58 protein-coding genes (1 of these 58 cut by a window edge) are annotated in these 50,536 nt (G+C 57.9%); 41 read left to right on the top strand and 17 right to left on the bottom strand.

What is annotated here, in order from left to right:
• Positions 1 to 65: 65 nt before the first annotated feature.
• On the bottom strand, positions 66 to 686 hold the full coding sequence (locus KX928_RS19340; protein ID WP_219505973.1) for a TIGR02466 family protein: 621 nt from the start codon (positions 684 to 686) through the stop codon (positions 66 to 68).
• Between the two features lie 532 nt (positions 687 to 1,218).
• Here KX928_RS19340 and KX928_RS19335 point away from each other — a divergent pair.
• Positions 1,219 to 2,508, top strand: a complete 1,290-nt coding sequence (locus KX928_RS19335) for an MFS transporter (RefSeq protein ID WP_219505971.1) — start codon at positions 1,219 to 1,221, stop codon at positions 2,506 to 2,508.
• A 118-nt stretch (positions 2,509 to 2,626) separates the two neighbouring features.
• Here KX928_RS19335 and KX928_RS19330 read toward each other — a convergent pair whose 3' ends face one another.
• The 5 genes from KX928_RS19330 to KX928_RS19310 all read right to left on the bottom strand — a co-directional run bounded on the left by KX928_RS19330 (position 2,627) and on the right by KX928_RS19310 (position 8,278).
• Positions 2,627 to 3,199 (bottom strand): tyrosine-type recombinase/integrase, encoded by a 573-nt coding sequence (locus KX928_RS19330; protein ID WP_308342393.1) that lies wholly within the window; start codon positions 3,197 to 3,199, stop codon positions 2,627 to 2,629.
• Between the two features lie 488 nt (positions 3,200 to 3,687).
• Complete coding sequence (locus KX928_RS19325; RefSeq protein ID WP_219505966.1) at positions 3,688 to 4,641, bottom strand: BMP family protein; 954 nt, start codon at positions 4,639 to 4,641, stop codon at positions 3,688 to 3,690.
• Positions 4,642 to 4,730: 89 nt separating this feature from the next.
• Positions 4,731 to 5,663, bottom strand: a complete 933-nt coding sequence (locus KX928_RS19320) for an ABC transporter permease (protein WP_219505964.1) — start codon at positions 5,661 to 5,663, stop codon at positions 4,731 to 4,733.
• 3 nt (positions 5,664 to 5,666) lie between these two features.
• Positions 5,667 to 6,752, bottom strand: coding sequence for an ABC transporter permease (locus KX928_RS19315; protein ID WP_219505962.1), 1,086 nt, complete (start codon positions 6,750 to 6,752; stop codon positions 5,667 to 5,669).
• Positions 6,749 to 8,278, bottom strand: coding sequence for an ABC transporter ATP-binding protein (locus tag KX928_RS19310; protein ID WP_219505960.1), 1,530 nt, complete (start codon positions 8,276 to 8,278; stop codon positions 6,749 to 6,751). Before KX928_RS19310 ends, KX928_RS19315 begins: the two co-directional genes overlap by 4 nt.
• A 163-nt stretch (positions 8,279 to 8,441) precedes the next feature.
• On the opposite strand from KX928_RS19310, the gene gcvA reads away from it, so the two are divergent.
• The 17 genes from gcvA (at position 8,442) to rpmD (ending at position 19,577) form a co-directional block, all read left to right on the top strand.
• Positions 8,442 to 9,368 carry a transcriptional regulator GcvA gene (gene gcvA, locus KX928_RS19305; RefSeq protein WP_219505958.1) on the top strand — a complete coding sequence of 309 codons (927 nt, stop codon included), beginning with the start codon at positions 8,442 to 8,444 and terminating at the stop codon, positions 9,366 to 9,368.
• Between the two features lie 97 nt (positions 9,369 to 9,465).
• Complete coding sequence (locus KX928_RS19300; protein ID WP_219505956.1) at positions 9,466 to 10,149, top strand: DUF1989 domain-containing protein; 684 nt, start codon at positions 9,466 to 9,468, stop codon at positions 10,147 to 10,149.
• Positions 10,139 to 11,647, top strand: a complete 1,509-nt coding sequence (locus KX928_RS19295; RefSeq protein WP_219505953.1) for an amidohydrolase family protein — start codon at positions 10,139 to 10,141, stop codon at positions 11,645 to 11,647. The genes KX928_RS19300 and KX928_RS19295 overlap by 11 nt, the downstream gene beginning before the upstream one ends.
• Positions 11,648 to 11,665: 18 nt before the next feature.
• On the top strand, positions 11,666 to 12,553 hold the full coding sequence (locus tag KX928_RS19290) for a polysaccharide deacetylase family protein (RefSeq protein WP_219505950.1): 888 nt from the start codon (positions 11,666 to 11,668) through the stop codon (positions 12,551 to 12,553).
• The gene (locus KX928_RS19285) at positions 12,550 to 13,821 is read left to right on the top strand and encodes an amidase family protein (protein ID WP_219505949.1); all 1,272 of its coding nucleotides are present in this window, start codon (positions 12,550 to 12,552) and stop codon (positions 13,819 to 13,821) included. The genes KX928_RS19290 and KX928_RS19285 overlap by 4 nt, the downstream gene beginning before the upstream one ends.
• Positions 13,822 to 13,916: 95 nt before the next feature.
• A complete protein-coding gene (locus KX928_RS19280; protein ID WP_219505948.1) occupies positions 13,917 to 14,576 on the top strand; it encodes an FMN-dependent NADH-azoreductase in 660 nt (219 codons plus the stop codon).
• A 713-nt stretch (positions 14,577 to 15,289) separates the two neighbouring features.
• Entirely contained in the window at positions 15,290 to 15,496 is a 207-nt protein-coding gene (gene rpmC, locus KX928_RS19275; RefSeq protein ID WP_219505947.1) for a 50S ribosomal protein L29, read from the top strand.
• An 11-nt stretch (positions 15,497 to 15,507) separates the two neighbouring features.
• On the top strand, positions 15,508 to 15,747 hold the full coding sequence (gene rpsQ, locus KX928_RS19270) for a 30S ribosomal protein S17 (RefSeq protein ID WP_219505945.1): 240 nt from the start codon (positions 15,508 to 15,510) through the stop codon (positions 15,745 to 15,747).
• A 71-nt stretch (positions 15,748 to 15,818) separates the two neighbouring features.
• The gene (gene rplN / locus KX928_RS19265) at positions 15,819 to 16,187 is read left to right on the top strand and encodes a 50S ribosomal protein L14 (protein WP_011567679.1); all 369 of its coding nucleotides are present in this window, start codon (positions 15,819 to 15,821) and stop codon (positions 16,185 to 16,187) included.
• A gap of 2 nt (positions 16,188 to 16,189) precedes the next feature.
• The gene (gene rplX / locus KX928_RS19260) at positions 16,190 to 16,501 is read left to right on the top strand and encodes a 50S ribosomal protein L24 (protein ID WP_219505944.1); all 312 of its coding nucleotides are present in this window, start codon (positions 16,190 to 16,192) and stop codon (positions 16,499 to 16,501) included.
• Entirely contained in the window at positions 16,494 to 17,057 is a 564-nt protein-coding gene (gene rplE / locus KX928_RS19255; protein WP_219505942.1) for a 50S ribosomal protein L5, read from the top strand. Before rplX ends, rplE begins: the two co-directional genes overlap by 8 nt.
• Positions 17,058 to 17,075: 18 nt before the next feature.
• Positions 17,076 to 17,381, top strand: coding sequence for a 30S ribosomal protein S14 (gene rpsN, locus KX928_RS19250; protein WP_219505940.1), 306 nt, complete (start codon positions 17,076 to 17,078; stop codon positions 17,379 to 17,381).
• 12 nt (positions 17,382 to 17,393) lie between these two features.
• Positions 17,394 to 17,786 (top strand): 30S ribosomal protein S8, encoded by a 393-nt coding sequence (gene rpsH / locus KX928_RS19245; protein ID WP_195819744.1) that lies wholly within the window; start codon positions 17,394 to 17,396, stop codon positions 17,784 to 17,786.
• 10 nt (positions 17,787 to 17,796) lie between these two features.
• A complete protein-coding gene (rplF, locus tag KX928_RS19240) occupies positions 17,797 to 18,330 on the top strand; it encodes a 50S ribosomal protein L6 (protein WP_219505937.1) in 534 nt (177 codons plus the stop codon).
• Positions 18,331 to 18,342: 12 nt separating this feature from the next.
• Complete coding sequence (gene rplR, locus KX928_RS19235; RefSeq protein ID WP_219505935.1) at positions 18,343 to 18,702, top strand: 50S ribosomal protein L18; 360 nt, start codon at positions 18,343 to 18,345, stop codon at positions 18,700 to 18,702.
• 105 nt (positions 18,703 to 18,807) lie between these two features.
• Positions 18,808 to 19,386: a 30S ribosomal protein S5 gene (rpsE, locus tag KX928_RS19230; protein WP_219505932.1), complete on the top strand. Its 579-nt coding sequence runs from the start codon at positions 18,808 to 18,810 to the stop codon at positions 19,384 to 19,386.
• 2 nt (positions 19,387 to 19,388) lie between these two features.
• Entirely contained in the window at positions 19,389 to 19,577 is a 189-nt protein-coding gene (gene rpmD, locus KX928_RS19225) for a 50S ribosomal protein L30 (protein WP_219505931.1), read from the top strand.
• Between the two features lie 632 nt (positions 19,578 to 20,209).
• Here rpmD and KX928_RS19220 read toward each other — a convergent pair.
• From KX928_RS19220 to KX928_RS19195, 6 genes are all read right to left on the bottom strand, one after another.
• Entirely contained in the window at positions 20,210 to 21,019 is an 810-nt protein-coding gene (locus KX928_RS19220) for an NAD-dependent epimerase/dehydratase family protein (RefSeq protein ID WP_219505928.1), read from the bottom strand.
• On the bottom strand, positions 21,007 to 21,909 hold the full coding sequence (locus tag KX928_RS19215; RefSeq protein ID WP_219505925.1) for a DUF4380 domain-containing protein: 903 nt from the start codon (positions 21,907 to 21,909) through the stop codon (positions 21,007 to 21,009). The genes KX928_RS19220 and KX928_RS19215 overlap by 13 nt, the downstream gene beginning before the upstream one ends.
• A 57-nt stretch (positions 21,910 to 21,966) precedes the next feature.
• A complete protein-coding gene (locus KX928_RS19210; RefSeq protein WP_219505922.1) occupies positions 21,967 to 22,962 on the bottom strand; it encodes a substrate-binding domain-containing protein in 996 nt (331 codons plus the stop codon).
• A gap of 53 nt (positions 22,963 to 23,015) precedes the next feature.
• Positions 23,016 to 24,002, bottom strand: a complete 987-nt coding sequence (locus tag KX928_RS19205; RefSeq protein ID WP_257883944.1) for an ABC transporter permease — start codon at positions 24,000 to 24,002, stop codon at positions 23,016 to 23,018.
• 2 nt (positions 24,003 to 24,004) lie between these two features.
• Positions 24,005 to 25,567, bottom strand: a complete 1,563-nt coding sequence (locus KX928_RS19200) for a sugar ABC transporter ATP-binding protein (RefSeq protein ID WP_219505916.1) — start codon at positions 25,565 to 25,567, stop codon at positions 24,005 to 24,007.
• A 144-nt stretch (positions 25,568 to 25,711) separates the two neighbouring features.
• Positions 25,712 to 26,383 (bottom strand): GntR family transcriptional regulator, encoded by a 672-nt coding sequence (locus KX928_RS19195; protein ID WP_219505914.1) that lies wholly within the window; start codon positions 26,381 to 26,383, stop codon positions 25,712 to 25,714.
• A gap of 108 nt (positions 26,384 to 26,491) precedes the next feature.
• Between KX928_RS19195 and KX928_RS19190 the strand changes: the two genes are divergently transcribed.
• From KX928_RS19190 to KX928_RS19130, 13 genes are all read left to right on the top strand, one after another.
• Positions 26,492 to 27,361, top strand: a complete 870-nt coding sequence (locus KX928_RS19190; RefSeq protein WP_219505912.1) for an SMP-30/gluconolactonase/LRE family protein — start codon at positions 26,492 to 26,494, stop codon at positions 27,359 to 27,361.
• Positions 27,362 to 27,387: 26 nt separating this feature from the next.
• On the top strand, positions 27,388 to 28,422 hold the full coding sequence (locus KX928_RS19185; protein WP_219505910.1) for a sugar ABC transporter substrate-binding protein: 1,035 nt from the start codon (positions 27,388 to 27,390) through the stop codon (positions 28,420 to 28,422).
• Between the two features lie 87 nt (positions 28,423 to 28,509).
• Entirely contained in the window at positions 28,510 to 30,033 is a 1,524-nt protein-coding gene (locus tag KX928_RS19180; protein ID WP_219505907.1) for a sugar ABC transporter ATP-binding protein, read from the top strand.
• Positions 30,030 to 31,031, top strand: coding sequence for an ABC transporter permease (locus KX928_RS19175; protein ID WP_219505905.1), 1,002 nt, complete (start codon positions 30,030 to 30,032; stop codon positions 31,029 to 31,031). Before KX928_RS19180 ends, KX928_RS19175 begins: the two co-directional genes overlap by 4 nt.
• Position 31,032: 1 nt before the next feature.
• Entirely contained in the window at positions 31,033 to 31,821 is a 789-nt protein-coding gene (locus tag KX928_RS19170; protein WP_219505902.1) for an SDR family NAD(P)-dependent oxidoreductase, read from the top strand.
• Between the two features lie 22 nt (positions 31,822 to 31,843).
• On the top strand, positions 31,844 to 32,338 hold the full coding sequence (locus KX928_RS19165; protein WP_219505900.1) for a lactoylglutathione lyase family protein: 495 nt from the start codon (positions 31,844 to 31,846) through the stop codon (positions 32,336 to 32,338).
• Positions 32,331 to 33,362, top strand: coding sequence for a C-terminal binding protein (locus KX928_RS19160; RefSeq protein ID WP_219505897.1), 1,032 nt, complete (start codon positions 32,331 to 32,333; stop codon positions 33,360 to 33,362). The genes KX928_RS19165 and KX928_RS19160 overlap by 8 nt, the downstream gene beginning before the upstream one ends.
• A gap of 12 nt (positions 33,363 to 33,374) precedes the next feature.
• Positions 33,375 to 34,064: an RraA family protein gene (locus KX928_RS19155; RefSeq protein ID WP_219505894.1), complete on the top strand. Its 690-nt coding sequence runs from the start codon at positions 33,375 to 33,377 to the stop codon at positions 34,062 to 34,064.
• Positions 34,045 to 34,965, top strand: coding sequence for a 2-dehydro-3-deoxygalactonokinase (locus tag KX928_RS19150; protein ID WP_219505891.1), 921 nt, complete (start codon positions 34,045 to 34,047; stop codon positions 34,963 to 34,965). Before KX928_RS19155 ends, KX928_RS19150 begins: the two co-directional genes overlap by 20 nt.
• Positions 34,962 to 35,588 carry a 2-dehydro-3-deoxy-6-phosphogalactonate aldolase gene (locus tag KX928_RS19145; RefSeq protein WP_219505865.1) on the top strand — a complete coding sequence of 209 codons (627 nt, stop codon included), beginning with the start codon at positions 34,962 to 34,964 and terminating at the stop codon, positions 35,586 to 35,588. The genes KX928_RS19150 and KX928_RS19145 overlap by 4 nt, the downstream gene beginning before the upstream one ends.
• Positions 35,585 to 36,286 carry an SDR family NAD(P)-dependent oxidoreductase gene (locus KX928_RS19140; protein WP_219505864.1) on the top strand — a complete coding sequence of 234 codons (702 nt, stop codon included), beginning with the start codon at positions 35,585 to 35,587 and terminating at the stop codon, positions 36,284 to 36,286. The genes KX928_RS19145 and KX928_RS19140 overlap by 4 nt, the downstream gene beginning before the upstream one ends.
• A 10-nt stretch (positions 36,287 to 36,296) precedes the next feature.
• A complete protein-coding gene (locus KX928_RS19135; protein WP_219505863.1) occupies positions 36,297 to 36,815 on the top strand; it encodes a 2,4'-dihydroxyacetophenone dioxygenase family protein in 519 nt (172 codons plus the stop codon).
• Positions 36,796 to 37,215: a methylglyoxal synthase gene (locus tag KX928_RS19130; protein ID WP_219505862.1), complete on the top strand. Its 420-nt coding sequence runs from the start codon at positions 36,796 to 36,798 to the stop codon at positions 37,213 to 37,215. Before KX928_RS19135 ends, KX928_RS19130 begins: the two co-directional genes overlap by 20 nt.
• Here the strand turns inward: KX928_RS19130 and KX928_RS19125 are convergent, their stop codons facing one another.
• The 4 genes from KX928_RS19125 to KX928_RS19110 all read right to left on the bottom strand — a co-directional run bounded on the left by KX928_RS19125 (position 37,216) and on the right by KX928_RS19110 (position 41,257).
• Positions 37,216 to 38,361 (bottom strand): alpha-hydroxy acid oxidase, encoded by a 1,146-nt coding sequence (locus KX928_RS19125; protein WP_219505861.1) that lies wholly within the window; start codon positions 38,359 to 38,361, stop codon positions 37,216 to 37,218.
• A 47-nt stretch (positions 38,362 to 38,408) separates the two neighbouring features.
• Positions 38,409 to 39,692: a TRAP transporter large permease gene (locus tag KX928_RS19120; protein WP_219505860.1), complete on the bottom strand. Its 1,284-nt coding sequence runs from the start codon at positions 39,690 to 39,692 to the stop codon at positions 38,409 to 38,411.
• Positions 39,693 to 39,702: 10 nt separating this feature from the next.
• On the bottom strand, positions 39,703 to 40,188 hold the full coding sequence (locus KX928_RS19115; RefSeq protein WP_219505856.1) for a TRAP transporter small permease: 486 nt from the start codon (positions 40,186 to 40,188) through the stop codon (positions 39,703 to 39,705).
• Between the two features lie 70 nt (positions 40,189 to 40,258).
• A complete protein-coding gene (locus KX928_RS19110; RefSeq protein ID WP_219505855.1) occupies positions 40,259 to 41,257 on the bottom strand; it encodes a TRAP transporter substrate-binding protein in 999 nt (332 codons plus the stop codon).
• A gap of 127 nt (positions 41,258 to 41,384) precedes the next feature.
• Between KX928_RS19110 and KX928_RS19105 the strand changes: the two genes are divergently transcribed.
• The 4 genes from KX928_RS19105 (at position 41,385) to KX928_RS19090 (ending at position 45,160) form a co-directional block, all read left to right on the top strand.
• Positions 41,385 to 42,050, top strand: coding sequence for a GntR family transcriptional regulator (locus KX928_RS19105; protein ID WP_219505854.1), 666 nt, complete (start codon positions 41,385 to 41,387; stop codon positions 42,048 to 42,050).
• Between the two features lie 498 nt (positions 42,051 to 42,548).
• Positions 42,549 to 43,031 carry a 50S ribosomal protein L15 gene (rplO, locus tag KX928_RS19100; RefSeq protein WP_219505852.1) on the top strand — a complete coding sequence of 161 codons (483 nt, stop codon included), beginning with the start codon at positions 42,549 to 42,551 and terminating at the stop codon, positions 43,029 to 43,031.
• A gap of 120 nt (positions 43,032 to 43,151) precedes the next feature.
• Positions 43,152 to 44,519: a preprotein translocase subunit SecY gene (gene secY / locus KX928_RS19095; RefSeq protein WP_219505850.1), complete on the top strand. Its 1,368-nt coding sequence runs from the start codon at positions 43,152 to 43,154 to the stop codon at positions 44,517 to 44,519.
• Positions 44,516 to 45,160 (top strand): adenylate kinase, encoded by a 645-nt coding sequence (locus tag KX928_RS19090; RefSeq protein ID WP_219505848.1) that lies wholly within the window; start codon positions 44,516 to 44,518, stop codon positions 45,158 to 45,160. The genes secY and KX928_RS19090 overlap by 4 nt, the downstream gene beginning before the upstream one ends.
• Here KX928_RS19090 and KX928_RS19085 read toward each other — a convergent pair.
• Positions 45,157 to 46,050 (bottom strand): hypothetical protein, encoded by an 894-nt coding sequence (locus KX928_RS19085; RefSeq protein ID WP_219505846.1) that lies wholly within the window; start codon positions 46,048 to 46,050, stop codon positions 45,157 to 45,159. The genes KX928_RS19090 and KX928_RS19085 overlap by 4 nt on opposite strands.
• Before the next feature lie 305 nt (positions 46,051 to 46,355).
• Here KX928_RS19085 and rpsM point away from each other — a divergent pair, with 305 nt between their 5' ends.
• From rpsM to KX928_RS19055, 6 genes are all read left to right on the top strand, one after another.
• Positions 46,356 to 46,724: a 30S ribosomal protein S13 gene (gene rpsM / locus KX928_RS19080; protein ID WP_219505845.1), complete on the top strand. Its 369-nt coding sequence runs from the start codon at positions 46,356 to 46,358 to the stop codon at positions 46,722 to 46,724.
• Positions 46,725 to 46,739: 15 nt separating this feature from the next.
• Positions 46,740 to 47,129: a 30S ribosomal protein S11 gene (gene rpsK / locus KX928_RS19075; protein WP_011567694.1), complete on the top strand. Its 390-nt coding sequence runs from the start codon at positions 46,740 to 46,742 to the stop codon at positions 47,127 to 47,129.
• 114 nt (positions 47,130 to 47,243) lie between these two features.
• The gene (locus tag KX928_RS19070) at positions 47,244 to 48,260 is read left to right on the top strand and encodes a DNA-directed RNA polymerase subunit alpha (protein WP_219505844.1); all 1,017 of its coding nucleotides are present in this window, start codon (positions 47,244 to 47,246) and stop codon (positions 48,258 to 48,260) included.
• A 156-nt stretch (positions 48,261 to 48,416) separates the two neighbouring features.
• Positions 48,417 to 48,836 (top strand): 50S ribosomal protein L17, encoded by a 420-nt coding sequence (gene rplQ, locus KX928_RS19065; RefSeq protein WP_219505843.1) that lies wholly within the window; start codon positions 48,417 to 48,419, stop codon positions 48,834 to 48,836.
• A 136-nt stretch (positions 48,837 to 48,972) separates the two neighbouring features.
• Positions 48,973 to 50,349, top strand: a complete 1,377-nt coding sequence (locus tag KX928_RS19060) for a trypsin-like peptidase domain-containing protein (RefSeq protein ID WP_219506011.1) — start codon at positions 48,973 to 48,975, stop codon at positions 50,347 to 50,349.
• Positions 50,350 to 50,352: 3 nt separating this feature from the next.
• Positions 50,353 to 50,536, top strand: partial view of a replication-associated recombination protein A gene (locus KX928_RS19055; protein WP_219505842.1) — the start only. The gene runs 1,124 nt beyond the window's last position; 184 of the gene's 1,308 nt are visible here — the first part of the coding sequence; it begins with the start codon at positions 50,353 to 50,355; its stop codon lies off the right edge, out of view.

Raw genomic sequence — 50,536 nt, 5'->3', positions numbered from 1 at the left:
TTGGGGTTGCCTGCAGCCGTTATCGTCCAACAGTCAAACGGCAGGTTTGTCCGCACAGCCGACCTCTAACCCCAGCTGTAATTGAAGCTCACCGAAATTCTCTCTTCCTCGGCCATGTTCAGCGGCACCTCGTGGCGGAGCCAGCTTTCCCAGAGCAACACCTCGCCCGGCTCGGGGGCAACGTAGCTGAAGGTCTGCAACTCCGCAGGTGCGTCCTTGCGGCGCGGCGGCGCGGCCATCATCAGTCCGAGGCGCGGATCTTCGAGTTTCAGCGCGCTTGCCCCCGCGGGGACGGCCACATAGGTGGTCCCGGACACCACCGAATGCGGGTGGATGTGGGAGGTGTGGATGCCGCCGGGAGGCAGGATGTTGATCCAGATATCCTCCAGCTTCAGAGGCTTGTCGCCGAGGTCAAGGGCGAGCTCTTTGGCGAAGGCCTTCACGTGCTTATTCAGCACCTTGACCAGATCCTTGAAGATCGGGAAACGGTAAGGCAGGTCGGTCAGCGAGGCATAGCTGGTGTAGCCAGGGTAGCCGTTTTCCTCGCACCAGTTCTGGCCTGCCTCGTCATCTTCGGCGATGGACCAGCAGGAGGCTTCCAACTCGGCCGTATTGATGGGTTTGCCGTGCTCCGAGAGAGCGGCGCGGTAGAGGCGGGTCACGAAGAGGGATTCGATGGTGGACATGGGCCTGTCTTAGCTGAGCGACACGGCGCTGGCGAGAGGGGTTAACGGGGCGACCGCGCAACACCCCGTCGAGCGCCAAATCGCTGCTGTGGGACTCGGGTTCGGAAACCCGGGTTACCGCCTGAAAAGCGGGGGTTTTGCGCGGTGTTCCATCCGTGCACAGGTCGTGCACAGGCTGTGCACCGACTGTGCGCGGCGGGCGGGGTTAAGCGGGCGTGCGGTGTACAAAAGTTAACTGTCCGTTGCCACGCGCAGGCGCTGCCGACGTGGGGCCCCAGGCAGATACCTTGGTCAATCTGCGAAGGGAGTGGCACAGTCGATGTTGGTGTCATCGGCGCGCGCGGACCTGTGTCGGGGAATGCTCTGGATCAGCCAGTGAGCCGTGCGACAGGTTGATGAGGGTCAAAGCCAGTGAAGCGGACAAACGGGGATTTCGCCGGGCTTGTTCGAACGACCGCTTTAGTGCACGCGGGATAGACATCGGCTCTGCGGAGGTATTGCGCAAGTTGCCCGCAAAGCCGAAGGTGCGACCATGGCAACGGAATTTGAATTCTCCTTCGCTGCGCTGACCGTTCCAGCTAGACGGCACATCCGGGTGTTTCAGGCCCACCAGTTTCTTGATCGTTTTGCGATGGGTTTGACAGTTGCCGTTGTTGCCCTGGCGTTGACCGATCGAGGCATGAACCTCTTCCAGATTTCGCTACTTTTTGGGGTCTACTCACTTACGACCATGGCGATGGAACTCCCGTTCGGCGGATTGGCCGACAACATAGGACGCAAGCCGGTCTTTCTGGCAGCGGTCGTCGCCAGCTTGATCTCCCTCGCACTCTTTCTCTCGACAAGCGATTTCTATGTTCTCGCACTTTCATTTGCCTTCATCGGGTTTGGACGTGCACTACGGTCGGGCACGCTCGACGCTTGGTTCGTTGAAACCTTTAACGCCGCTGCGCCAAATGTGGATGCGCAACCCGCTCTCGCAAAAGCGCAATGGGCTAATGCCATGGGCTTGGCGGTGGGGGCCGTTTTGGGAGGCCTTTTGCCCGATCTCTTTGGCTCGGTGGCAGAGAGACTGGGTGTCAGTGTCTATGATGTGTCTTACGCGGCGAGCTTAGCAGTGATGCTTGGGGTGTTCGTCTATACCCTTTTTTTCATTGTGGAAAAACCGCGCCCGCTGAACCCCCATGCTCTGAAACAGGGGTTCGCAGCTGTACCGTTGGTGGTCAAAGACGCAGGTCTTCTCGCACTGAGACATCCGGCGTTATCGGTACTGTTGGCCGCTCTGGCGTTTTTCCTAATGGCAACCAACCCGGTAGAGGTGATCTGGCCGGTCCATGCAAAGCCCATGTTGGAGGAAGGCCATGCAAATACAATTATCGGTGTCCTGACCGCGACCTACTTCTTCTCAATCGCATTCGGTGCCTGGCTGTCACCGCGCATCAGTCGCATTTTCAAGAGACGGCACGCGATTACACTTGCGGCGGCTTTCGCCTGCATGGCGGGGGTTCAGATCGCATTGGCTTTGCAGGGCAGCATCGTCGGCTTTGTGACGGTTTTCATTTTCTATTCCGTTGTTCTTGGTGTTTCTGAGACGCCGGCCAGCAGTATTCTTCATAGGTGCGTAGAAGACCGCCAGCGATCCACAATGCTATCTCTGAGGTCGCTGATACAGCAACTTGGAGCAGCTTTGGGTCTGGTTTTGGCGGGAGCCATCGCTGAGGTCTACTCCACACCGACGGCGTGGATGGTCGGCGCTGTGTTTCTCGTCATTGCCGTGATCCTGATCTGCATCCTGGCCAAACGGCTTACCGCCGAGATTGAATAGCGGCCATTTGCGCGGCTTGCAGCATCAGTGAGTTTGGGTTCGGTCCGACCCACCGCTGCGACTCGCACGCAGGTCTGCTCAGGATTGGCGAACGGCGCGAGCCGTCCGCCAGCGTGGTTCAAATGTCGATTTGCTCGGCCATGCTCAGCGCATCTTCAAGTTCGACGCCAAGGTATCTGACAGTGCTGTCTACCTTTGTGTTTCCGAGCAGGAGTTGAACTGCCCGGAGATACCCGGTTTTGCGGTAGATTTCCGCTGCTTTGGTCCGGCGCAGCGAATGGGTGCGGTATCTGCTGGGCTTCAGCCCAATTGCGGCCACCCAATCCCTTACAAGCCGGCCATATTGGCGTATTGAGATATGCGGACTGTCATGAAATCTGCTGGGAAACATGAAACGGCAGCCGGGCATCTCCGGTGACTTGATCCATGCGACAATGGTATACCGCGTGTTTTCAGAGAGTTCGAACTGAACAGGCCGCTTGGTTTTGCTCTGGATCACAGACACGCGTTCGCGACCGCGATCATCCCTCACCAGGTCGGCGACGGCCAGTTTCACCAGATTGCATCCGCGAAGCTTGCTATCAATTGCCACGTTGAACAGCGCAAGGTCGCGCAGGTTGCCCGCCAGTTCGAGCCGCGCGCGGATTGCCCAGACCTGTTTCGGCAACAGCGGTCGTTTCTGGCCGATGATCCGGCCCTTGTTCCAAGCTCTTCGTTACGGGATGACAGCGGGAAGTTGGACTCTTGGCATTGTGCGCCCTCCAATCCTCCCGCCAAACCCAGACATCAGCACAGCGCTGACGCCTCAGTTTACTGGTGGTTGGAATGGCCGTTGTCAGCTTGCTGTCTCTTCGGGGAACGCCGCAGACGCATTGTGCAGCAGAGAGCCCAGTTTGACCGATGCTGCGATGTGCATGGATGTCTGGTCACAAATTTTGCAAGGATGGTGTTGATTGAGGGTTTGCATGGTTGGACCTTAGGCAGTCCTGGATTTGTTCATTGGCGGGTATTGCCGAACTGAAAACCAGCAATAGAAAGCCTAGCGACTCCGGCGAAACCGGGGGTAACGCAGTCCCACGCGGTACCAGCGAAAGGCTTCAATCATTGATTTCTCTAACTAAGAAAAAGCCCCCAGACTTGGGGGCGAGAGTTAGAAGAGGAGCGATTATTAGTGAGGTCTTATTGTGGATTTACAACCAAAGTGCCGGACTTCATGGCGTCGATCAGTTTGTTGACTTCATCCACAACGTCCACCGGGATATCTGGGTGGAACGACCCGATCCGCATGGCCAGTTCATTGCCCATATCCGCCCGGTAGAGCGCACCTTCCAGTTTTCCAGCAGTTGCCAGTTCCAGGTAGGACCGCATGTTGCCTCGGACATCCAGAATAGCGGATTGCAGGATTTCCGGCCATTCGTTGATCGCATCACGATAGATGCCGATGCCATAGACGCCTTTTTCCTGAACGGCCTGCATGGCGCCCAGCGTCGCACTGTCCATTGTCGGCCAGATGACATCGGCGTCTTGGGAAATTTGGTTCAAGGCAGCTTCTTTGCCCTTGGCGATGTCATCCCAGTCGCCGGTCCAGGTAACCAGAACTCTGACGTCCGGATTGGCCGCTTTGGCCCCCGCTTCGTAGCCGGCGACCGTGTCGGTCGTGAATTTGAACTGCTGCGCGGCGATGATGCCGATGGTGCCTGTGTCTGACATGGAGCCCGCCACGTAGCCCATCAGATAAGCGATTTGGCTGAAATAGAAATCCGCGTTGGCGATGTTGTCTTTTGTGCCCAGTCCGTTGTTCACCATGAACATGGTTTCCGGGAAGCGTGCTGCGACACGTTCCACTGCGTCCTGGAATTCTCCGCCGTGACCGATCACAAGGTCATATCCCCGGCGTGCGTAGTCGCTCAGGACTTCGATTTGTTCCGGCTGATGCACGCTTTCGGAAAAGGCGGCTTCAAAGCCGAGCGCTTCACCTGCCTTGGTGAGACCTTCGAATCCGGCCTGGTTCCAGCCATTATCAGAAATCGATCCGGGCATAACGATCGCGGCGCGCTCGATCCCGTCAGCGGCCGCAGGCCCGGCCAACATCAGTGCCGCAAGCCCCGCCAATAGTTTGGACTTCAATTGCATTGTTGTTCTCCCATATTGGATATGTGTTGTCAGGGTGACGGGAGGATCGCGACGTGAAAAACGATGGTTTCTCACGTCACGGCTGAGATTTACCGATGTTCCCGGTCGTAGGGCAGTCCGACGCTTGCAGGTGCGCTGGCCTTGGCGCCGAGGACCACAAGTGCGATGAGCGATGCGAGGTATGGCAAGATCAGGAAGAGCTGATAGGGAATATCTGGCGAGGTGAATTGCAGTTTGAACTGCACCGCATCACAGAAGCCGAAGAAAAGCGCCGCGCAGATCGCGCCGATGGGCGACCAACGTCCCAAGATGATTGCCGCAAGCGCAATGAAGCCTTTGCCCGCGCTCATGCCTTCCGCAAACACATAGACTTGCGATAAGACCAGATGCACCCCGGCCAGCGCCGCGAAAGCACCGCTGACTGCAATTGCGAGATATTGCATGCGAAAGACAGGAACCCCGGCCAGGTCCGCGGCCTTCGGGTTTTCGCCAACGGCGCGCAGGTCCAGACCCTTGTGGGATTTCATCAGCCAGAACCAGGCTGCTATTGCCACTCCGATCAATAGGTAGAACAGCGGATCCTGGGAAAACAGGGACGGGCCAACGACGGGAAGATCTGACAAGAAGGGAATATTGATCTGTGAGAACCCGTTTACCCGCGCCCCTCCGGCCTGAGCCCCGAATATCTGACGGGACAGAAAAGCTGTGAGTCCGGCCAGCAGCAGGTTGAGCGCGATACCGCCAACCAGCTGGTTGATGCGCAGCCGGATCGACATATACCCAAGCAGCAGGCCAGAGATCAGGCCGCAAATGATCCCGCATCCGAGCCCGATCACGGCGGAGCCCGTTGCGAAAGAACCAGCAGCAGCGCCTAGCGCTCCGGCGAGGATCTGACCTTCGAGGCCGATGTTGTACAGCCCGCCACGTTCCGCGATCACCCCGCCAAGGGCGGCAAAAGCAATTGGCGTACCCAATCGGGCGGTTCCGGCAAGGACGTCGCCCAGCAAAACAAGATCAATCATAGTCTATGCCTCTTTCTTTTGGCGTTGTGTTTGGCGGCGCAGCCGCAGGTTTCTTGCCAGGGGTTTCAGAATGGATATTGGCCTGGTTCGCGGTGTCACGAGGGCGGCGGCGACAAGAACCACGACGAGCCCCTCGACCACTTCGATGACGGAACTATCGACCCCGACAGCACGCTGCATCGTTCCCGCGCCGGCAGAGAGCCCGGCAAGGAACAGCGCGGTCAAAGGCGCGACAATTGGGTTAAGAGCCGCAAGGAAGGCGACGACAATTCCGTCATAGCCGTAGCCATCGCTAAACAGGTGGAACAGGCGGTACTTCAACCCGATCACCTCGATTGCGCCGGCCATGCCTGCAAGGCTGCCGCCAATCAACATGGCGCGTATGACGGTCTTTTTCTGGTCCACACCCGCATAGGCCGCAGCCCGCGCATTGCGCCCCACAAGGTCCAGGTGGAAACCCGATGGCGTGAAACGCAGCCAGAAATACAAGATGACCGTCATGGCCAGCCCGAATACAAAGCCCACATGGGTATCAGATCGCGGCATCAGAATAGGCAGTCGATAGGCTTCTGAGACTTCCTCGGAATAAGGATATGGCGCGCCTTCGGCCAATAGCGGCCCGGCCACGGCGTAGCTGACGATGTGGATTGCAATGAAGTTCATCAGCAGCGTGACAATGACCTCATTCGTGCCCCGATAGGCTTTGAGATACGCAGGAATTGCCGCCCAGAACGCCCCGCCGGCGGCGGCGGCGATAAATATCAGCGGCACACCGAATAGACCGGGCAGATCGGGGATCGCCAAAGCGAAGACGGCGCCGAACAACCCACCAATATAGATCTGCCCCTCGCCACCGATGTTGAACACACCGGCGCGCATCGGAATGATCACGGCCAGCCCGGCCAGAAGCATCGGCGAGGCTTTGACCAAAGTATTGGAGAAGCCCCAGTAATTCAGGAAAGATTCCAGAAACAGAACCTTATAGGCCTCAAACGGGTTGTGCCCGTCCAGCAGGATCAGCACGCCGCCAACGCTCAGCGCTGAAAGCAAAGCAATCGCAATCCGGCGTTGCATGGTAAATCTGTTCATAGTACCTCCTCCGGCGCTGCGGTCATCAAGAGCCCGATGTCTTGAAGAGTTGTGTTTTCTGGATCGACAACACCCGTGATCCGGCCAAAGGCCATCACGGCGACGCGGTCAGAGATGTCGAGCACATGTTCAAGTTCAGTGGAGATATAGAGCACCCCCACGCCGCTGTGGGCGACGGCACGGATCTGGTTCTGAACAAATTCCGTCGCGCCGACATCAAGCCCTTTCGTCGGCTGTACGACGACCAAGAGATTGCGCGCCCGGGCCACTTCACGGGCCAGAACGATTTTTTGTTGATTGCCGCCGGATAAAGCCGAGGCGTTCAATTTCGGGTCTGGGGGCCTAATGTCAAAGGCCGCGACCACGTCGCTTGCGATCTCGTGCATCGCGCGCCGGGAAATCAGACCGCCAGACATGAACCTGTCTTCGCCAATGGATCGAAAGGCCATATTTTCTTCGACAGTGAGCGACAGGACCAAGCCTTCGGCATGGCGGTCCTCGGGAACGAAGCCTATGCCATCTGCAATGCGCGCAGCGATGGAGGCGCTTGATATCTCCGTGCCATTAAGGTGGATGGCGCCGCTGGTTTGCCTCTTGAGGCCGGTGATCACCTCGCTCAACTCCGTCTGGCCATTGCCGTCGATCCCGGCGATGCCAAGGATTTCGCCAGCCTTCACGGAGAGGGTCAGATCCTGCAGGATTTCCGCGCCGCCTGGATCCATCAGGCAGACATCAGAGACAACCAGAGCGTCCGCTGCTGAGCTGGTGTCGTTGCGCGCCTTTTTGGCCTTGGGCGTCTCGACCGTTTCGCCGGTCGGCTTGTCTCCCATCATAAGCGCTGACATCTGGGCCATGGGCGTGGTCGCAACCGGAAGAACTCCCTCAACACGCCCATGGCGCATTATCATGACGCGATCGGCAATCTCGCGGATTTCATCGAGCTTGTGGCTGATGAAAAAGACAAGGCAGCCGTTGGCGACCAGCTTGCGCACCCCTTTGAGAAACGGCGCGACTTCGGTCGGGGCAAGAACGCTGGTGGGTTCATCCAGGATCAGGATCGATACATCGCGAAACAGCGCTTTAAGGATTTCCACCCTTTGCTTCATGCCCACAGGCATTTCCGTGACGCGGATGTCGAAATCGACGTTAAAGTCAAAGTCGCTGCAAAGCTGCCGAATGCGCGCCCGCGCTTCGGCACCCCTCTTTGTGCTGGGCAAGCCGATCAGGATGTTCTCTTCGGCGGTCATTGCGCCGACCAGGCTGAAATGCTGGTGGATCATGCCGATCCCATGCTCAATAGCTTTCGCTGGGCTGGTCACCGAAACAGGTGTTCCGCCCAGTTTGATTTCACCGCTATCGGGCTGATACAGACCGATCAGAACACTCGCGAGCGTGGTTTTCCCCGCGCCGTTCTCGCCCAAAATCGCAATGCACTCGCCCTTCGAGGCCAGCAGATTGACGTTGTGCAATGCACGAACGGCGCCAAACGACTTGTCGATGCCGGTGACTTTCAAAAATGAATCCAAGACAACCTCCCAACTTTCACGCAAATTCAAGAGAGAATGCCCAATCTTCTCAAATTAGATGTTTTCACCTCACAGCTGAGAATTTCGCCCACATGTGAACTGGCAATCGGGTTAGAGTAGAGCGACGAAATAGCATCGCATCAGGAGAGCAAAGCCGCGCGTCATGGCGAAGATACCGTCGTTGAAAAGCATTCAGGCCTTCGAAGCGGCCTGCCGGCATCTGAGTTTCAAGGATGCCGCCGATGAATTATGCGTCACTCCGACTGCCATTTCCCATCAGATCAAATCGCTGGAGGATCAACTTGGGGTGCCCCTGTTCCACCGGCTGACCCGCGCCTTGAAACTGACGGAGGATGGGGCCAATTACGCGCCCCACATCATTGAGGCCTTCAAGAACATCGAAGCCGCCTCTCTCGCGCTGGAGGAAGACGACCTTGCGGGCACATTGACGATCTCAACAACCGGGTCTTTTGCCGCCAATTGGCTGAGCCCGCGGCTGCGAGGCTTTTACGAGAAATACCCGGAGATTTCGGTAAGGGTTCTGTCTAGCGATCAGCTGGTGGGTTTCAAATCCAGCGATGTGGATGTGGCCATTCGGTATGGCTATGGCGATTATCCTGACAGCAATGTGGCTTGGGTCTTGAATGACTGGGTGGCCCCTGTCTGCAGCGTGGAAAAGGCGAAGTCACTGAGTTCCCCCGAAGATCTTCTGAAGTCTCGTCTGATCGAATATCAATGGAGCGGGTTTTCCGATGCGGATCCGAGTTGGGAGCGCTGGATGGACGCGGCTGGCTTGCAGACTGGTGATGTCGAGCCCTATGTCACCTATTCCGAGGAACACATCTGCTTGCTGACGGCAAGCGATGGTCATGGTGTGGCCCTGGTCAGCCTTTTAGCCGCCGCGCGTTTTCTGGAACGCAATATGCTGGTCGCCCCCTTTGACACGGCATTGAAAAACAAGAGCTATTTTCTCGTCTGCCCGGAAACTTACGCCAATCGTGCACGCGTTCGTGTGTTCCGGGAATGGCTATTGGACCAAGCAGATGAGTTTCGCGACAGCGCCGTAGGTCAAAGGTTTTTTGAAGAATAGCGCGACCGCAACGATCTAATCCGTCGCTTGAATTTTTGTCATTTCTAAATTGCCGAGAAGCATGCGTTTCTGAACCCCAAATCAGGAGTTCTTGCGCATGCAAAGTTTTGACCCTTCCCAGCCCGATGGTTTCAATCAAACACTGGACAGCACGGTCTCTGCCGACGGCATCCCGGTCATTGCAGAACGGTATACAGTGCCAGCGCGTTGCGGTGTCGCGGTGCGTTTGACAGCTGGGCGGACTTTGACCATCACCAATCCGACCGGCTGGCAAGTCTGCGATTTCTGGGCGTTCAATGCGGCAGAGCTGCATGAATATTTGTCTATGCCGCATGTTCACACGGATCTTCTGTCTGTTTTCCCAAAGGTCGGCGACAGGTTGGTCAGCAATCTGCGCAATCCTCTTTTGACGCTGACCCAAGACACATCGCCGGGTGTTCATGACACAACGATCGCCGCTTGCGATGCCAACCGGTACAAGCAATTGGGTGTCACTGATTACCACGACAATTGCGCCGACAACTTGAGGCAGGCCTTGCTTGCTATCGGGACAAAAGCACCGCATGTGCCGGCGCCCTTCAATCTTTGGATGAACGTCCCAGTTCACCCTGATGGCAGCCTTGCCTGGGCTGCGCCAGTGTCAAAGCCGGGGGACAGCATGACCTTCAAAGCCGAGATGCCAGTCTACGCCGTGATGTCGGCCTGCCCGCAGGATATCACTCCAGTCAACGGGGACGAAGGTAAGCCGAGCGCGCTGGAATTTGTTGTTCATGACGGCTGATGGCGGCGACATATTTTCCGCCCGCTGGATCATCGAAGATGCCTTTCACAGTCACAACGACTACGCGCTTTATGTTCTAGACGGCAGAATAGCTGGCTTGGCGCTTCTGGCCGAATTAAAGTCACGTTATCCCAGCGCAAGGGTGCACTCGGACACAAACGCGGCGATCCTGCCCGGGTTTGTGAATGCACATCACCATTGCTATGGGGTGAACCTGATCAACCAAGGTATACGGGATGACCTGTTAGAGCCTTGGATTTTCGCCTCCGCTGGCGCAGCCGACGTTGCGCCGCGCCTCGCCACCGAATACGCGGCAATGCGCTTGCTGAAGAATGGGGTAACGGCTGTTGTGGATGCCTGCACCGCGGGTCACACAGCGGCCTTTGTCGAAGCGAAGATAAGGGACAAAATCGCCGTATATAATGGGCTTGGCCTGTCCTGTGCCATCGCGCCGGGCGAGAGATGGCACAACCAGCTTGTGCATCCACACGGGCAAAGCCAGTCGTTTCTGACCACCTTGCCCGAGGTTCTGCGATGCAAACTGCAGCGCAAGCACGTTGCGCGCACACGTATTGATCCGCAAAGCTTTGTGCGGTTTCTGTCCCGGATGCATGGCGAATACAGGGCTTTTGAATGCGCTGATGTGTGGTTCGGCCCCACGGCACCGCATTGGACGGGCCGAGAGACCCTGCGCGACATCGCCAGGGAGGTTAGCAAAAGCGGCCAGCGCATTCACACCCATGCCGAGGAGTCTCGGCTGCAACACCTGTCGGCTACAGCCTGGAGTTTTCAGGGTGCCATCGCAGAATTGGGCAAAGCTGGCCTGCTCTCTGACGGCTTATCCTTGGCGCATATGGTCTGGGCGGGCGAAAAAGATCTGGCGCGCGTGGCCGAGGCGCGCGCGCATGTCGTGTGCAATCCCAGCTCCAATTTGCGGCTGCGGTCCGGCATTGCTCCCGCGCCATTAATGAAGCGGATGGGCATTAACCTCGCACTGGGGATGGATGGGACCAGCCTGGCAGGCGATGACGATATGTTCGCCGAAATGCGTTTGGCGCAAAGCCTTTATTGGTCAAGTGATCGGGTGAACCCTAGCCTGACCGCGAAGGATGTTTTCGACATGGCCACTATGGGTGGCGCGCGTTTGATGGGGATGGATCACAGCATCGGAAGCCTGTCCGTCGGCAAACGCGCCGACTTTGTGATCCTGCGCCTGGACCGTCTTGAAGGGCCCTGGTTGGACCCTGGCATTGATCCGGTTGAGCTGTTGGTCAGCTCGGCAAAATCCGCGGATATCCAGAGCGTCTTCACCGGCGGACAACTGGCCGTTTCGCACGGCGAAGCCAAAAAGTGCGACGAAAAGAGAATTCTTCAAAACATCACCGACGGTATGCAGCGCGCCGCGGATCAAAGGCTGAGCGCCAGTGAATATGCCGCCGTCAAATCCGCATTGCAGCGCTGGTATGACGGTTGGCTAACGAAAAACGCCCCGCAATAGTGACAGAGGAGCAAGACCATGCAGAAGAAAATTATCTGGCCGAACGGCGCGCGATGCGCCTGTGCGATCACCTTTGATATCGATGCGGACAGCCTGATCCATATCGCAAAGCCGGTCGACGGGCATGATCGCCTCTATCCGATCTCCATGGGGCGCTACGGGCCGACGGTTGCCATCCCACGGATTCTCGAAACCTACAAACGTCTCGGGCTGAAACAGTCCTTCTTCGCCCCCGGATGGGTCGTGGAGCAATATCCAGATGCTATGCAAGCCATCCTGAAAGATGGTCATGAAATCGGCCATCACGGCTATTTGCACGAAGACCCGACAAACCACAGCGCGTCTGAACAAGCCTATTGGTTTGAACGCGCGCTGGAAGCGCATAAGCGGGTTCTGGGCAATGTGCCAAAAGGCTATCGCGCGCCGGTTTACAATGTGACGCAAGCCGTCATCGACCTGCTGAACAAGCATGAATTCGACTATGACAGTTCGCTGATGGCGGATGATGTACCCTATCTCATGCGATCCGGCGGGCGGACTTTGGTCGAACTTCCATCGCATTGGGGGACCGACGACTGGCCGCAATTCGCCCATTTTGAGGAGATTGGCTACATGATGCCCGTCGCCGGGCCACGCGCCGGGCTGACCCCATTTTGGGAGGAATTCGAAGCCCAATACGAAGAAGGCGGCTTCTGGATTGGCATCTGGCATCCCTTCCTGACCGGGCGCTTGGCGCGGTGGCGGCAGGTGGAAGACTGGATGGAAACTATCTTGAACAGGGGTGACGTCTGGTTCGCCACTCTCGGAGAGATCGCGCAGCACGTGCGCGCGCAATATGAGGCAGACCGGCAAAGCGTGCGGGTTGAAGAACTGCCCTATTATCAGGCCCCGGTCCTGACGACATGAATATCCTTCAACGGGCGCGCGACTTCCTGGCTTCGCTCGACGCGCAGCGCGAGGTATTCCTCGGCGTTGCGCCAGATAGACTGTTGCAGGATGCCCGATCCGCCGCCGCGCGGCAGGCCGCAGGGAAGCTGCTTGGCCCGTTGGACGGCCGGTTTCTTGCGGTGAAGGCCAATATCGACGTGCAAGCGCTCCGAAGCCATGCGGGATCTTTGGCCATCGACCCTCAGCCAGCAGACAATGACGCCCCGATCGTGGCAAGGCTCCGTTCCGCGGGCGCGATCATTCTGGGCCATGTGAACATGTCGGAATTCGCCTTCTCCGGGCTCGGAGTCAATCCGCATTTCGGCACCCCTCTGAATGCGTTGGATAGCACAATGGTGCCTGGAGGGTCCTCGAGCGGATCGGCGTCAGCCGTTGCCCTGGGCTTGGCCGACATCGCCTTGGGCACAGATACCTCCGGCTCCGTGCGCATTCCGGCTGCCTGTCAGGGCCTGGTGGGGTTCCGCCCAACTATGGACCGCTATGAAAGCGCCGGGATTTTACCTCTGGCGCCTTCTCTGGATACGCCAGGCTCACTCGCTTTATATGTCAGTCAGATTTGCGCTGTGGATCGCGTTTTGTCGGATTGCAAAGAAACCGGGCACGCCTGCCGTCAAATTCTGTGCCTGAGGGAAGATGCCCTGGTGGGATTTACCCCGGAAATCAAGGCTATGTACGGACAGGCCCTGCAGCATTTGTCCGAGCATGGCATCGAATTGGAAAGAGTTGACGTCCAAAGCTTCACTCGTGTCACGGAGATCTTCCAAGCCTATGGAACGCTGGTGAGTGCCGAAGCCTTTCGTCTTCTGCCAAATCTGGTCGGAGACCAGCAGGCCAGACTGGACCCAAATGTGCAGGATCGCCTTGCTCAGGCAGCTTCAATCCTTGGCACAGATCTGCAGGCATTGCTGGAAATCCGGCGGGCCCTCATCCCGGACTTTGGCAGGGAGCTGGCAGGGAAGATGCTGCTTTACCCGACATTGCCCTCGTACCCGCCGTCCGTTCAGGCCGTGACCCGCGATAAAGGGGTCTTTGCACGGGAGAACGCCCTTATCCTGTCGGTATCGATGAAAGCCGCCTTCCTCAATGCCCCAACAATTTCCATTCCGGTTGGAGAACGGAGACCGGGGGGCAGCCTATCCTTGAGCGGCGGCGCAAACAGGGATGCGGATGTACTTGCGACGGCGTCTCATCTGGAGAAGATTTTTTCAGCGATTGGAGATGGGTGAGGTCAGTTCACTCTATTCAGAATTCTCTTCATTTGTACCTGCGCGTCACTGGCTTCACTTTTGAATGGTTCATTGCAAACTGACTAGGTGACAAGATGACCACAATCCTGAGAATTGACGCCAGCGTGCGCCGCACCGACAACCCTGTTGCGGCCTATAACTCCATTTCCCGCGCTTTGGCGGACAGTTTCGTAGAAGAATGGAAAACGGTTGATCCGGACGTCGAAATTATTCTGCGTGACGTCGGAATGACACCGCCGGATTTCATTTCCAACGATTGGATCGCGTCCGTCTTTACAGCAGAAGAGGAACGCACCCCCGAACAGAGCGCTTTGGTCAGCTTGTCTGATACGCTGATTGACGAACTCGACCGCTCCGACATCCTGCTGATTTCGACGCCCATGTACAACTACGGCATGCCCGCAGCCCTGAAGGCTTGGTTTGATCAGATCATCCGGATCAACAAGACATTTACGTTTGACTTGGCGCGCGGCGACTTCCCCCTGGAACCGATCATGTCCGGCAAAACCCTGGTGCTGCTGACATCGGCTGGCGAATTCGGCTTTGAGGACGGTGGGATTCGCAATGACTCGGGTCACCTTTCTGCGCATATCAGCACATTGCGCAAGTACCTGGGCGCAGAACGCATGTTCGAAGCTGCGGCCGAGTATCAGGAATTCGCTGATGAGCGTCACGTAGCCTCGGTCGCCTCAGCTCAGGCCCAGGCACGCCACATTGCGCGTGAGCTTGCCTGACCGTTAGCCAGTTTATGGAAAGTAGAACCTGATGAAATGAACGGGTTCTGCATTTCCAACTGGTCACAGCTCAAGGTGTGTGAGGCAGCTGGTTGTGTCCCGCGCCCTTACTTGAGTGGTTCAAGTCGCCAAAGATACGAAACGGCAGCGAATGTAGTTGTAAACCTTCATTTCGGATTGGCAGACAGTTTAAACCAATCTCTTGAATCAACATCCCCGTATTCGAACTCCAGGTTCGAAGGCGGACTTTGCTATGCTGCGTTTTAACGGCAGATTTGTCCCGCAACCTGTGAACCTGCTGCTTTAAAATTGCCGCGCTGAGGACGAATGGCCGGAAACGACGCTGCACCGCATCGTGGAAATTTACGCTTGCGCAGAAAACTTGGTGCTGCGAGCGCACGCAGCGAGAATATCCAAATCACAGGATGGGCTGCGCGCTGCCATTCGCAGCATTTTTCGGATATGCGAGGGAACCCACCGAACGGGTCCGATGCGCAAGGTTTTGGCAGTGCGCGCACCGCCCCGTCGCGCGGGCGCTTCGGTTCCTGCCCCTCGGGTCGGGCGCGGCTTTGTGATCAAGGCGTTTTCTCAAGAGAATAAGGGGTTGCCTTAGCCTCACAAGCCTCCTATACGGCCCCTTCATCATGGACTCCACGGGAATCAGGGTGACGCATCTGATGCGGCCTACTCGTGATGTTGAAAGGAATAGGGCGATGGACGCCAAGGAATTGCACGACAAGACGCCAGACCAGCTGCGTGAAGAGCTGGCCAACCTGAAGAAAGCCTCCTTCAACCTGCGCTTCCAGCAAGCGACAGGCCAGTTGGAGAACCCCGCACAGATCCGCAAGGCGCGTCGTGACGCGGCCCGGGTAAAAACTGTGCTGAACCAAAAAGCAGCCCAAGCTGCAGCATCTGAATAAGGAGAGCCCTCATGCCAAAGCGTATCCTGCAGGGTGTCGTCACTTCTGATGCCAACGCCCAGACCGTGACCGTGAACGTCGAGCGCCGCTTCACGCATCCGGTTCTGAAAAAGACCATCCGTAAGTCCAAGAAATACCGGGCGCACGATGAGAAGAACGCGTTCAAGGTGGGCGATACCGTCCGCATCATCGAATGCGCACCGAAGTCGAAAACCAAACGTTGGGAAGTGCTGGAGGCCGCCGAGGCCTGAGGCACCGCCCTTAATTCGAAACCCTGGGGATATGGCCACGCATCGGCCCCCCAAAGGTCGGGAGAAACCAAATGATCCAGATGCAGACCAACCTGGATGTTGCTGACAACAGCGGCGCACGCCGTGTTCAGTGCATCAAGGTCCTGGGTGGTTCCAAGCGTAAATACGCGTCCGTCGGCGACATCATCGTCGTGTCGGTCAAGGAAGCCATCCCCCGCGGCCGTGTGAAAAAGGGTGACGTGCGTAAAGCCGTCGTCGTGCGCACCGCCAAGGAAGTCCGCCGCGAAGACGGCACCGCGATCCGCTTTGATCGCAACGCCGCCGTCATCCTCAACAACAACAACGAGCCCATCGGTACCCGTATCTTTGGCCCGGTTGTGCGGGAACTGCGCGCCAAGAACTTCATGAAAATCATCTCGCTCGCGCCGGAGGTGCTGTAATCATGGCTGCCAAGTTGAAAAAAGGTGACAAGGTCATCGTGCTGGCGGGCAAGGACAAGGGCAAGACGGGCACGATTTCGTCCGTGGACCCGAAATCCGGCAAGGCCGTCGTCGAGGGGATCAACATCTCCATCCGCGCCACGCGCCAGTCGCAGGAAAGCCAGGGGGGCCGTATCCCCAAGGCGATGCCGCTTGATCTGAGCAACCTCGCCATCGTGGATGCCAACGGCAAACCCACACGCGTCGGGTTCAAGATCGACGGTGACAAGAAAGTGCGCTTTGCCAAAACCACGGGGGACGTGATCGATGCTTGATAGTGCAACCTACACACCCCGCCTGAAGGCCGTTTATAACGACACGATCCGTGCCGCGATGAAAGAGGAATTCGGCTACAAGAACGACATGCAGATCCCGCGTCTGGACAAGATCGTCCTGAACATCGGCTGCGGTGCCGAAGCCGTGCGTGACAGCAAGAAAGCCAAATCGGCGGTGGAAGATCTGACGCTGATTGCCGGCCAGAAGGCGCTGACCACTGTGGCCAAGAAATCCATCGCGGGTTTCCGCGTGCGGGAAGACATGCCGATGGGCGCGAAAGTGACCCTGCGCGGCGATCGCATGTATGAATTCCTCGACCGTCTGATCACGATTGCAATGCCCCGCGTCCGCGACTTCCGCGGCGTATCGGGCAAGTCTTTCGATGGGCGTGGCAACTATGCCATGGGCCTCAAAGAGCACCTCGTGTTCCCGGAGATCAACTTCGACAAGATCGATGAGAACTGGGGAATGGACATCGTGATCGCCACAACGGCGCAAACCGACGCTGAAGCAAAGAGCCTGTTGAAAGCTTTCAACATGCCTTTCAATTCATAAGCGCGGGAAGGATTAGACATGGCTAAAAAATCTATGATCGAACGCGAGAAGAAGCGCGAAGCTCTGGTGAAGAAATACGCCGCCAAGCGCGCTGAACTCAAAGCAATCGTGAATGACCAGGAAAAGCCGATGGAAGAGCGTTTCCGCGCCTCCCTGAAGCTGGCGAAACTGCCGCGCAACTCTTCGGCCGTGCGTCTGCACAACCGTTGCCAGTTGACCGGTCGTCCACACGCCTACTATCGCAAACTGAAAATTTCGCGGATCGCGCTGCGGGACCTTGGCTCGAACGGCCAGATCCCCGGCATGGTCAAGTCGAGCTGGTAAGGAGCGCATCACATGAACGATCCTATCGCAGATATGCTGACACGCATCCGGAACTCTTCGATGCGCGGCAAATCCACAGTCCACACACCTGCTTCCAAGCTGCGTGCCTGGGTGCTGGATGTGCTGGCGGACGAGGGCTATATCCGTGGCTATGAAAAAACCACCGGTGCCGACGGCCACCCGGCCATCGAGATCAGCCTGAAATACTACGAAGGCGAACCTGTCATTCGCGAGCTCAAGCGGGTCTCCAAACCCGGGCGCCGCGTCTACATGGGCGTCAATGACATCCCCGTTGTCCGTCAGGGCCTGGGCGTGTCGATTGTCTCCACCCCCAAGGGTGTGATGTCGGACCAAGCAGCACGCAGCGCCAACGTCGGCGGCGAAGTGCTCTGCACCGTCTTCTAAGGAGGGGCTCATGTCTCGTATTGGTAAAAAACCGGTCGACCTGCCCAGCGGTGTTTCCGCCTCCGTGAGCGGTCAGACCATCGAAGTGAAGGGCCCCAAGGGCACGCGCTCCTTTAAGGCCACGGATGACGTGTCTCTGAAGGTCGAAGACAATGTTGTTTCCATCGAGCCGCGCGGCAAATCCAAGCGCGCGCGTCAGCAGTGGGGCATGTCCCGCACGATGGTGGCAAACCTTGTCACCGGCGTGACAGAGGGCTTCAAGAAGGAGCTGGAGATCCAGGGTGTGGGTTACCGGGCGCAGATGCAGGGCAACACCCTGCGGCTGAACCTCGGCCTTAGCCACGACGTGGATTACACAGCGCCCGAGGGTGTGACCGTGACCGCGCCGAAACAAACCGAAGTTGTGGTGGAAGGCATTGACGAACAGCTTGTTGGTCAGGTTGCCGCGAACATCCGCGCGTGGCGCAAGCCCGAGCCCTACAAGGGCAAAGGCATCCGCTACAAGGGCGAGTTCATCTTCCGCAAAGAAGGCAAGAAGAAGTAAGGACGCAAGATAATGGCAAACAGCAAGAGACAACTGTTCCTCAAGCGCCGCCTGCGCGTTCGGAACAAACTCCGCAAGGTAAACGCGGGTCGCGTGCGCCTTTCGGTTCACCGCTCGAACAAGAACATCAGCGCGCAGTTGATCGACGATGTGGCTGGCAAAACACTCGCCGCTGCCTCGACGCTCGAAAAGGCGCTCGGTGTTGTGGGCAAGAACAACGTCGAAGCCGCCACCAAGGTCGGTGCCGAGATCGCGAAACGCGCGAAGAAGGCTGGCGTTGAAGAAGCCTATTTCGATCGGGGTGGTTTCCTCTTTCACGGAAAGGTCAAGGCCGTGGCCGACGCCGCCCGTGAAGGCGGTCTGAAAATCTAAGAGCTGAAGGTCGCCCCGCGCGGGCGGCCTCGATGATCCGGGGGCCGTTGGCTCACTTGGATTGAATGAACCGGGCGCTTGCCCAGATATCAAAGGATGTTCTCAATGGCAGAACGTGAAAACCGTCGCGGCCCGCGCCGCGATCGTGACGAAGCACCGGAATTCGCCGACCGTCTGGTCGCGATCAACCGTGTGTCGAAAACCGTAAAAGGTGGTAAGCGCTTTGGCTTCGCAGCCCTCGTGGTTGTGGGTGACCAGAAGGGCCGTGTCGGCTTCGGCAAGGGCAAGGCGAAGGAGGTCCCCGAGGCCATTCGCAAGGCCACCGAACAGGCCAAGCGCCAGATGATCCGCGTACAACTGCGCGAAGGTCGGACGCTGCACCACGACATGGAAGGCCGTCACGGCGCCGGTAAAGTGGTCATGCGCACCGCGCCGGAAGGAACCGGGATCATCGCCGGTGGTCCGATGCGTGCTGTGTTCGAGATGCTGGGCGTGAAGGACGTGGTTTCCAAGTCCATCGGCTCGCAGAACCCCTACAACATGATCCGCGCCACCATGGACGGGTTGAAAAAGGAATCGAGCCCCCGCTCGGTCGCGCAACGTCGCGGAAAGAAGGTGGCCGACATTCTGCCCAAGCGTGAAGACGCCGTGGACACATCCGCGCAAGTGGCTGAGGAGGCATGAGCATGGCCAAGACGATTGTGATTAAGCAGATCGGCTCCCCGATCCGCCGCCCCGCCAAACAGCGCGCCACGCTGATCGGCCTGGGCCTGAACAAGATGCACAAGACCCGCGAGTTGGAAGACACAGCCAGCGTGCGCGGCATGATCAACTCCATCCCGCATATGGTGGAGATCGTGGAGGAGAAGGGCTAAGCCTTTTTTGAGAATTGAGATTGAACAAGCCTCGCAGGAAACTGCGGGGCGTTTTTTATGGGTGGAGTGTCCGCTCTGAGCGCAAAGTGGCAGATGCTGCAATATGCACCAGGGTTTGAAAACCGTTTCGAAGCAGTCATTGGAGGGCGGTCATTGCATTGTCCTGTGATGGATTGGGCATTTTTATAATAATATTCAATAAGATAAGTGGCACTCTGTGCACCATTTGTGCAACTTGGAATTGCCTTCCGGCGTGCAATGTCGGGTATTCTGCGGTTAAGGTAGTTTGGTCCCATTGCGGCTCGTTTGAGCGAGCAAAATCACATTCTCCTTGCGACCTCCTAAAAGGGCGATCACGTTTTTTCCGGACATGTAGTGACAGAATTTACGGCAGGATTTGGGTCGGCTTGGGCTTATGCCAGTGAGGAAGCTGGCATTCAAGGCGCGTAAGCCCGCCTATTTGCTTTCTATTCTCTGCCAATCTGAGCGGTCTGTCCGGTCCCCGAGCAAACTGCGGCCGTCCTTGGAGGTTCTTGGCCCGGTCGTGTTCAGCCAATTTGCTCCGATATGTAGAAATCTGAGTATGTAGAAATCTGAGCAGCGCAACTCTGTCGACCATTATAAGGCCTTTCCTACCAGTCTGGGAAAAAACCCTCGGCAAATCTGATGGCGTGGAAAGATAGTATGCCTTTGATTGCGGATTTGAATACAATTAGGGGGGGTGTCTTAGCGGGGCTGCCATCTTGCGGCTGGTAGTCGATGACACGCTTAGTTTCGGAGATGTCCCACCGCATACCCGGATTATCGGACATTAAGTTCAAAGCGGCGAATTGAACGCCTTCTGCATTGATCGCAGCGCGCATTCCATTCAGAAAATCCCTGTCACTCAACCACATTTCCTGACCCCAGCGGCCCATAGCCATATGCGGCCCCGGCTGGTTGTCATGGGTCCATTGGGTCCAGCCAATACGCAGGCAAATGACGGAAAGCCCGTGGTGCTCTGCAAAGTATGCCCCCGTCCGCTCGCAGAACAGTTTTGACATCCCGTATGCATTGATCGGGCCAGGGGGCGTGGTTGAATCCAATCTGTCATCTGTGAACCGTTTGTCGCCGTGGATCCAATTCGAACTGGCGAGGACAACCCGGCCAACACCCATTTTTGCAGCATGGTGGTAGAGGGTCAGGGTCGCGTCCATGTTGTGTTTGATGGCGGACGCCCAAGAGGCCCCAGGCTCCCGGTCGCCCGCAAGGTGCACGATGACGTCCACCCCCTCAAGAAGCGAAACCCAACTGGCGTCGTCAGACAGGTCCGCGATGTGAATGTTCGGGTGATCCACTGGCCGAATGTCGATCCCGCTGACAGTGCGATCCGGGTCACCCTCAAGCGCGTCAAACAGTTTGCGGCCCAAATGCCCACCGGCACCGGTTATCATGACATGCATGACAGGAGTTCCTCGTATTCTGAGATTGTCTGGTCTGCGGGCACCGTTGTTTCGGTTGACCAAAAGCGAAAGTGCTGTTGAAAACCCAGCGTTTCGCTGGGCATGAGTTCAGTCATTGGTGAATGCCACTCCGCCTCGCAGTAGGGATAATCGCCTGAATTGAAGATCTCCACGGGGTGCTGATGCGCAAACCTGTCTTTTGGTGATGGCTTTGGGACCGAACACATCAGAAACGGCCCGGCCTCGTTGAATTTGATGAGTGTCTTTCCCTGGCGGTTTGGCAAACCGACTTTGAATTCCTGCCGCCTCGCACAACTTGCCACGACGCCGCTGTTGTGGGTTTCAACCAGAGGCCTGGCCTGACCAAAGACGGGATGGAATTCCGGATTGTCCATCGCCACCCCGATCTTGGCGGGCGTGTTGATCATCATGACGGACCATATCCCCGTCCTGCGCGGTGAAGCGCCATTGTTGGTCACCAAGTGATCGATGGTCCATGTCGTTGCAGAGGTCAGCGCGATACGGCGTCGCACGGAGAGGCTCGTCAAGGGACAGACCTCACTGGTCAATTCGACCAAATCGCTCTGCTTTGCTGTGATCCGATAGGCACCACTGTCCAGAACGCGGTAGGGCGCTCCGTTCACCCAGTCCGTGTCCGGCGCGATCCAGGTCTTTTCACCACCCCATAGCGGAAAGCCAAATTGCGGTGACTTTGTTGGCAGACCCGCAAGATCGGATGTGTCGAAGGGCAACCCGACAAGGTCGGGGTTTTGAAACAGCAAGGAGCGGCCCTCGACTGTCACGTCCCAGAGGCGGCCACCGATCCCAGGCAGGATCGTGAGATCCAGATCGTGATTTTGCAGCTTTATGACGGCCCAGCGATCAGACAAGAGGTGTTGCTCCGCAAGCAGACACCCGGCGCGAAGGAGCCGCGCCGGGTGCGATGTTTAGACGTGTTTGAACTGCGCGACGTTTTCGGCCGTGATCGGCATGACGCCTGTTTCGACACGTTCGGGCAATGGGTTGATCCCGGCGGCTTTCCAATCCGGCAGGACCTTCAGGGCATCGGTGTTTTGCCAATGCATCATGTGGAAGGCGAGGAAGATCTCAAGATAGGATTTTTGTGCCACAGCGCCGTAAATTGTGCCGTCTTCGATGTAGGGAAGCATGTCGTCGTTGCGGTCCATCGCGACGATCTTGATATCCTTGCGCCCCGCTTCATTGACGGCAATTGCAGCCCCTTTGCCGCTGTCCCCGTCTGTACCGCCAATGCCGACGATATCCGGGTTGGCTTGAATCGCCTGAAGATAGGCCGTCGGTGCGTAGGATGGATCAGCCTTGTCGTTGACCACATCGACGACTTCGATGTCTGGGTAGTTCTCGGCAAAGATCTGTTTGTAACCCTCAACCCGTTCCAGCGTGGAGGGGGCAGGGAAGGTGCCAAGGATGACCTTGCCTTTGCCACCGATCGCCTGCGCCAGCATTTCGCCACCAACACGGCCGGCCTGCACGCCGTTGATGCCCAGGAAGGTTGACCGGGGGCTATCGGGGATGTCACCGATACAGCACGTCACCGGGATACCAGCCTCAACCGCGCGTTCGACGCCCGGCGCCAGCGTGGCCGGGTCACCGGGGAAGATCAGAATGCCAGCGGGGCGGCGTGCAATGAGTTCGTCAAGTTGCCGCGCCTGCGCGGCAGTGTCGAAATCGAGCGGGCCTGTGAAAGTGGCCTTGATGCCCATCAGCTCTTCGAGGTCTTTCATTGCGTTGCGGTAGTCCACCCAGAACGGCACCTGAGTGACAATCGACAGGAAGACATATTCCTTGCCAGCCGCCTGTGCCATTGCTTCTTTCGACAGTATGGGCAAGCCAAAGGCGGCGGCGAGTCCCGCGGTGGTGCCTGCGGTCAGCAGCTTGCGCCGGTTTACGTTCATTTCAGTCATGGTGATCTCCCTTGTTCGGATCGTTGGATGTTGGATTGTCTTGAAAACAGGGGTCAGCCCCGTTTGCTTCGGATCAGCATGTCCAGTGCCACGGCGGAAACCAGGACCCCGCCGATGACGATCATCTGCCAGTAGATCGATACGGCTTGCATGGTCATCGTGTTGTTGATCAGCGCGACAAAGACCACGCCAAGGAATGCACCGAGGATCGTGCCTTCGCCGCCGCGAAGCGACGCGCCACCAATGACGGCCGCTGCCAGAACCTGAAGCTCAATGCCATTGCCAGCCGTGGGTGTGCCGCTCATCAGGCGGGACGCCAGAAGAACCCCGGCCAGGGCCGCAAGAACGCCGGTCAGTGCATAAAGGATGATGCGGACGCGGGTGACATGGATGCCAGACAGCATCGCCGCCTTCTCATTGGCACCGATGAAGTAGACCTGCCGGAAGAACCGGGTATGACGGACCGCCAGATCAAAAGCGATCACCAGCAAGATCGTCAGCAACACGATCACCGGAAAACCGCCGATGTCAGCCTTGCCGATCCAGGCAAAGGAGACGGGCAGGCTGGAGACGGAAAACCCTTCCGTCAGGACCAGCGCAATGCCGCGCGCAATCGACATTGTGCCGAGCGTCGCAATCAGCGGATTAATCCCCAGCCCGGTGACAAGCACGCCGTTCACAACGCCCACCACACCGCCAAGGATCAGGCCCAGAATGACAGCAAGCGGAATGGGCATGCCTGTCAAAAGCAACATCGCGACCACAGTTGAGGACAACGCCATGACCGACCCGACCGATAGATCAAACCCGCCAGAGGCCAGAAGGATTGCCATGCCAATCACAATGATTGCTGTCGGGGCCATGCCGACGGCCACGGCACGAAAGTTGGAAAAACTGAAGAAATAGGGGTTCAGGTTGGACATCACGATGATGATGGCCGCGATCAGAACAATCAGCATCAATTCGCGGATATCCACGAAAGCTTGAAGGATACGGAGCAGAGGGGGCCGTTTCTCCGAATAGTCTGATTGAACGGTCATAGTCACAACGTCGCTCCTGAATCTGGGGTTGCGGATGCTGCTGAGCGGAGTGTTGTTCCGGCAGCCATTTGGAGGAGCACGCTTTCGCTGGCCTGTTCGGCGGGGATGTCCCCCATCAGCCGGCCTTCGTGGACAACAAGTATCCGCGAGCAAAGTGACACCAATTCGGGAAAATCCGAGGACACAACGAGGATCGCCATGCCTTCGGCAGCGCGGCGCTGTAGTTCTGTGTGGATTTGAAACTTGGCTCCGACATCGACGCCTTTCGTCGGCTCCTCAACAATCAGGAGATCAGGCACGCGCTTGAGCCACTTGGCCAGCATGATCTTTTGCTGGTTGCCTCCAGACAGCGCGCCAACTTCCTCGGCCAACCCGCTTGCCTTGACGCTGAACGCATCGATCGCGGCTCTGCTGGCGGCCCGAATAGAACCATTGCGCATCAGACCCATCGATGTGTGCTCTGCCAGGCTGGCGGCAATCAAATTGTCGCTGAGAGACTGTTCGAGGAACAGGCCTTCGGTTTTGCGTTCTTCTGGAACGAACCCGATCCCGGCCCGCATCGCCTGCCTGATGGATGTGAACTTGACAGGTTGGTCATGCAATTCAACATTGCCGGTCGCGCCCTGCACAAGCCCAACAATCGACCGAACAATCTCGCTGCGACGCGCACCCATCAGGCCGGCCATCCCAACGATTTCGCCGGCATTTATGGAAAAGGAAATATCTTCGAATTCACCGGGATGGGACAGCCCGGTCACGGCAACAACCTTGTCACCATTGACAGTTCTGGAGCCGCTGACGTCGCCGGGGTGGGCGCCGCCGATCATTTCCGCGACGACTTGCTCTTGCGAGGTTTGTGTCGCGGGCAACGTGCTGATGTGACGGCCATCGCGCAGAACGGTCACGCGGTCGGAAATGCGAAAAATCTCCGCCATGTGATGACTGACATAGACGATGCCGATGCCTTTGCGGGTTAGGCCGCGCAGAACGTCGAACAATGCGTCAACCTCGTCCGGTGCAAGGGCCGACGTTGGCTCATCCAACAACAAAACGCGTGAATTCAGGGAAAGCGCCTTGGCGATCTCAACGATTTGTCGCGAACTGATGGGCAAGCTGTCCACGGGCATTGAGACATCAATCTCCAGCCCAAACTCAGCCAAAAGCGCCTCGGCACGGCGGCGCAGTTCTGGCCAGTCAACAACGCCCATGCGAGCAGGGGCGCGCCCAGCATAGATGTTTTCCGCAACGGACAGTGCGCCTGCGAGGCTAAGTTCCTGAAAGACGCAACTGATGCCGAGAGATTGCGCGTGCGAAGGATTCTCGATCCGCTGTTCCTTGCCGTTGCACAGTATCTTGCCATCTGAGGGCTGGTGCAGACCGTAGAGCAGGTCCAGGCAGGTGGACTTCCCCGCGCCGTTTTCGCCGCACAGTGCGTGAACCTCTCCGGGGCGAAGCTCGAAATCGACACCATCAAGGACAAGGTTGGAGCCAAAGCTCTTCGCGACAGCATCCAGCTGAATGAGCGGCGGAGCGGCCTCACCATCTCGAATCGATGTCGCGTTCATATCTCGTCCTCCCTTCTTCAGGTTGGCATCTGATATCTCAGATGTCAATTGCATTAAGAGGTCGTCTACTTAACGCAGCGAAGGCGGCCAGTTCTGGGGCCGCCTTCAGAAATGGACTTTAGATTAGGGGGTCCTGAGCCTGAGTCAGGCGGCAGTTATTCCGTCCAGCACGATCGAAGCACTTTTGTAGGTCTGGCGCGTCCGATCAATATGCTCAATCAGAAGCGATTTTATCTCGGCGAGGTCACCCTGGCTCACCGCGCTGGCAATCTTCTTGTGCTCTTCAAATGACAGATCGGTGTGATGTGGTAGTTTCGCCAAATGTGTGCGCAAGGCTGCAATCTTGCCGACATAACGCGTGTAACTTGCTGTCAGATAGTCGTTTCCTGCATGTTCAAAAATCAGATGGTGGAAAGACGTATCCAAAGCCAGATACTCCTTGTCATTTCCCCGTCCGCGTTCCTGCTCCATTTTCTTCACGACCTTTGTCATGTCGTTGGACAAACCAACCGGGTCCCGCGACAACGCCAGTTCAAAAGCGGCAGTCTCAATTGCCTGCCGGAAATCACAGATCTGCGTCACTTCTGCCTCGGACAGGGAAAACACTCGGGCCCCCTTTTGCGGCTCGATGCTGACCAGACCTTCATCGCGCAGTTGGGCGAGCGCTTCGCGCACGGGCGACTTTGAAACGCCCAGTTCTTCCGAGATTTTCCGCTCCGACAGAATCTGACCCATCTTCAGTGAGCCATCGATAATGCGGTCCCTCAAATGCTCCAGGGCGAGTTCTCGAAGAGATTTGGGTCGTTCCAGCGCCATCTGGTGGTGCCTCCAAAAAATGTGTTGCAAGGGCGAGGATATCTGATACACCAGATTTAACAAGCTGGAATATCAGATATCAGTATTTGGCGATGGGAGGTCACCAAAATGCGCGCAGAGCTGATTGTTGACTGCAAGAATGAGCACGGAGAGGGGGTTTTCTGGAACCCTGCCGACGGGCTTGTGTGGTGGACCGACATCGAAGGCTGCGCGCTTTGGTCCTTTGATCCGACCACGTCTGAAACAGCTTCATACCAAATGCCCGAACGTGTTTGCTGCTTTGCGCCGCGTGCCTCGGGCGGTCTGATCGTTGCTTATGCCGGTCGTGTTGTTTTGTTCGATCCGGTTACGAAAGCGGAAACGCTGGTAACAGAGTTCGAACCCGACAATTCTGAGACCCGGCTCAATGACGGACGTACTGACAGACAGGGTCGTCTGATTGTTGGCGGCATGAACGAAGCGTCCGGCACTGCTGATTCTTCCGTAATTTGCATCGACACTGACCTCTCCGTGAAGACCGTCATCGATAATGTCGCTTGCGCCAACTCGACATGTTTTTCGCCAGACGGTGGCACAATGTTCTTCGCAGACACGCCGGACCGCGAAATCGTGGCGTTTGACTATGATGCGGCCAGTGGAACGGTTTCCAACCGGCGCGTTCATGCGTCTTTCAAAGACGAACCGGGCCTGCCGGACGGATCCTGTGTCGACGCTGAGGGCGGTATCTGGAACGCCGAATGGGAAGGTCACCGCATCATTCGCGTGGCTCCGAACGGCGAGATTGATCGCGTGATTGATGTCCCGGTCTGGAAGCCCACGTGTTGCACTTTTGGCGGTCCAGACTTGGACACCCTTTTCATCACAACCTCGCGCCTGCTGAGTGATGAGGATGCTCTCACAAAAGAACCGGAATCCGGCGGCCTGTTCGCTGTCAAACCCGGCATTCGCGGCGTGATCGACACGCCGTTCAAAGGATAACCAACCCAATTCTGGAGGAGAAGACCATGTTGAAACAGCTGATGAATACGACGCTTGCTGCCGGCTTTGCCGTGATTGCCTGCACCGCGCAAGCCGAAAACTACCCGGCACCTGTTCCACTGCAAGACGGCGCGCAAGCTCCAATTGACGCGATCACACCCACAAACGAGACGTTACGGATCGCCTACATGCCGCCGGCAACGGAGTTCAACTACTACATTGCCATTGGCGAAGGCATTAAAGCCGTCGCCGCAGAAGAGGGCGTAGAGGTCTTCATGCTGGCCCCGCAATCGGGTGCGGATATCAATGGCCAGATGGGCATGATTCAAGATGTTCTGACCCAGGACGTCGATGCGATCATCTTTGGCACGCATGATGAATTTGCCGCAGCACCACTGCTGAAGCAGGCCGTCGACAAGGGTATGGCGGTGTTGATGATCAACTCTGACATCCCAAACTTCCCGACACCGATCCATGGTGTGGTGGGGTACTCGCAGCGCAACGGCACCCACAATATCGCGGACTGGGCTATCGAAACCTATGGTGACAATCCGTTGAAGGTGGGCATCATCGAAGGCCAGCCGGGTTATCACTCAACCGAGCGTGTGGGCGGGTTCTTGGACGGGATCGAAGGCAACGAGAATTTTGAGGTTGTCGTATCGATAGACGGCAAATGGAACGTCGAAGGCGGCAACACGGCGGGGATGGATATCCTGCAATCGCACCCTGATCTCGACATGATCTTTGCGGCGAATGACTACATGATCATTGGCGCGTCATTTGCCGCCAAAGCCTTGGGCCGTCGCGATATCGTGCTGCTTGGCAATGACGGGGACACCTCCGGCTTGGAAGAGATTGCAGCGGGCAATATCACCGCAACGGTCAACACCTCTCCCTTCCTGATGGGCAAGGCCGCGATGCATGCGACGATTGATGCCCTCAACGGGTCCTACCCCGGCGGTTGGATCGAAACGCCGACCTCGATCGAAGACAAGGACGGTGCCATCAGCGTCCTGCAAGAGCCTGAAAAGCTCTTCCCGCAGCCATCCAAAGAGTACTGAGGGTTCTCCCTGCTTCCCGGTGGCACCTTTGTGTGCTGCCGGGGGCGCAATCCAATCGAAATTCACCTACTAATCGAGGCAATCGCGATGACCACCGCCACGCCCCTTTGGGAATTTGTCGACATCAGCAAGGCCTATCCCGGCGTTCTGGCGAACGACAAGGTCCGGATCAAACTGTTACCCGGATCGATCCACGGGCTGCTGGGCGAAAACGGCTGCGGCAAGTCCACGATGATCAAGACACTGTCCGGCGTGCAACAACCTGACAGCGGTCAGATCCTTCACAATGGACAACCCGTAACCATCAGCGATCCTCAGGTTGCGCGCGATCATGGCATTGCGACAGTGTTTCAGGAATTCTCTATCGTGCCAACGCTGTCGGTTGGTGAAAACATCTTTCTGGGCAACATGCCCCGGTCTCGGTTTGGCGTCATCGACTGGGCTAAGGTCCACAGCGAAGCAGCCCGCGTTCTTGCGGAAATGGACGTCGACGTCTCACCCGATGCCATCACCGGCACGTTGTCGGTTGGTGAACAACAGCTGGTCGAGATTGCCAAGGCCGTGGCCATGGACGCCCGGATGATCATCCTTGATGAACCGACAGCCGCCTTGGGCGAAGACGAGATCGAACGCCTCCACCAGCTTTTGCGCAATATGCGTGGCCGCGGCACCAGCATCCTCTATGTCTCGCACCGGTTGGATGAGGTCGAACGGATCGTTGATGAGGTAACCATCCTGCGCGGTGGCAAGGTCGTGCGCGCGAGCGGCGAGACAGAAATCAACGTATCCGAGATTGTTAGCGCCATGGTGGGGGAGGACATCGGAGAACACTACCCCAAGGAGCAAAATGCGACGGCCGAAGTTGTCATGGAAGCGCACGGGCTCGCGACAGCTTCTGGCGTGACGGATGCGTCGTTCGCCCTTCACCGGGGCGAGGTTCTGGGCCTGGGTGGTGTGCTGGGAAGTGGCCGTACCGAAATTGCCCGCGCCCTGTTCGGAACAGATGAACTCTCCGCCGGGCAGCTGATCCTGAACGGAAAGCCAGTTCGCTTCCGCCGGGAAATGGATGCGATCCGTGCCGGGCTGGCGCTGGTGCCGGAGAACCGCAAATACGACGGATTGTTTTTCAATTTCCGTGCAAGCGGCAATATCACTGCGGCCTCGCTGGGCGGGCTATCTCGCCTTGGTGTGCTGAATCTGAAAGCCGAAGAGCAGGCGACACATGACCTGATCCGGGATCTTGAGATCTCGACACAGGCCGAGGAAAAGACCGTCAACTTCCTGTCCGGGGGCAACCAGCAGAAGATCGTGATCGCGCGCTGGCTGTTCTCGGATTCGGACATTCTGATCCTTGATGAGCCGACGCAAGGCATCGATATCGGAGCCAAAATCGCAGTCTACAAGCTGATCAACAAGCTGACGCGCGCGGGCAAATCCATCATCCTGATCAGCTCGGATCATGACGAACTGCTGGCAATGAGCGACCGGATCGCAATCGTTCAGCATGGCGCGATCACGCGCACCGTTGAGGCATCCGACCTGACCCATGACGATCTGGTGCGCGCGTCTGCCGATACCACCGAAACCAATCTCGAGGAGGTGTTCGCATGAAGCGGATCTTCGATACGCAACTCATTGGACCGTTCGCGGCAATGGTCATCGTGGCGCTCATCGTCGCCCTTACAACCGAGCGCTTCCTTAATCCTGGCAACCTCTCGAACCTGTCTTTGCAGGTCAGCATCGTCGCACTTATTGCCATTGGGTCGACCATGGTCATTTTCACCGCTGGAATCGATCTGAGTTCCGGTTCCATGGTCGCGCTGCTGACCATGATCCTTGCGCAGATGCTCAAATTCATGGGCATCCCCCTAATGCTGGCGTTGCCGATGATCCTGATTGTTGGCGGGCTGCTCGGCCTCTTTATCGGATTGATAACGGCCTATGGGCGCATTCCGTCTTTTATCACCACGCTGGCTGCTCTGATCGCGTTTCGCGGTCTTGCGCTGACGTTCAACAACGGATCGCCGATCTTCTCGCTTGATCCCGCACTCGAGCCAATTTTCTACGGCAAACTGGCGGGTATCCCGCTGCCCTTCTTTTATCTGGTCTTTTTCTACGGGCTTGCCGCCTTCGTAATGAATTTCACCAAGCTGGGCCGCGAGATTTATGCCGTGGGTGGGAACCCCGCCGCTGCTGTTCTGACCGGCATCAACGTGCGCAAGGTTCAAACAACAACCTTCGTGATCGCAGGCTTCATGACCGCCGTCGGTGCCATCCTGATGTCTGCGCGGCTGAACTCGGGCTCGCCCAACTATGGTCAAACCCTTGAGCTGCAAGCGATCGCGGCGGCTGTGGTCGGTGGGGCCAGCCTCGCTGGCGGGCGCGGCAACATTCTGGCCACGCTTATGGGGGCGATGACAATCGTGATCGTTCAGAACGGATTGAACCTGAATGCGGCGCCATCTTCGGTCCAGAACATCGTGCTGGGTCTCATTATTCTGCTCGCCGTTGGCATCGATATGTGGCGCGCTGAGATTTCGGCGCTGATGGGCCGCATCTTTGGGCGCTCATCATCGGGTTCGGCACAAAAAGTCAAAAAGGGGGTCTGACATGGACTTGGGATTGAAAGACAAGCTTGTCCTTGTGACCGGGTCCGGTTCAGGCATCGGCAAAGCGACTGCGCGGGTTTATTTGCAGGAAGGTGCTCGGCTTATTGTGCACGGCCTGACCCAGGTGGAAGTCGCCACCTGTGTGAATGACCTTTCCGCACTGGGCGATGTCAAAGGCATGGCCGCTGATCTGTCCAACCTCGCGGATGCTACGGCCTTGGCAGAGTTTGCGCAGGCCCAGGGGGACGTGGATGTCCTGGTCAATAACGTCGGCATCTTTTCAGTCAAACCGTTCGAAGATCTGACAGACGAAGACTGGATCCACTATTTCAACATCAACGTGCTTTCTGCCGTTCGGATGAGCCGGATTTTTCTGCCCGCAATGCTAGAGCGCGGGACCGGGTCCATCATCAACATGGCCAGCGAGGCAGCTGTCAAACCTCTGCCCCAGATGGTGCACTACTCCGTGACGAAGACCGCGATGCTGGGTCTCACCCGCGGGATGGCTGAGCTTACCAAAGGCACGGGTGTGCGGGTCAATTCGATCCTGCCGGGGCCAACCTGGACCGAAGGGGTTGAGGCCTATTTCGACGGGCTTGCCGAACAAGAAGGCGAACCGCTTGATGCAATCGTCGACAACTACTTCAAGTCGGATGAACCCACATCCCTGATCCAGCGCTTCGTCCAGCCGGACGAGGTCGCGCGCATGATCGTCACGATCTCATCAAGCACCGCGTCAAATGGTGCCGCTCACCGGATCGAAGGCGGCATCGTTCGCAACATTCTGTAACTCTCATGCAAAGGAGCCTCCCATGGCCGCACTTACATTCTCTCACATTGGCATCACGGTTCCGGACCTGGAGAAGGCCGTGGACTTTTATTCCAAGGCGTTCGGGCTTTACGTGTTGATGGAGCCCACTGAAATCCTGCACGACGAAAGCGCCATCGGGCAGATGTGCGATGACGTCTTTGGCGAGGGCTGGGGCAAGTTCCGCATTGCGCATCTGTCGATGGGGGACGGGATCGGCATCGAGTTGTTCGAGTTCCCCAAAACCGTCGAAGAAGAACGTCCCTTTGAATACTGGCGGCGCGGCTTGTTCCACTTCTGCGTTCAGGACGAGGATCTGGAAGGCCGTATCAAGATCATCGAGAGCCTTGGTGGCAAGCAGCGCATGCAACAGGTGCGCAAGTATTATCCGGGCGAGAAGCCCTATCGGATGGTCTACATGGAAGACCCGTTCGGCAACATTTTCGAGCTTTATAGCCATTCCTACGAGTTGACGTATTCGGCAGGTGCCTATGACTGATCAGCTCACATTCACCCCAAGAACGGACAAGCCGAAGGTCGTGATCACCGATTACGACTTTGGCGATGTCAGCGTCGAAAAGGGTATTCTCGAAGCAGCCGGCGCAGAGGTGATTGCACTTCAGGCCAAGCACGAAGAAGACCTGTTTGATGTGGCACCGGATTGCGCGGCTATGATCAACCAATACGCGCGGATTGGTAAGGACACGATCTCGCGCATGCAAGAATGCGAGGTCATCGCGCGCTACGGTGTCGGGGTCGACATTGTGGATGTTGCGACGGCGACAGAACGCAGGATTCTTGTGACGAATGTGCAGGACTACTGCACGGAAGAAGTTGCAGATCACGCGATTGCCCTTTGGATGACGCTGGCGCGCAAGCTGCCGGACTACGACCGGGCGACGCATAAGGGCATCTGGAAGTGGCAAAGTGGCCAGCCGATCAATCGGCTACGGGGGCGCACCATGGGTGTCGTGTCCTTTGGCAAGATTGGACAGGCGATTGCAGCACGCGCCCATGCCTTTGGCGTTAATGTCATTGCCTTTGACCCCTTCCTGCCGGCAGAGGTCGCAGCCCGGCACGGCGCAGAGCTGGTATCCAAGGCGGACCTTCTTGCGCGATCAGACTACATTCTGATGCAGGCCCCGATGACGCCCGAGACGCGGCACTTTCTATCAGATTCAGAGTTTGCGGCGATGAAACCCGGTGCAATCCTGATCAACACAGGTCGCGGTCCAACCGTGGATAACGAGGCGCTTTATCGTGCTTTGACCGAGGGCCATCTTGCCTCAGCAGGATTGGACGACCCCGAAGAAGAACCGGCCAAGCGGGCCAATTGGTCGCCGGATGACAATCCAATTTTCACATTGCCCAACGTGCTCGTGACACCCCATGCGGCCTATTACTCGGAAGAGTCGATCCTCGCCGCGCGTGTCACCGCAGCCACCCAAGTGGCCAAGGTCCTGACGGGCCAGAAACCAGACTACACCGTCAATGCGGATGCTTTGGCCGCACTAACCGCATAACAGGAGACAAACATGCCAGACGTGAGCACCGACCTACGGGTTTTCAACGACTTTGACCGCAACCCGGACTTACTGAAGAACTTCGACAAGGTACTGGCGGCGTATTCTGCTGCCGCCATCTTTGCCGATGTGCAATACCGCACGGGTGTGATGGATAGCGCCATCAAACCTGCCTTCCGTTCCAAGGTGACAGGGCAGGCCGTCACGGTCCAGCTTTCCAAGGGTGATCTGGTTGATCCCCTCCGGGCACTTGAAATGGGTCAGCCCGGCGATGTGATCGTCGTTGATGCCGGCGGTGATCTGCAAACGTCGGTTTGCGGCGGCCTGATGGGCGGATTGGCCCTGAACCGCGGCATCCGCGGCATGATTGTTGATGGCACGGGACGTGACACTGACGAGTTGGAAGACATCAACTGGCCGATCTGGACACGGGCGATCACGCCACGTGGGACGCACACAATGTTCTCTGAACGCAAGGAAGAGCTTTCGATCAACGTGCCCATCGCTTGCGGGGGCGTCGTCGTGAACCCTGGTGATTTCATCGTGGCCGATTTGATGGGGGTCGTCGTGGTCCCACAGGAAATCGCTGAAGAAACGGTGCGTCTCGCGCAGGAACAGGCCGACCGCGAAGAAGAGACCCGCAAATGGGTTGCGAAGGGCAAAACTGTTGAGGATCTGTTGAATGAATTCGGTCGCATCTGACCCGGCCTTGATCGGTGTCGATTGGGGCACCTCATCGCTCCGTGCCTTTTTGATTGGCGCGAGCGGGGAGGTCATTGACGGGGTCACTTCACCGGAAGGGATCATGCAGGTCTCGGGGCAATCCTTCGAGGCGATCCTTGATCGCCTCATCGGACCCTGGGTGGCGCAGACAAACCTGCCAATCCTGGCATCCGGGATGATCACCAGCCGAAACGGATGGATCGAGACACCATACGCTGAAATGCCGCTTGGTGCTTGCGGTCTTGCGGGCGCGTTGGTGCCGCACGAAATCGCGAACGGCGCTCTGGTCCACTTTGTGACGGGGGCTTCTATCGAACACAAAGGTGGCCCCGACGTGATGCGCGGTGAAGAGACGCAGATCATCGGCGCATCCGCTCAGGGGTTGAAAGACGGCATGTTCGTGATGCCCGGCACCCACAGCAAATGGGTCCAAGTCGCAGAGGGGCAGATCGTCGACTTCTCGACCTATATGACCGGCGAAATATTTGCCGCACTGAAAGAGCACACCATCCTTGGCACGTTGATGGAAGCCGACGGCTTCAACGAAGAGGCATTCGAGATGGGCGCGAGAGCAGGCCTTGATGGGCGGACGAACCTGCTGAACAATCTGTTCCATGTGCGGACCCTGCCGCTGATGGGAAAAATACCCAAGGTCGCCACCGCAGACTATATGTCGGGCCTTCTTATTGGGACTGAAGTTGCGGCGGCGACGCAAGATGCAGAAGACATCGGACCCATCACCGTTGTCGGTCGCAATGACCTGTCGGACCGGTATGAAACAGCGCTTGGTATGGCGGGATTCAATAGCCGTCGTGCACCGGACGATATCGTCGCACAGGGCCACTTCCTGATTGCGCGCGCTGCGGGGTTGCTCGGATGATCGACTTGGCCACGGCACTTGCCGAAAACCCCCTGATTGCAATCCTGCGAGGGTTGGAGCCGGAAAACGCGCGTCCTGTATCGGACGTCCTTGTGGACGCAGGTTTCCGCATCATCGAAGTCCCGCTCAACTCTCCTGACCCACTGATGTCTATCCAGCGGATTGCGGCACAGCACGGCGCGCAGTCCATTATCGGGGCCGGAACAGTACTCAACGTCGAACAGGTTGAGGCGGTCGCAGAGGCGGGCGGAAGGATCATCGTTTCTCCGAACATGAACCCGGAAGTGGGGCGCGCAGCGGTTGCGCAGGGGCTGCACTGGTGTCCCGGCGTCATGACCCCATCCGAGGCTTTTTCCGCGCTGGATCTTGGCGCGTCTGTGCTCAAGTTTTTCCCCGCTGAAATGGTGCCCCCAAATGCCATTGCTGCCATGCGGGCCGTTTTGCCGTCCGATTCTGTCGTCGCAGCGGTCGGCGGGATTACCCCCGACACGATGGCGCCTTATCATGTTGCAGGCGTAAACGGGTTTGGGCTGGGGTCTGCCCTTTTCAAGCCAGGCTACTCACTGGATGATATCGGCAAGCACGCTCGTGGGTTTAAGAAGGCTTGGGAAGACTTGACATGAAACAGGCTGTTGTCACCGGAGGGACGCGCGGGATTGGGGCAGGGGTGGCGCGGTCGCTTGCCCAAGCGGGCTGGTCGGTCGTCGCGGCATCCGTGTCACAGACGGAACTGGATGCTTTTGAGCCACAGGACGGGATCACGACGCAACTGTTGGACGTCACCAACCAATCTTCGGTCGATGAGGTAATTGGCGGTCTGATGCAGCTTGATGCGCTGGTGAACTGCGCGGGCATTTTGCTGCGCGGGGATGAGTATGACATCGACGTCTTTGCCAAGGTTCTGGATGTGAACCTGACCGGGACCATGCGGTGTTGCCTTGCGGCGCAACCGTTGTTGGCCAAGGGTGGCGGCGCAATTGTGAACACGGCCTCAATGCTGAGTACCTTTGGCGGTCCATTGGTACCTGCCTATTCTGCCTCAAAGGGAGGCGTGGCGCAGTTGACCAAAGCCTTGGCGGGTCACTGGGCCGAAGAGGGGATCCGTGTGAACGCAATCGCGCCGGGTTGGATTGAGACTGAAATGACCCAAGGCTTGCGCGATGATCCTGCGCGGACCGAAGGGATCATGGCACGCACGCCAATGAAACGATGGGGAAAACCCGAAGAGGTCGGCGCGCTTGTGCGCTGGCTCTTGAGTGATCATGCCAGCTTTGTCACCGGGTCGATTTATCCGGTCGATGGCGGCTATCTCGCAATGTGAGGAGTGACAAATGAAAGACGAAGACACCGCCCGAATGCCTTATCAACTGCCCTTCCCAAAGGATGCGCAGGAAGAAATCGTGATCCCGAATGCGGTCAGCGAAGACGAAAGGCTCTGGGTTCCACAGGCTGAAAACGTGTGGTTCCGGCCGCTTTGCCTGAACCGCTCACAGGGGTATTGGATGAACCTGTTGAAGGTGCGCAAAGCCGGTGTCCTGTCGCGGCACCGCCACCCCCAGCCTGTCCACGGCTTTGTCCTGAAAGGGCGCTGGCATTATCTTGAACATGACTGGGTCGCCGAAGAAGGCGGCTATGTTTATGAGCCACCAGGAGAGACACATACACTTGTCGTACCAGACGACGTCGAAGAGATGATCACCTATTTCCAGGTCAACGGCGTCATGTGCTACGTCGACCCTTGGGGTGAGGTGCAAGGGTACGAAGATGTCTTCACCAAGATTGATTTGTGCCGCAAACATTTTCAAGAGGTTGGCCTAGGGGAAGACTACGTTGACCAATTCATCCGGTGATGGACTGCGATTTGCCTTTGTCGCGCATGATGCCCGCAAAGGCGAAATCGTTGCGTGGGTGGGCCTTCACAAGGCTCGCCTGTCGGATGTGCGCGTCTTTTCGACCGGAACCACAGGTAGCCGGATCAAAGAGGCGTTTCCGGACCTTGATGTGACATGCCTGAAAAGCGGCCCTCTTGGCGGGGACCAACAGATTGGGGCGATGATATGCGAAGACAGGCTGGATGCGCTGATCTTTTTTGTCGATCCGCTGTCACCCATGCCACATGACGTCGACGTTAAGGCCTTGACCCGTTTGGCGACGGTCTATGACTTGCCGATGGCATGTTCCCGATCGACGGCCGATCTTATTTTGAACGGTCTTCTTGGCAAAGACATCGATGCCGCACGGGCGGTCTGACTAATTGTCCGTCAGAAAATAGTCGGCCAATTGATCAAGCCTTTCAACGCCGAGCTGGCTCATGTTCGCCTTGATATCCGCTTTCAGAATGTGAATCAGGTGGTCGATACCCTTGGCGCCAAAGGCGGCAACCGCATACTGAAACGCGCGGCCCACCATCACGAAATCCGCGCCCTTGGACAAAGCACGCATGACGTCGAGCCCCCATGCCACGCCAGAATCGTAGATAAGCGGGATATCTGGTCCGACCGTTTCGCGGATTTTCGGCAACTGATCAATCACCGCCGGTCCCGCTTCAAATTGGCGCCCGGAGTGGTTCGACACCCAAATGCAATCCACGCCTTCATTGACCATTCGTTTGGCATCTTCGGGCCGCAGAACCCCCTTGACGATCAACTGCCCATCCCATTCTTCCCGCAATTCGCTCAGGTATTGCCAGTCCGGAATCCCCCGGATCAGGGCACCGGCATGGGTAAAGCTCTCCCTTCCGCGCTGAGGCACGTAGTCGTCAAAGAACCGCATGCGCGGCATGATCCCTTCGCGCAGATGGGCAAGACACCATGCAGGCCGCAACGCCATTTCGACAAGCGTGCGCAGGTCAGCCTTGGGCGGAACGGTCAGGTTGGCGCGCCTTTGTCGTTCGCGTCGGCTTTCTTCGGGAACATCCACGGTGATGATCAGCGTGTGAAAGCCCGCGGCCTTGATCCGGGGCATCATCTTGCGGCGCAAATCGCCGGAGTTGACGGGGTAGTGCTGGAACCAGCCATTGATGCCAATGTGCGGCGCTACGTCTTCAGGCGATGCTACCGCCACGCTGGACAACGAAAATGGAATGTTGTGCGCCACCGCCGCCTTGGCCAGCAGCCTCTCGGCCCCGGCCCACATCAAACCAGACATGCCCACGGGTGCAATCCCAAACGGCAGATCATATGACTGGCCCAGCAGGCTTGTCCGAAGGTCAGCCTTTGTGCGACCGCACAGAACACTTGGCATGAACCCAATCGCATCAAGCGCATCGCGGTTCACCTTCAACCCCAATTCCCGCCCCGTTGCGCTGTCGAGATACTCGAAAGCGAATTTTGGGATGCGCCTGCGCGCGGCGATCCGCAGATCTTCAATCGACGGGTGTGACAGATCCAGATCCATCTAATATCTCCAACCTTGTGTCATTGCGCCCGCAGGCCCCGGACCGATCACCAAAGGGACGGCAAAGCCAAGGAAATCGCCGGAACATAGGTGATAAGCATCAGCAGGATCAGCATGCCGACAAAAAAGGGCAAGATCGCCTGACTGAGTTTCTCAATGGACACTTTCGAGATGCTGCTCGCCACAAAGAGGTTCACACCCAGCGGCGGTGTGCAAAATCCGATCGCCAGATTGACCGTCAGGATAACGCCGAAGGCAATTGGATCGACACCCAGGGCGGTTGCCACCGGCAACAGGATTGGTGTCATGATGATGATTGATGAAATCGTCTCCATGAACATGCCGATCACCAACAGCAACAGGTTGATCAACAAAAGGATGATGATCGGATTGTCAGAGAGGCTGGTAATTGTCGTCGCCAGTTCAGTGGGTATCCGCGCCAGAGTGATCAGCCTGCCAAAGGCAGTGGCCATGATCACCAGGACAAGAATAGTGCCGCTGGTCTTTGCCGACCCTGCGAGAATTTCGGGCAGGTCCTTGGCGGTGATATCGCCGTAGACAAAAATACCGATGATGGCAGCATAAACCACCGCGACGGCGCCTGCCTCGGTTGGGGTGAAGATGCCGCTGTAGATGCCGCCAAGAATGATCACCGGTACGAGAAGCGCCCAGATCGATGTCTTGAAGCTTTGCCAGACGCCTGGACCGGAGAATGTGGTGGTGGATTGCTGAACAACCTCATCGTTGCGCAACAAAAAGCGGGCAACCAGCATGAACATCAGCGCAAAGAGAACACCCGGAATGACGCCCGCAAGGAACAGTTTTCCGATCGAAACCTCGGCGGTCACGCCATAGATGATAAACGGAATACTTGGCGGGATCATAACCCCGATCATGCCGGAAGATGCGGTCAGCGCACCACTGAACCTGCGCGTGTATCCGACCTTTTCCATCTCGGGGATCATGTTCGACCCGATGGCGGCCACAGTTGCCGGGGACGAGCCGGAGATGGCCGCAAAGAAGACGCATGCCAGCACGTTCACATAGGCCAACCCGCCTCGGATGTGGCCGATCAGAGCGTTGGCAAAACCCACCAGACGCCGCGACATGCCTCCGTGCTGCATCAAATCGCCAGCCAGAATGAAAAGCGGCACAGCGATCAATGGAAAGGAATCCGCGCCTGTTACGACTGACCGTGCCAGAAGCACCATAGGCGGCGTGCCATCGACGAAGATCATCACGATCATGGTTGCAAGGCCAAGGCAAATGCCGATGGGTACGCTGAAGAGCAGGAGGGCAAGGAGGGTCAGGAAGAGAGCTGTAGCCAGCATTGGAAAACCCTCACGCTTTGGTTTGTGCGATCAGTCGCAGCGTTCTGATCAAATGTTGGATGACACGGATCGCGGAAAGGGCTGCGCCGACCGGGGCAGAGGCATAGAGGATCGGGATCGGCAGCCCGAGAACGACGGATGTCTGGCTTGCCACAAACGGCAACATGATCAGCTTGATGCACTCGATTGTCAGCATGACAAGAAACCCGAGGACGAGAAGCGCGATCACGACATCTGCAACAAGTCGTGCCCGGTCGCTCAGAATGTCGCGCAGGACTGTTATCCGTACATGGTCACCGGTATGGAACGCGTAACTGACACCAAGCCACACAAACCAGACAAACAGCCAGAGCGTCAGCTCCTCGCCCCACGACAGCGAGGCATTCATGACGTAGCGCATGAAGACATTGCCGAAGATCAGCACAACAATGGCCGCCAGCAGCGTGCTGGCCATAACTTTTTCAATATTCAGATCGATCCATTTGACAAGTGACATCGTTTACCTCCCCTTAAACGAAGAGGGACCCGCGCTTTGTGTGGCGCGGATGCCCTGAATTGTCCGAAAATCAGCTTCCGCTCGCGTCTGCCACAGCTGCCACCCACGCGTCGTAGGCTTCCGTCCCGACCTCTTCGCGATACTGCAGGCGCACGCTTTCGGTCTTATCTGCAAATGCCTGACGTTGCTCGGCTGTCAGTTCCAGAACCTCGACACCAGCGGCGCGGATCTGTTCCAGCTGTGCGGCATCTTCGGCGGCGACCAACTCTGCTTGATACACGCGAGCGGCTGCCATCGAGTCTTTGACCAGCTGTTGGTGTTCAGCGGACAGGCTGTCATAGAAGAACTGTGACATGACAGGCATATAGACCGCGAACACGTGACCGGTTGTCGAAAGATACTTCTGCACCTCATAGAACCGCTGGGAGGTAATGATCGCCAGCGGGTTTTCCTGCCCGTCAATCACGCCCTGCTGGAGGGCGGAGTAAACCTCGCCAAAGTTCATCGGCGTTGGGTTGGCCCCGAGCGTCTCGAATGTGGCAACATGCGCCGGTACTTTCATCGTACGCAGCTTTACGCCTTCAAGATCTTCGGGTGTCGCGACGGGGCGGACGTTGTTGGTAACGTTGCGGACCCCCAGTTCCAGCCAGCCAAGACCCACGAGGCCCTGGCTTTCGACCCGTTCCAGCATCTGATCACCGGCAGCGCCGTCCAGCACGTCAAAGGCAATGTCCTTGGAGGCGTACATGTAAGGAAGTTCAATCACCGCAAAAGCCGGATCCCAGCCTGCAAAGAAGGAGGAAGGCGGGATCGCCATTTCCAGAACACCGGTTTGAACGCCTTCGATCATCTCTCGGTCGGGGCCCATTTGGGAGGACGGGAAGATTTGCACGTCGATTTCACCGTTTGACCCGGCTTCGACAAGTTCTTCGAATTTCAGGAGCGCACGATGCATGTGGAACGCTTCGGCGGCGCCATGACCGACCTTGATGACGGTCTCAGCGGATGCTGCAAATGCAAGTCCGGCTGCCAGGGCAAGGCTGAGTGCGATTGTAGGTCTTTTGAACATAATGTCCTCCCGGGGGTTGAGCGATGGTTTGATTTGTTAATTTTCGATCTGATATATCAGATACAATATATAAATCAAGACAGCTTTTGAGATCGTGCTAAGGTGGCCCAAGAAAAAAGAGGTGAGTATGGCAGACCCATTGCAGATCAAGCGTCCTGAATCGTTGAGTAAAATTGCCGAAGACCACATTCGGCAAGCTATTGTCACCGGCACATTTCGATTGGGTGAGTCACTGCAAGAGGCGAAGCTTTCGGAGCTCATGGGTATCAGCAAAACTCCGATTCGTGAGGCGTTGGCCGCGCTCAACCTTCAGGGTCTTGTCCAGGTCATTCCGCACCGGGGCGCCTTTGTTTTCTCTTTGTCGCAGGACGATGTGGTTCAACTCTGCCGGTACAGGCTGATCCTCGAAACCGCCGCATTGGACCAAGCGCTCGCTGCGGACCGCGACGCTCTGCTGGCAGAGCTTGACGATATTGTCTCAAAGATGTCTGACGCCCGCGCTGCCAACTCCTTCGAGCAATATCTGAAGTTTGACGCTGAATTTCACGATGCCTTTTTCCGGCATTGTGGAAACAACTACTTGCGGGATGGATATCAAAAAGTCGGCGACATCGTCCGCACCATGCGAACGTATCTGTCCAGGCGTTCCGAGCGGACAGCAAAATCATTCAAGGAGCATGAAGCCATTACGACCCTTCTGCACGAAGGTAAGGTGAAACCAGCCAAGGACGTACTCAAACGACAAATCACGCGGGGCGAGCGTTCATACTCCGATTTGGTTGGGGTTAAGTAGGATTGTAAAACACACCTTGATCGCCAACGGATTGATGTATCAACCATTGTCACCACTAGACAGACTCTGCGAAGTTCGGACGCCATTCGCCGGTCAGTCAATGAAAATCGACGTCAGCATTGATTGCCGGGATGCGGTATAAGCCTCCATCCACATCATCACCGATGTAGGAATGGACTGACTATCCCGCTAAGTCATGATCGTTGGCAGTGAAAGTGTGCAAATCATGTGCAAACCAACCTGAAGGTTCGCAAAACCTTCTGAACCAGACATTGGCGCAAGTGCAGCGAAATGGTGGTTTGTCCCGCACAACTGACATTGCTGCTAGAAACACAATTGAAGTTCTTCAAGCTGCCTCAGAGATCAAACTGACCCTTGATCCTATCACAAACCAAGTCTATACGCCCACGATCACTCCAACGGTGATCATTGAATCGAAACGCCGTGTTTGCCCGCTCCCGTCGCTGGGGGGTACATCCGGCCAAAGGAGAAGCGACAATGAAACTGAATGAACTGTCTGACAACGCAGGCGCAACCAAGAAACGCAAGCGCGTGGGCCGTGGCCCGGGTTCTGGCACCGGTAAAATGGGTGGCCGCGGGATCAAAGGTCAGAAATCCCGCTCGGGCGTGGCGATCAACGGGTATGAAGGCGGGCAGATGCCGCTCTACCAACGTCTGCCGAAGCGTGGCTTCAACAAGCCAAACCGCAAATCATACGCAGTTGTGAACCTCGGCCTGATCCAGAAATTCGTGGACGCAAAGAAGATCGACGCCAAGAAAGCGATCACCGAGGATGTGCTGATCGAAAGCGGCCTCGTGCGCCGCAAACTGGACGGTATCCGCGTTCTGGCAAAGGGTGAGGTGACCGGCAAACTGACCATCGAGGTCACGGGCGCGTCCAAATCCGCCATCGACGCGGTGGCCAAAGCGGGCGGTGCGCTGACCGTGGCAGCACCGGCGGCGGCTGAAGCGGAAGCTTGAGCACCAGGATTGGACTTGTGGGCGGCGACATCGCCGCTTACATAGACTTCTGAGTTTTCCTTCACGCCGCCCGCCGGAAAACGGCCCGGGCGGCGTGTCCGTATCGAAAGAGAGCCCTTCATGGTATCTGCCGTTGAGAACATGGCCGCCAACACCAGCTGGTCCGCGCTGGGCAAGGCGACGGACCTGCGCAACCGCATCCTCTTCACCCTTGGTCTGCTGATCGTCTACCGTCTGGGCACCTTCATCCCGGTGCCGGGCATCGACGGTGTCGCCCTGCGCGAGTTCATGGAGCAGGCAGGCCAGGGCATCGGCGGCATGGTCAGCATGTTCACCGGCGGCGCGCTGGGGCGGATGGGCATCTTTGCCCTTGGCATCATGCCCTATATCTCGGCCTCGATCATCGTGCAGCTGCTGACCTCGATGGTGCCGTCGCTGGAACAGCTGAAGAAAGAAGGCGAGCAGGGCCGCAAGAAAATCAACCAGTACACGCGCTTCGGCACCGTGGCACTGGCAACATTGCAGGCCTACGGGCTGGCGGTCTCGCTTGAAGCGGGCGATATCGTCACCGATCCGGGCCTCTTTTTCCGCATGTCCTGCCTGATCACGCTGGTCGGCGGCACCATGTTCCTGATGTGGCTGGGCGAGCAGATCACCGCGCGCGGCATCGGCAACGGCATCTCGCTGATCATCTTTGTCGGCATCATTGCCGAAGTGCCCGCCGCCATCGCGCAGTTCTTCAGCCAGGGACGTTCCGGTGCAATCAGCCCGGCGGTGATCATCGGCGTGCTGATCATGGTGATCGGGACAATCATGTTCGTGGTCTTCATGGAACGTGCGTTGCGCAAGATCCATATCCAGTATCCCCGCCGCCAGGTGGGCATGAAGGTCTATGACGGCGGGTCCAGCCACTTGCCGGTCAAGGTCAACCCGGCGGGCGTGATCCCGGCGATCTTTGCCTCGTCCCTGCTGTTGCTGCCGGTCACGATCTCGACCTTCTCGGGCAATTCCACCAATCCGGTGATGTCCTGGCTGCTGGCGAATTTTGGCCCGGGTCAGCCGATGTATCTGCTGTTCTTCGTCGCCATGATCATCTTCTTTGCCTATTTCTACACGTTCAACGTGAGCTTCAAACCTGACGATGTGGCGGATAACCTAAAGAACCAGAACGGCTTTGTCCCCGGCATCCGGCCCGGCAAGAAGACCTCCGAATACCTCGAATACGTGGTCAACCGGGTGCTGGTGCTCGGCTCGGGGTATCTTGCGGCGGTCTGCCTTCTGCCGGAAATCCTGCGCGGGCAATTCGCGATCCCGTTCTATTTCGGCGGCACCTCGGTGCTGATCGTGGTCTCGGTGACAATGGACACCATTCAACAGGTGCAAAGCCACCTTCTGGCACACCAATACGAAGGCCTGCTTGAGAAGTCGCAACTGCGCGGCAAGACCGGCGGCAAACCTCGCAAGAAACGGAGCCCCGTCCGCCGATGAATATAATACTGCTGGGGCCTCCCGGGGCCGGTAAGGGGACGCAGGCGCGCCACCTTGTAGAGACACGCGGCATGGTGCAGCTGAGCACCGGTGACATGCTGCGCGAGGCCAAGGACTCCGGCACGGAAATGGGCAAAGTGGTGGCGGACGTGATGGCGCGCGGCGCGCTTGTCACCGACGAGATCGTGATCGGCCTGATCCGCGAGAAGCTGGAGACGGTGAAGGCCAACGGCTTCATCTTCGACGGCTTTCCCCGGACGCTGGCACAGGCCGACGCGTTGGGCGAGTTGCTGGAGGCCGAAGGCGAAACGCTGGATGCGGTGATCGAAATGCGGGTCGATGATGCGGCGCTTGTCGCGCGGATCGTGGCGCGGTCGACCTGCGGCATGTGCGGTGAGGTCTATAACGACAACACCAAGCCGATCCCGGCGGATGGCAAATGCACCAACTGCGGCGGCACCGAATTCAAACGCCGGGCGGATGACAATGAGGAAAGCCTCAAGACCCGCCTGATGGAATACTACAAGCAGACCTCGCCGCTGATCGGCTATTACTATGCCAAGGGCATGCTGTCCCGCGTTGACGGGCTGGGCGCGATCGGCGCTGTTCAGGGCGAGATCAAGGCCGTGCTGGACAGCTAACGGTACTTGATGTCCGATGGTTTGCGGATGTCTCCCGCCAACCGCGGCACATGCTGGATAACATAGGCATAAAAGGCCGCGTTCTTGCGGCGCGCACCTTTCGCCGCATCGGCGACCTTCGCGGCGGCCCGGATGTGCATGATCTCCTCGCGCGTCAGGTTGTATTTCACCGCAACGCCGCGCGACGGATGCGTGTTGGAGACCGCGTTCTTATCGTCGAAGAATACCTCAAACAGCTTGGCACCGGGCTGCGGCGCGTCTTCGGGGGAGGTGTAGGCATCTTCGGGCCCGGTGATTTCGGACAGGAACCAGGTGGGTTTCGGATCGATGTCGGCGCCGGTGACCTGAGCGGCCACCCAACGCCGCAGGTCATGGACGTACTGTTTTTTGCCGACCTTTTTCAGGTGCCCGGGATGTTCGCTCTTGAACTGCGTGACAGCGGCGGTCCAGTCGACATGGAATTGCCGGCTGGAGGCGGGATCGTGGGGGGAGGATTTCGCACCGGAGGGATGGGTTGAGCGCGCGCGCCCGTCGGTGAAATAGACGCTGCCGATCTTTTTGTCGGCGATGCTGCACATCACCGCGACCTCGGTGCCGAGGTATTCGGTGATGGTCCAGGGATCGAGCCCCTTGTCGCTGTCGTCCCAGGCGGGGGTTTCGTCTGCGTCATAATCGGGCAGGAACGGGCTGGAACTGGTGTCAACCTCGCGCTGAACCACCGCCGTGGCGCGCCGTTGCAGGGTTTGCAACTGGCTGACGGCGGGGCTTTTGTCGGCGCTTTGCCGCAGGGCCGCCAATGGGTCAGTTCCCGCGGTGCGGCGGGGCGCGGTGGCGGGCTTCGGTGACGCGGTCGCAACGGCGGCAGGCTTGCGGGGGCGGGCGGTTTTCATGCCGGATATTCCAAGTTCTGGAGCGCTTCGGATCATGCTACCTGAGGTGGTAATTGCCGTCCAGTGTCCTGGCGGTGCTGCCGGTCTTTCGCTCGCGCGGCATCTGACCGGCCAGACGGGTTGACGCCATCCTAAAAAGCCCATAACACGCGCTATCTCGACAGAGAATCAAATCGCAAGGCAGGTCGCTCCTGTGGCGCGAGATCACCTGATCAGCTGACGCCCGATGGCAGGAAACGCCTCGGGCTTACGTTGTGAAAAAAGGGTCTGGAATTACGGACCCGCAACGAAAAGGAAATAGACACGTGGCACGTATTGCCGGCGTAAACATCCCGACTGCAAAGCGGGTTCCCATCGCCCTCACATATATCACCGGTATCGGCAACGCCTCCGCGAAAGCGATTTGCGAAGCTGTCGGTATCGACGCGGCCCGCCGGGTCAACGAACTGTCTGACGCGGAAGTACTGGCCGTGCGCGAGCACATCGATGCCAATTACACCGTCGAAGGCGATTTGCGCCGCGACACGCAGATGAACATCAAGCGCCTGATGGACCTTGGTTGCTACCGTGGCCTGCGCCACCGCCGTAACCTGCCGGTTCGTGGTCAGCGCACCCATACCAACGCTCGTACCCGCAAAGGCCCCGCGAAGGCCATTGCCGGTAAGAAGAAATAAGGGAGGGTCTGACCGATGGCACGTGATAAAGTACGCGTTAAGAAAAAGGCCAGCAAGAACATTGCCGCAGGTGTGGCGCATGTGAACAGCTCCTTCAACAACACCAAGATCCTGATCTCGGATGTGCAGGGCAATGCGATCTCCTGGTCGTCTGCGGGCACCATGGGCTTCAAGGGCTCACGGAAATCCACACCCTATGCGGCCCAGATGGCGGCAGAGGATGCGGGCCGTAAGGCACAGGAACATGGCGTGAAGACGCTGGAAGTCGAAGTGCAGGGCCCGGGTTCGGGTCGTGAAAGCGCCCTGCGCGCATTGGCCGCTGCCGGGTTCAACATCACCTCGATCCGTGATGTGACGCCGATGGCGCACAACGGCTGCCGCCCGCCAAAGCGCCGCCGCGTATAAGCACTCAAAACTTTGTGGGGCCACGTGGTGTGCACGCGGCCCCCATCCGCTTTTTAGAAACCTCGAGCGTCTGCACCTTTCGGACATGGGGCGCAGACAAGAATGGAGGGACGCATGATCCACAAGAATTGGGCTGAACTGATCAAGCCACAACAACTGGACGTCAAACCGGGCAATGATCCGGCACGTCAGGCCGTCGTCATGGCCGAGCCGCTGGAGCGCGGTTTCGGCCTGACAATGGGCAACGCGCTGCGCCGTGTGCTGATGAGTTCGCTGCAGGGCGCGGCGATCACCTCCGTACAGATCGACAACGTGCTGCACGAGTTTTCCTCTGTCGCCGGTGTGCGTGAAGATGTGACCGACATCATCCTGAACCTCAAGGGCGTCAGCCTGCGCATGGAAGTCGAAGGGCCGAAGCGCCTGTCGATCTCTGCCAAGGGGCCGGGTGTCGTAACGGCGGGTGACATTTCCGATTCCGCAGGGATCGAAGTGCTGAACCGCGAGCATGTGATCTGCCACCTTGACGATGGCGCGGACCTCTACATGGAACTGACCGTCAACCAGGGCAAGGGGTACGTTTCCGCCGAGAAGAACAAGCCGGAAGACGCGCCCATCGGCCTGATCCCGATCGACGCGATCTATTCGCCGGTCAAGAAGGTGAGCTATGACGTGCAGCCGACCCGCGAGGGCCAGGTGCTGGATTACGACAAGCTGACCATGAAAGTGGAAACCGACGGGTCGATCACGCCGGATGACGCGGTGGCCTTTGCGGCGCGCATCCTTCAGGATCAGCTGGGCATCTTCGTGAATTTCGAAGAGCCTGAATCCGCCTCCCGCGCGGATGAGGATGATGGTCTTGAGTTCAACCCGCTGCTGCTGAAGAAGGTGGACGAGCTGGAACTGTCGGTGCGCTCTGCGAACTGTCTGAAGAACGACAACATCGTCTACATCGGCGACCTGATCCAGAAGACCGAAGCGGAAATGCTGCGCACACCGAACTTTGGGCGCAAGTCGCTGAACGAGATCAAGGAAGTGCTGTCGGGCATGGGCCTGCACCTCGGCATGGACGTCGAGGACTGGCCGCCAGACAACATCGAGGATCTGGCCAAGAAATTCGAAGATTCCTTCTAGAAGGGGTCTTCACCAAGACGCCCGCCTCTGGCGGGACAATGCCCGCGCTGGCGGGGAATACCTGGGTCGCAAGACCCCAAGGAGAACCGGGTGACACGCATCACCCGGTCAGACAAAGCAAAACCGCCCGTAGAGGGCACGATTAGGAGAAGATAAATGCGTCACGCACGTGGATACCGCCGCCTGAACCGCACACATGAGCACCGCAAGGCGCTTTGGGCGAATATGGCCGGCTCGCTCATCGAGCATGAGCAGATCAAGACAACGCTGCCCAAGGCCAAGGAACTGCGTCCGATCATCGAGAAGATGATCACGCTGGCCAAACGGGGCGATCTGCATGCCCGCCGTCAGGCGGCTGCAAAGCTGAAGCAGGACCAGTATGTCAGCAAGCTTTTCGACGTGCTGGGCCCCCGGTACAAGGACCGCCAGGGCGGATATGTGCGCGTGCTGAAAGCGGGGTTCCGTTACGGCGACATGGCACCGATGGCGATCATCGAGTTTGTCGATCGTGACCGGGATGCCAAGGGCGCAGGCGACAAGGCGCGTCTGGCCGCGGAAGAAGCCGCAGAAGAATAGGGTCCGCGCAAACTGCGTCTGGCCGAGGCCCTTGTCCCGATGGACAAGGGCTTTTTTTATGCCTCCGGCGGGGATATTTAGAAACCAGAGAAGCGGGGGCGTTGCGATGGTCGGCAGCAAGGCGCATATCTGGGATATGAGAATACTCCTTGTCATTTTCGCGCTGTTTCTTGCGGCGCCCCTTGCCGCGCAGCAGGTGCCGCAGAGTACCGCGCAGATGCAGCTGAGCTTTGTTCCGCTGGTCAAGCAGGCGACGCCCGCAGTGGTGAATATTTACGCCAGGATCATGACGGCGCCGCGGCGCACCCCGTTGCAGAGCGATCCGTTTTTCGAGCGGTTTTTCCGGGATTTCGGGCCGGTGCAGCCGCGGGTGCAGAACTCTCTGGGGTCGGGGGTGATCCTGTCGGATGACGGGATTGTCGTGTCGAACTTCCATGTCGTTGGCATGGCCACGGAGATTCGGGTTGTGCTGGCCGACCGGCGGGAGTTTTCCGCGCGTGTCCTGCTGGCGGACGCGGAAAGCGATCTGGCCATTCTTCAGCTGGAGGATGCCGGCGGTTTGCCCTTTTTACCGCTGCGCAGATCGGACACTGTCGAGGTCGGAGAGCTGGCGCTGGCCATCGGCAACCCGTTCGGGGTGGGGCAAACCGTGAGCAGCGGCATCGTGTCGGGGCTGGCGCGGTCTGGTGCCGCGACGGGCAGCGGACGCGGCTATTTCATCCAGACCGATGCCCCGATCAATCCGGGCAATTCCGGCGGCGCACTGATCGACATGTCGGGCCAGTTGATCGGGATCAACACCTCGATCCTGACCCGGTCTGGCGGGTCAAACGGTATTGGATTTGCGATCCCGTCTGATCTGGTCGCGGCCTTCATGACGCAGGCCAAGCAGGGCAAGACTGTCTTTGAGAAACCCTGGGCGGGGATGAACGGCCAGCCGGTTGACGCTGAAATTGCCGAGGCCTTTGGCCTGGATCGCCCCGGGGGGATCATCGTCTCGGCGCTGCATCCTATCAGCCCCTTTGCCCAGGCGGGTATCGGCACCGGTGACGTGATCGTCGCGGTCAACGGGCAGCCGGTGAACACGCCTTCCGAAATGGTTTACCGGATGAGCGTGACCGGGCTGGGTGAAGTGGCGCGGATTTCATACATGCGAAACGGGCAGCGGGCCGAAGCGGACGTGTTCCTGTTACAGGCCCCCGACACACCGGACCGCGCGGCGCTGACCTTGACCGCGGGCCAGTTGCTTGAGGGGCTGGCGCTGGCACGGATCAACCCGGCGGTGATTGCGGAGTATAATCTGCCGTTGGAAAGTGCCGGTGTCGTAGTGACGGAGGCGGGACGTCTGGGGCGGCGTGTGGGGTTGCAGACAGGAGATGTGATCGCAGCGGTGAACGACCGGGCGGTTACCAGACCGCGCGAGGTTGCCGCCGCCCTGGAAACCCGCGCCCGCGGGTATGCGCTGACCGTGACCCGGGGCGCGCGGCGCTTCGTTTTGCGGTTCGGGGTATAATCCTTGGCTGATCTGTTTTCCAGCGACGCCGCGCCGCCGGTCTCCGGGCACCGCCCGCTGGCAGACCGGTTGCGGCCGCAGAGCCTGTCGGAGGTCATTGGCCAGTCGCTGATATTGGGCCCCGAGGCGCCGCTGACGGTGATGCTGGCCTCCGGCGCGTTGGGATCGCTGATTTTCTGGGGGCCTC

It is taken from the genome of Roseobacter insulae (assembly GCF_019375555.1).
In the GTDB taxonomy this organism is placed as follows: domain Bacteria; phylum Pseudomonadota; class Alphaproteobacteria; order Rhodobacterales; family Rhodobacteraceae; genus Roseobacter; species Roseobacter insulae.
This window is presented reverse-complemented; position numbering and strand designations above follow the sequence as displayed.

What these genes read in the sequence shown, in the direction of transcription:
- KX928_RS19180 (WP_219505907.1), top strand. Translation starts at nt 28,510, where the DNA reads ATGACCACCGCCACGCCCCTTTGGGAATTTGTCGACATCAGCAAGGCC.
- rpsK (WP_011567694.1), top strand. Translation starts at nt 46,740, where the DNA reads ATGGCACGTGATAAAGTACGCGTTAAGAAAAAGGCCAGCAAGAACATT.
- KX928_RS19185 (WP_219505910.1), top strand. Translation starts at nt 27,388, where the DNA reads ATGTTGAAACAGCTGATGAATACGACGCTTGCTGCCGGCTTTGCCGTG.
- KX928_RS19285 (WP_219505949.1), top strand. Translation starts at nt 12,550, where the DNA reads ATGAATATCCTTCAACGGGCGCGCGACTTCCTGGCTTCGCTCGACGCG.
- rplR (WP_219505935.1), top strand. Translation starts at nt 18,343, where the DNA reads ATGGCAAACAGCAAGAGACAACTGTTCCTCAAGCGCCGCCTGCGCGTT.
- KX928_RS19190 (WP_219505912.1), top strand. Translation starts at nt 26,492, where the DNA reads ATGCGCGCAGAGCTGATTGTTGACTGCAAGAATGAGCACGGAGAGGGG.
- KX928_RS19205 (WP_257883944.1), bottom strand. Translation starts at nt 24,002, where the DNA reads ATGACCGTTCAATCAGACTATTCGGAGAAACGGCCCCCTCTGCTCCGT.
- KX928_RS19060 (WP_219506011.1), top strand. Translation starts at nt 48,973, where the DNA reads ATGAGAATACTCCTTGTCATTTTCGCGCTGTTTCTTGCGGCGCCCCTT.
- rpmC (WP_219505947.1), top strand. Translation starts at nt 15,290, where the DNA reads ATGGACGCCAAGGAATTGCACGACAAGACGCCAGACCAGCTGCGTGAA.
- rpsN (WP_219505940.1), top strand. Translation starts at nt 17,076, where the DNA reads ATGGCTAAAAAATCTATGATCGAACGCGAGAAGAAGCGCGAAGCTCTG.
- KX928_RS19220 (WP_219505928.1), bottom strand. Translation starts at nt 21,019, where the DNA reads ATGCATGTCATGATAACCGGTGCCGGTGGGCATTTGGGCCGCAAACTG.
- KX928_RS19090 (WP_219505848.1), top strand. Translation starts at nt 44,516, where the DNA reads ATGAATATAATACTGCTGGGGCCTCCCGGGGCCGGTAAGGGGACGCAG.
- KX928_RS19315 (WP_219505962.1), bottom strand. Translation starts at nt 6,752, where the DNA reads ATGAACAGATTTACCATGCAACGCCGGATTGCGATTGCTTTGCTTTCA.
- KX928_RS19325 (WP_219505966.1), bottom strand. Translation starts at nt 4,641, where the DNA reads ATGCAATTGAAGTCCAAACTATTGGCGGGGCTTGCGGCACTGATGTTG.
- KX928_RS19085 (WP_219505846.1), bottom strand. Translation starts at nt 46,050, where the DNA reads ATGAAAACCGCCCGCCCCCGCAAGCCTGCCGCCGTTGCGACCGCGTCA.
- rplX (WP_219505944.1), top strand. Translation starts at nt 16,190, where the DNA reads ATGGCTGCCAAGTTGAAAAAAGGTGACAAGGTCATCGTGCTGGCGGGC.
- KX928_RS19175 (WP_219505905.1), top strand. Translation starts at nt 30,030, where the DNA reads ATGAAGCGGATCTTCGATACGCAACTCATTGGACCGTTCGCGGCAATG.
- KX928_RS19160 (WP_219505897.1), top strand. Translation starts at nt 32,331, where the DNA reads ATGACTGATCAGCTCACATTCACCCCAAGAACGGACAAGCCGAAGGTC.
- rpsH (WP_195819744.1), top strand. Translation starts at nt 17,394, where the DNA reads ATGAACGATCCTATCGCAGATATGCTGACACGCATCCGGAACTCTTCG.
- KX928_RS19115 (WP_219505856.1), bottom strand. Translation starts at nt 40,188, where the DNA reads ATGTCACTTGTCAAATGGATCGATCTGAATATTGAAAAAGTTATGGCC.
- KX928_RS19070 (WP_219505844.1), top strand. Translation starts at nt 47,244, where the DNA reads ATGATCCACAAGAATTGGGCTGAACTGATCAAGCCACAACAACTGGAC.
- rpsQ (WP_219505945.1), top strand. Translation starts at nt 15,508, where the DNA reads ATGCCAAAGCGTATCCTGCAGGGTGTCGTCACTTCTGATGCCAACGCC.
- KX928_RS19110 (WP_219505855.1), bottom strand. Translation starts at nt 41,257, where the DNA reads ATGTTCAAAAGACCTACAATCGCACTCAGCCTTGCCCTGGCAGCCGGA.
- KX928_RS19295 (WP_219505953.1), top strand. Translation starts at nt 10,139, where the DNA reads ATGACGGCTGATGGCGGCGACATATTTTCCGCCCGCTGGATCATCGAA.
- KX928_RS19135 (WP_219505863.1), top strand. Translation starts at nt 36,297, where the DNA reads ATGAAAGACGAAGACACCGCCCGAATGCCTTATCAACTGCCCTTCCCA.
- KX928_RS19320 (WP_219505964.1), bottom strand. Translation starts at nt 5,663, where the DNA reads ATGATTGATCTTGTTTTGCTGGGCGACGTCCTTGCCGGAACCGCCCGA.
- KX928_RS19170 (WP_219505902.1), top strand. Translation starts at nt 31,033, where the DNA reads ATGGACTTGGGATTGAAAGACAAGCTTGTCCTTGTGACCGGGTCCGGT.
- secY (WP_219505850.1), top strand. Translation starts at nt 43,152, where the DNA reads ATGGTATCTGCCGTTGAGAACATGGCCGCCAACACCAGCTGGTCCGCG.
- KX928_RS19200 (WP_219505916.1), bottom strand. Translation starts at nt 25,567, where the DNA reads ATGAACGCGACATCGATTCGAGATGGTGAGGCCGCTCCGCCGCTCATT.
- KX928_RS19120 (WP_219505860.1), bottom strand. Translation starts at nt 39,692, where the DNA reads ATGCTGGCTACAGCTCTCTTCCTGACCCTCCTTGCCCTCCTGCTCTTC.
- KX928_RS19140 (WP_219505864.1), top strand. Translation starts at nt 35,585, where the DNA reads ATGAAACAGGCTGTTGTCACCGGAGGGACGCGCGGGATTGGGGCAGGG.
- KX928_RS19145 (WP_219505865.1), top strand. Translation starts at nt 34,962, where the DNA reads ATGATCGACTTGGCCACGGCACTTGCCGAAAACCCCCTGATTGCAATC.
- KX928_RS19105 (WP_219505854.1), top strand. Translation starts at nt 41,385, where the DNA reads ATGGCAGACCCATTGCAGATCAAGCGTCCTGAATCGTTGAGTAAAATT.
- KX928_RS19340 (WP_219505973.1), bottom strand. Translation starts at nt 686, where the DNA reads ATGTCCACCATCGAATCCCTCTTCGTGACCCGCCTCTACCGCGCCGCT.
- rplO (WP_219505852.1), top strand. Translation starts at nt 42,549, where the DNA reads ATGAAACTGAATGAACTGTCTGACAACGCAGGCGCAACCAAGAAACGC.
- KX928_RS19125 (WP_219505861.1), bottom strand. Translation starts at nt 38,361, where the DNA reads ATGGATCTGGATCTGTCACACCCGTCGATTGAAGATCTGCGGATCGCC.
- KX928_RS19150 (WP_219505891.1), top strand. Translation starts at nt 34,045, where the DNA reads ATGAATTCGGTCGCATCTGACCCGGCCTTGATCGGTGTCGATTGGGGC.
- gcvA (WP_219505958.1), top strand. Translation starts at nt 8,442, where the DNA reads ATGGCGAAGATACCGTCGTTGAAAAGCATTCAGGCCTTCGAAGCGGCC.
- rplQ (WP_219505843.1), top strand. Translation starts at nt 48,417, where the DNA reads ATGCGTCACGCACGTGGATACCGCCGCCTGAACCGCACACATGAGCAC.
- KX928_RS19155 (WP_219505894.1), top strand. Translation starts at nt 33,375, where the DNA reads ATGCCAGACGTGAGCACCGACCTACGGGTTTTCAACGACTTTGACCGC.
- KX928_RS19300 (WP_219505956.1), top strand. Translation starts at nt 9,466, where the DNA reads ATGCAAAGTTTTGACCCTTCCCAGCCCGATGGTTTCAATCAAACACTG.
- KX928_RS19210 (WP_219505922.1), bottom strand. Translation starts at nt 22,962, where the DNA reads ATGACTGAAATGAACGTAAACCGGCGCAAGCTGCTGACCGCAGGCACC.
- rplF (WP_219505937.1), top strand. Translation starts at nt 17,797, where the DNA reads ATGTCTCGTATTGGTAAAAAACCGGTCGACCTGCCCAGCGGTGTTTCC.
- KX928_RS19165 (WP_219505900.1), top strand. Translation starts at nt 31,844, where the DNA reads ATGGCCGCACTTACATTCTCTCACATTGGCATCACGGTTCCGGACCTG.
- rpsE (WP_219505932.1), top strand. Translation starts at nt 18,808, where the DNA reads ATGGCAGAACGTGAAAACCGTCGCGGCCCGCGCCGCGATCGTGACGAA.
- rplE (WP_219505942.1), top strand. Translation starts at nt 16,494, where the DNA reads ATGCTTGATAGTGCAACCTACACACCCCGCCTGAAGGCCGTTTATAAC.
- KX928_RS19280 (WP_219505948.1), top strand. Translation starts at nt 13,917, where the DNA reads ATGACCACAATCCTGAGAATTGACGCCAGCGTGCGCCGCACCGACAAC.
- rpmD (WP_219505931.1), top strand. Translation starts at nt 19,389, where the DNA reads ATGGCCAAGACGATTGTGATTAAGCAGATCGGCTCCCCGATCCGCCGC.
- KX928_RS19335 (WP_219505971.1), top strand. Translation starts at nt 1,219, where the DNA reads ATGGCAACGGAATTTGAATTCTCCTTCGCTGCGCTGACCGTTCCAGCT.
- KX928_RS19290 (WP_219505950.1), top strand. Translation starts at nt 11,666, where the DNA reads ATGCAGAAGAAAATTATCTGGCCGAACGGCGCGCGATGCGCCTGTGCG.
- KX928_RS19195 (WP_219505914.1), bottom strand. Translation starts at nt 26,383, where the DNA reads ATGGCGCTGGAACGACCCAAATCTCTTCGAGAACTCGCCCTGGAGCAT.
- rplN (WP_011567679.1), top strand. Translation starts at nt 15,819, where the DNA reads ATGATCCAGATGCAGACCAACCTGGATGTTGCTGACAACAGCGGCGCA.